The organism is Luteibacter sp. GL_149, assembly GCF_057834065.1.
The window spans coordinates 748,598-806,268 of sequence record NZ_CM174395.1 but is presented as its reverse complement, the minus strand read 5'-3'; the positions used below and the strand labels follow the sequence as shown (position 1 = coordinate 806,268).

Here is a 57,671-nt window from a genome sequence, read left to right as displayed (position 1 = left end):
CAATCGGGCCGGGCACCGGAATGCGCCGCACGATCGGTTGCGCGGCGACCGACTTGATGCCCTCAACCTGGCGTAATGCCGCCGCGTCGAAGGGATCGCAGTACAGGGCCAGCATTTCGCGCAACGCGGCCGCGCCCTGCCCGCTGCCGTCCTCGAACAACGACAGATAGTTGAGTTGAAGGTGACTGAGCAAACGCCAGGCGGTCTCACCAGTCGCCGTCGCGGCGCGCGGCCGGGTCGGACCGGCCACGCAGCGCACGCGCTCCACCGGCACCCCGGCCTCGAGCGTGAAATCGGTATGCGACTTACCCACCGGCATGTGCAACGGCAGATCGCGATTGGTGCACATCAGCTGCATGCCGAGCTGACGCAGACCGGTGGCACAGGGCGCATCCGCCGCATCCACTAGCGATACGTACAGTTCGCTACCAACGTAGCTGGACCGTGCACCCTGGCGTTGTTGCCGCGCCGAGAGCAGGCGCGGCTCGCGGCGCACGGTATAGAAGGCGGCGTGACGACTGTGCCAGCTACGCGTATCGCCGCCGTAGAAGGGCAGAAAGCGTTGCTCGGGTTCCTGCCGGTCGCCGAAACCATCGACCTCGCCGACGCTGTGAATCTCGAAATCCATCGGCCGCGTGCGGTCGGCGAGAATGTGATATTCGGTCTTGCCCGTCGCGAGATGAACGCGGTCGGCACGGCGCGGAAACAGATTGATCGCCGGTGTGCAGAACAGGCGGAAGTGATCCGCACTCACGGTGTTGTGCAGGCTGGCGACACTGCGATCGAACAACACGACGATCTCGAACGCATGTCCCTGTGCCCGCTGTAGCAAGCTGCGCAGACCGGTGAACTCGGCGAACAGAAAACGTTCGGGACAGGCAAAGTATTCCTGTAGCAATCGGTAACCGGAGAAAGAGCGCCCATCGTAGGGAATCAGCGCTTCCTCGTCGGCGAAACCGCGTTGGCGAATGTCTCGGCCATCGCGGTACTGGCTGATCGGCCCGCTCGCGCCGGTCGCACGCACCACATAACCCACGGCGTTTCCGTGAAGTTGTTCGTAGATCTGTTTCGGTAGTTCATCGGCACCGGCAATGAACACCGGAAGCGCGTCGAGTGCCAGCATCCCTGCCTGCACGCCAGCTTGCGTCTCAAACGTCAGGCGCAGGGCGGCGCGAACGATGCGGCCGGCCGGCACGTCGATGCCGGCGGCGGCGATGGCCGCGGGTGTTTCCAGGTACTTCGCTTCACTCAACGCCAGCGGCCACAGCGTCACTTCGTGCGCGGTGCGGTATTCGCACGCGGTGCGCTCGTCGCCGGCGATCAGGCTGCGCAACGACGTGTGACGCGGCACGCGGCAGCCGGTCGCCAGGGTGCTTTCCTTCAGATCGGGCTGCAGCTGCACCACCGCCATCGATGGCACCGGTGCCAGGTAGTGCGGGTAGATCATCTCCAGCAGATGCTGGGTGAATACGGGATACTGCGCGTCGAGCTTGAGTTGTACGCGCGCCGCAAGGAAGGCAAAGCCCTCCAGCAGGCGTTCCACGTACGGGTCGGCGCACTCGAACCCTTCCAAACCAAGGCGGCCGGCGATCTTCGGATAATCGCGCGCGAACTCGCCGCCCATCTCGCGGACGTGCTGCAGCTCGCGGTTGTAGTAACGCAGCAGGCGCGGATCCATACGATTCAGCCGTAGCCCTCCGTGACATCGAGCCGGCCCGTTTCCAGGTCCACTTCGGTCTTCAGATAGAGGTTGAGAGGCAGCGGCTGGGCCCACATTTCCGATTCGATGTCGAACACCAGCGATTTGCGATCCATGCGTGTTCCATCCGTACGCACCGTGACGCGCAACGTGCTGGCGACGAGCCGTGGCTCGAAGGTCACGATGGCTTCCTTGATCCGTTGCTGCAGGACGCTGGCATCGATTCCGACCAACGCAGCGCCGGCCAGATCGGGGATACCGAAATTGAGCACCGAACGCCCGGCCTCGGGATAGTCGTCCAGCGCTTGATGGGTGCCCAGATTGACGCAGTTGAGCAACCAGGACAGATCGCGCGTCACGCACTCACGCAAACGCGCGGCGGAGATAACGCGGCGCTCGCGACTTTCTTCGCTGCGCCCCGGCTCGTCGTCGGTCAGCCGGTCGAGTAACGAAGGCTGCAATCGTTCCTGGGTCGTCAGTTCGGCCACGATGCGCTCCGGCTGTTCACGCGCCGTCGAACACGTTCCGCGGCCCGGTGGCAGTAATGGAATCGAGGGGGCGGGACGAATGTCCCGCCTCGTTTATGTCGCAGCCGATCAGATCTTCGCGACGCCCTGAATGTCGTACGTGAATTCCTTCGCGCCGCCCTTCGCCGTGCCCTTGTCGTCCTGCGGCTGGAAGCTGTATTTGAACTTGCCGAAGTGCAGCGTGATGTTCTCGGTCAACCGGTCTTCTCCGCCGGAACCGCCGGTGGATACCGAGGTCACCAGCACACCTTCACTCAATTCAATGGTGAGGAAGTCGCTCTGCTCGCCCGTCGCATTGGTGACGTAGAGCCACGCGTCATCGACGCGGCCACCGGTGCAGCACGCATCGATCAATGCGTTGGAGCAGCCGTCCACGTACTTGGTGATCGATATGTCCTGCACGTGCGCCTTGCCGCCACTGGCGGAGCCGGCGCCACTATGCAGATCGCCGGAGTTGCTGGTGCCCCACGACCAGGCCAGGATCGGCACTTCGCCCTTGTGCTTCTTGTGATTGGACGCGCCTTCGATCTTGACCTTGCCGGTCCCGAACTTGATGTGCATGTCGAATGCCATGAAACCGCTCCTCTGGTGCAAACGTTAGTTGGCTATAACCGCCGACCGTGATGCCGGCCGGCGGTGTCTTCTGCGATATGTTTCGGTCAGGCCTTGGCTGCGGATGGCAGACGCGATACCAGCCGCAACGACACGGTCAATCCTTCGAGCTGGTAGTGCGGCTTGAGGAAGAACTTCGACGAGTAGTAACCCGGTGCGCCCTCCACTTCCTCGACCACGACTTCCGCCGCCGCCAGAGGCTTGCGTGCCTTGGTATCTTCGCTGGAGTTGGACGGGTCGCCGTCGACATAGTTAGTGACCCAGCGCGTCAGCCAGCTTTGCATCTGCTCGCGGTCGCTGAACGAACCGATCTTGTCGCGCACGATGCACTTGAGGTAATGCGCGAAGCGGCAGCAAGCGAACATGTAGGGCAGACGTGCGCCAAGCGCGGCGTTTGCGGTGGCGTCGGGGTCGTCGTACTCATCGGGCTTGTTCAGCGACTGTGCGCTGATAAAAGCCGCCATGTCCGAATTCTTCCGATGCACCAGAGGCATCAGGCCCATCCTGTCCAGCTCGGCCGAACGACGGTCGGTGATGGCGACTTCGGTGGGGCACTTCATGTCCACGCCGCCGTCGTCAGTCGGGAAGGTATGCGTGGGCAGACCTTCCACGGCACCGCCGGACTCGATGCCGCGAATACGCGAGCACCAGCCATAAGCCTTGAACGATCGATTGATGTTCACCGCCATGGCGTAGGCTGCGTTCTGCCAGGTGTATTTCGACGAATCGGCGCCGGTGGTGTTTTCTTCGAAATCGAACTCTTCCACCGGGTTGGTCGTGGCGCCGTAAGGCAACCGCGACAATGTGCGCGGCATCGCCAGACCGATGTATTTGGAGTCTTCCGACTCGCGCAGCGAGCGCCACGCGGCGTAATCGGGCGTCGAGAATATCTTGGCGAGGTCGCGCGGATTGGCCAGTTCGGTCCAGCTATCCATGCCCATCAGCCGGGGCGCAGCCGCCGCGATAAACGGCGCATGCGCTGCCGCGGCCACCTGGGCAATGCCGTTCAACAGCTCGACATCGGGCGGACTCTGGTCGAAGTAGTAGTCGCCGACCAGGCAACCGTACGGCTCGCCGCCAAGCTGGCCATACTCTTCCTCGTAAACCTTCTTGAAGATGGGGCTCTGATCCCAGGCGGTGCCCTTGTAACGCTTGAGCACCTTGCCGAGATCTTTCTTGGATATGTTGAGCACGCGGATCTTCAACTGCTGATCCGTCTCTGTATTGTTCACCAGATAGTGCAGACCACGCCAGGCGCTTTCCAGTTGCTGGAAGTCCGCCTGATGCATGATCTGGTTGAGCTGCTCGCTGAGTTTGCGATCGATCTCGGCGATATAAGCCTTGATCGTTTGCGAGACATCTTCGGTGACTACGTCGGCGCGGCTCAGCACCTGCTCGGCGAGCGTGCGTACGGCCGATTCCACTTCTTCTTTCGCGCGCTCGCTCTTGGGCTTGAACTCTTTGTTCAACAGCGTCGCGAAATCGCCCGCGTCGAGGGTCTGAGCCTCGGCGCCGGCTACCGCCAGTTTTTCGGTTGCCATGTCCGTCACTCCCCGTTCTTGCCGTCGTCAGGCTTCGGCGCCGATGTCAGCGACTGCAGCAGGGCCGGATCGCGGATTGCTTGCGCGATCAGGCTCTCGGCACCGGCCTTGCCATCCATATAGGTATCGAGATTGGCGAGCTGGGTGCGCGCCTCGAGCAATCTGGCCAGCGGCTCCACCTTGCGCGCCAGGGCCGCGGGCGAAAAGTCGTCCATACTCTCGAACGTAATGTCCACGTTGAGGCTACCTTCGCCCGTCAAGGTGTTCGGTACGGCGAAGGAGACGCGCGGCTTCATCGCCTGCAGGCGGTTGTCGAAATTGTCGACATCGACCTCCAGTGCCTTGCGCTCTTCCAGCGAAGGAAGCTCACCGGCATTGGCACCGGAAAGGTCGGACATCACGCCCATCACGAAAGGAATCTGTACCTTCTTCTGTGCGCCGTAGACCTCGACGTCATACTCGATCTGCACGCGCGGCGCCCGGTTGCGGGCGATGAACTTTTGACTACTCTGGGTTGCCATTTGAAGTCTCCCGTCGAACTTCCGCAGTTTTCGTGGCGAGCCTGACGGCACGCGCATGCTTACGCGACGGCCGTATAGCCGTCTTTACGATGACGTCAATCAAGCGAAAAGACCCTGCCTGGACCCCGCCGTTTTTTCGTTTTCAAGTCTAGGGTCGCTCGCGCACGACTTACCCGTCATTTCGTCTCAACCGAACAACCGATGTCGTGGGAGGCATTGGATCGACGGGAAACCTCGCGCCATCTCGCCCTCTCAACGAGAGGCTTGCACCGACGCGCAAGAACATGACACCTCTCCTGTCCACGACGTCCATCGTCCGTCCCGGCACGAACGCGAATCTGCCGGAACGGACGGCGCATTAGTTCTCTGCAAATTCGGCAAAAGTGCTTCTCCGACCGTTTTTACGGTCGCGGGCCGTCATTTGCCATGGCGGGATTCGCCGCCGTTGTGCGCATACATGGATAGGCAGGTGCTGTGGCCCAGGGGGCAACGCACGCCAACTCATCCATCAAGCCAGAGGAATCCTGCCGTTGAACGCGCCTGTCTCCCACTCATTCACATCACGCGGATCGAACCTTACTTTTCCGTCTGTGGGAGCAGGCGTGGCCCTATCATGTCCGATGACCGGCGACGATGCGATATCGTTATCCGTCTTCATGCCCGCCATCGATCCGCGCTATCGGCGCATCAAGAGCTACATCGAAAAGAACCTCGATGACAGCGAACTAGACGCGGCATCGATCCAGGCAGTGTTCGGCTTATCCCGCGCCACCCTCTACCGGCTGTTCGACGAAGTCGGCGGCATCACCCGCTACATTCGCGACTTGCGACTGACCGTCGCCTATAACCACCTGCGGCAACACCCTTCCTGCAATCTCACCTGGCTACTGTACGAACTGGGCTTTGCATCGGAACGGCAATTCCAGCGCTCCTTCCGGGCACGCTTCGGCATTTCGCCAGCGCAGTGGCGGGAACGTTGTCGACACCGCGAAGACGGATACGAGTGCGTTCTGGATTTCGCATAGGCGGTCCGGAGGGGTCTTAGGCAACTCGTCAAGCCGGTCCATCGCACGCATGCTGCGATGCGGAGGTTTTTTGCCTATCTTTCTAGCTAACCGGATTGCTCAGCACCATATACGCAATCCCACACGTCAAAATGGCGGACGCTGCGAGCAAGCAACGCACCCGAACAACGGTCGTTCTCTCCCCTGAGGCATCTGGCTCTATTTTGGCCCCGCCAAAATAGAGCTTCATTAGAAGCGTTCTGTCCGAATTGGAAAACACGCTGCCTTCCACCTTCTTACCCCCTATGGCCTTGCCGGCCTCAGCAAGCCGGGCCAGGAGGCGATAGCCTTCGACCAGGTACCAGACGTTAACAACACCGAGAAAAAATAATTAGAATTCCTATCACGTCAGACTCCCCTGGATTCAGAGCAGGAACTCATAATTGGGGGGCCTCGCTTAGGCACCATGTCTACTCGTCGGTTATTCAGCCGCCAGCATGCGCCGCCGCACGCGCGATCAATTCATCGTCGGGTCGCACGCCGGTGTATAGCACGAACTGCTCCACGGCCTGCAACGCGATCACCTCGGCGCCGGTAATCACGGCCTTGCCTTTCGATCGCGCCAGTTTGATCAGCGGCGTTTCGGCTGGCAGCGCGACGACGTCGAACACGAGCGTTGCTTGTTCCACCTGCTCGACACTGAAAGCCAGGCGCTCGGCGTCGGGACCGCCCTCCATGCCGATGGGCGTGACGTTGATCAACAGATGCGCCTGCACATTCTGCGTATCGGGTGCCCAGGCGTAACCGCACGTGTCGGCCAGCTTGCGACCGGCCACTTCGTTTCGCGCAATGATGGTGCCCTGCCTGAAGCCAGCGTCGCGCAACGCGCAGGCGACCGCGTTGGCCATGCCGCCGCTGCCGCGCAGCGCAAGGACCGTGTCCGGCAATACGCGGTGCCGCTCTATCAGTTTGGCGACCGCTATGTAATCGGTGTTGTATGCGCGCAAGACTCCGTCGTCGTTAACGATGGTATTGACCGACTCGATGGCCGCCGCCGACGCGGCGATCTCGTCCAGCAGCGGAATGCATGCTTCCTTGAATGGCATTGAGACCGCGCAGCCACGAATACCCAGCGCCCGTACGCCGCCGATCGCCGCTGGCAGATCCTTGGTGGTGAATGCCTTGTAGACGTAATCCAGGTCCAGCGCGTCGTACAGGAAATTATGGAAGCGCGTACCGAAATTGCCCGGACGCCCGGATAGCGACATGCATAGCTTGGTATCGCGGTTGATGCTTTTCGACATTTATTCTTTCCTGTGACAAGCCTCTGTGCAGGCCGGCAACCAAGCGTGACGCGCGATACCCGGCGCCTCGTGAAAGGCCGGAAAGCCTGTCAGGATGCCATCAAGGAAACCCGCTTTCAACGTCACCGCAAGGCAGCGCACCGACCATGCCCGGTGCGCTGCCTGCTTGCGCCTGACTTAAGTTCACCTCGTGTCAGGCCGCAAAGCATCGGTGGCAGCGGCCAACCTGCGCGATGCTTCGTCCACCGCCTGTGCCGTACGGGTTACCGCGGCACGTGCATCGTTCCACTTGCGCTGGTCGATCGCATCGCGAATCGCGGGTAACGTCGATACCTCATAACCTTCTTTAATACTGGGCGCCGCCAGAAGATGGCGATACCAGGGACGGCCGGACAGCCCTTCGCCGAGCAGCGCGGGCTCTACCTGGCGCAAGGCATCGTTGGTTCGACGCAAAGCTTTTGTTCCAGCCAACGCGCCGGCTTTTTCGTAGCTTGCATAAGCGCGATCGTATACCTGCGCGCTATCGGCGAAGCGACGTTGCGCATCGCGCAATGCGTCCAGGTCGATAGCGGGAACATCGTCTTCCAGACGCCCGGGCCCTGCCTGTCCGCGCCAGCTCACCGCCGCCAGCGCATACGCGTGACTATCCAGCAAGGCATTGTGCTTACGCGCCTGTTCGCCGAGTTTTCGGTTATATGCCTGCAACGCATCGATATCCTTGCCGAGCGCATTCGCCTGATCGGTATAACGCCAGGGCAGGAGATCGGCATTGGCGACGCGCAGCACGACCCGTGCATCCGTCTTCGCCAGTGCACCGATGTACTTCAGGCCCGGATCGCCGAAACGCTGATAATGGGCGTAGCTGTCGTACAGCGAGTGATAGATCGGTACGCTTTGCTCATCCCCGTCGCGGTCGTAACCGTAGCGTACGTGCAACGATGGAATGCCAAGGTGGTGCGTGAAGGCGACGAAGTCCGATCCTGTACCGAGCGGAGACAGCGGCAAGTCGTTCGCCGGATCGGGACCTTTCCCCTCGCCTGCCGCCACGGCGAGCTTCGCACGCAGACGCTCTTCGACACTCGCTCCCGTTTCCGGATCGCGCACGTCGGCGGCGACACCGCCGATCAATCGCGCCAGTGCCGGAGCACCTGCGGCACTGAGGAATCCGCGGCTCGTGGTGTCGTTATTGAGATAGAACACGGCTTTGCGACGTAGCTCGTCGGCATGTTTATCGGTCCACGCACGCGAACCGAGGATGCCGAGTTCTTCACCGTCCCAGCTGGCGAAGACCAGTGTTCGCCGCGGTTTCACGCCCTGCCGATACAGCTCGCCGATGGCTTTCGCTTCGGCAAGCATGGCGGTCGTACCGGCCAGGGGATCCCATGCACCGAATACCCACGCATCGTGATGCACCCCGCGCAGTACCCACTGATCCGGCTCGTCGCTGCCACGCAGGGTGGCGATGACGTTGTACAGCGTTTCCCAATGCCAGTCCGATGTCACCGCCAGGTGCGCCCGAGCCCCACTGCCACCGATGTGGTACGCGAAGGGCAAGCCGCCCTGCCAGCGCGCCGGCACCTCTGGACCGCCCAGCGCCCGGAGGAAGACTTCAGCGTCGCCATAGCCAATGGTTACTACAGGAATGGACTGGCCGGGCAATTTCTTCTGCGCCCGAATCCGCGCGCCGGCGCGGGCATCGAGCGTGTCGTCGATGCCAAGCGTGCCGCGCTGGATAGTACGTGGCGTACGCCACGCGCCTTGCGGATAGACATCGCCTTTGATGTAGCCGTCTTCACCCGGATCGGAAAAGATCACGATGCCGACAGCGCCGTGTTTCTCCGCCAGACGCGGTTTCACCCAGCGACCGGCACCGCTGGAACGCACCAGTACGATCTTGCCTTTGACGTCGAGACCCGTCCTCGCCAGTTCGTCGTAGTCGGCCGTCAATCCCTGGTTGACGTAAATCAGCGGCGCGCTTACGTCGCCATCGGCGCTATACGCTTCCATGCCCGGCAAGACATCCTTGCGTTGTGCCGTATCGGGGTCGCCTTCGACGGGGGGCTCGGTGAAGTCCGCCGCATAAGGATGCTCTCCCAGCAGTTCGAACGTTTGCCGATCCGGATAAGCGACAAGCACCCGGAACGTCTCGACACGCGCGTCCCAGCCGAACTGACGAAACTGAGAGGCTATGTAATCGGCATTCTCCTTGTTGTGCATCGAGCCGATGTGATTGGGCGCCGACGTAAGCCGCTTCAACCATCCGTCGAGGTCGGCGCTATCGATACCTGCATCCACGCGACGTTCCATTACTCGCTGCTGCTCGCCGTGCGCACCGATGAATCCGTAAGGCGGCGGAACGGGCGTGGACTCCTGAGCCCAGGCTGCTATCGCCGTCAGCAGGAGAACCGCTGTCGCGGCAATCGACCTCGATGAATGGAAAGAACGAATCATTGTTTCTTGACCTCGATAGCTCGATGCGGGTGCGCAGCGATCAGAACTTGTAAGTGACACGACCGTAGTAATAGGCACCGTTCCAGCTCATCGGCGAGAACAAGCTATACAGGAAGTTGCCGTTCGTGGAGTTGGCGTAGATCACCTGCTGAGGATGCGCATTGGTGACGTTGTCGCCGCCCACCGTGAAAGTCCATCGATCGAGGCGATAGTCCACCGAAAGATCGAGCGTCCAGCGCGACGCGAAGGTCTGGTCGAGTTGCGGCCCGCTATTGCTGTACACGGTATAGCTGCCGTAACCATTGACGTTCGCATGCGCTGCCCACCGCTGGTGCAGATAGTCCAGCCCCAGATCGAGCTTGGTACGCGGATTGGTATCGCCCAGCAAACCCAGTCGCTCGCGACGCTCCACACGCTGCACGGCCACGCCAAGCTGATCGAGGATCGCCGGATTGGGCTTTACCGAAAGCACCTTGTTCTGGTTATAGGACCAGCTCAGCGTGGTGTTCAACCGATCGCCGTTACTGAAATCGAAACCATACTGGCTGACCACATCGACACCGCGCGTGCGCGTATCCACCGCATTGGTGAAGTAACGAAGCGACTGATAGTTGGCATCAATACCGTTACCGGCGAGATAGCTTGCCACCTTTGGCGTATTCACCGGAATATTCGAGGACAGGTTGATGCGATTGGTGATCTTGATCCAATAAGCATCCACGCTGAGCTGCCACGCATCGATCGGATTGAGCACCACGCCCACGGTCGCGCTTCGCGACTTCTCGGGTTTGAGCTTTTCCGCGCCTAGCAGTTGCGCCACTGGCGCGTCGACCGGGAAGGTGCCCGACTGGACCAACACCTGACCATGGCCAAGGTCCTGAAGCTGGCTGGACACATCGGCGTAGTGCTGCTGCACCAGGGTCGGTGCGCGGAAGCCGGTGGAAACCGTACCGCGTACGGCCACCCGTGGCGTGAAATCGAAACGGCCGGACAGCGATCCGGAAGTCGTCTTGCCGAAGTCGCTGTAATCCTCGTGCCGACCCGCCAGCGATACGGCGAAGCGATCGGTAAGATTGGTTTCCAGATCGATGTATTCGGACACGTCGTGACGCTGCCAGCGACCGGAGCTATTGCCGGTGATACCGCCGTTCGAACCGTACTGCGAATACACATCGCCCGGTGTCACCTGATAGGTCTGCCGCAGATACTCGGCACCGAACGCGACCGACACCGGATTGGGCAGCCAGCCGGGGCGGAATTCCTTGCTCAGATCCAGATTGACGACGTCCTGCGAGCTCTTATATGTCGCACCGACGATAGAGAATGGCGTGTATCCATATGTGCGATACCAGTCCGCATTGATCTGATCGAAGCGCGATCGGTAACGATTCTTGCCATAGTTAAGCGAGAAGTCGTAATGCCATCCGTCGCCCACTTCACCGCGCACGCCACCCACCACCGACAGGTCGTCGACAATGGGCGTCGCCAGCGGCAGATAGCCATTGGGATAGATGGATCGTACGTTGGTCGAATCGTTGCGATGACGGTATAGCAACGCGCTTTCGGCACGGTCGCGCCGATACAGCGCGAAGCCGTAAACCTCCACGGCCTTGCTGAAGTCGTACTCCGCGTTCACACCGAGCTTGGTCGACTTCACGGCCGGGTCGCCCAGGCGATACACCTTCTGTCCATAGGTACTGCCCACCGCCGACGCACCAAGATCGCGACCGGCACGATTGGTGTCATCGTCGTTGGCGAATTCCCCCGAGACATGCACGAAACCCTTGTCTCCCAGCTTGAATCCGGCGTCGCCCGAAAGCTGCCGCTGCTTGCCATCGCCCTTGCTGTAACCGCCGTACTGAGCGCTGACGCTGCCACCCTCGCCACCCTTCTTCAGGATCACGTTGATGACGCCGCCGATGGCATCCGAGCCATAGCGCGCCGATGCGCCATCGCGCAGCACCTCGATGCGTTCGACCGCCGAGATCGGTATCGCGTTGATATCCACCGGATTGGAACCGCGACCTATCGCACCGCCCAGATTGAGGAACGAGCCGGCGTGCTGGCGCTTGCCGTCGATAAGGACCAGAACCTGATCGGGACTGAGCCCGCGCAACGTCACCGGACGCACCACCTCGGCACCGCTGATGGTGGTGGGCTGCGGAAAACTGATCGATGGAACAAGTCGGGCCAGCGCCGCACCCAGCTGATTGCTGCCCGAGCTCTGCAGCTGATCCGACGAGATCACATCCACCGGCTGCAGCGAGCTGCTGACCGTGCGGTCGGTGCTTCGCGTGCCGGTAACGATCACGGCGTCCAGTTTTGCGGGGTCTTTTGCGGGGACTTCCTGCGCCAGCAGAGGCTGGCTCAACCCAAGCGCGGAAGCGATGCCCAGCGCCAAAACACGCGGGACCGGGCGAATTGCATGGTGCATCCTGAACTCCTGAAGCCGATAGCTATCGGTAATGGATGCGCCAGCCATGTCCATAAAAAAACCCGCGTCGGACTGGCCGGCGCGGGTTTGGTAAGCGGGAAAGGCCTATAGGGCCAACGGTCAGCAGACCGTCTTCTCCACACTTATTCCGCGCGCAAACAGGCCACGACAACAGTCGGCGGCAAGGTTTGCGGTACGCGGAAAATGAATGTTCACGGGGCGACTATAGGGATATATGAAATTCGTGTAAAGAGCGGATGGACGTCCATACGACCGCTTGCCCGTGGCAGACCGCCGTAACTCGTCGGTTCCGTTACTTATGGCTCTTCACGTATTACCGGGGACGAACTGACGCGCCTGGCCGCTCTTTGGTTGAGGACAGTCGTTCGGCCGCTCGTGTTATCAGCGGCATGGCCGGCTCACGCTCGTGCCTCGGGGAAGCCGCGACCGGGTTGGCCCTTGGGGCCTTCGGCGCCGTCCCTGCGGGAGCGGGCCGTAGCGCCGCTTTCGCTCCGTCAGTGGGGTATCGCGGCCCTCGGCTAAGGCGGCCCCAAGGGCCAACCCGGCCACGGCACCGGCGACTGCGGTTTGTTGCGAGGAGAGCGCGCGCCGAGCAGGTGATGGGACCGGACCAGATACGGTCACCACCGGTCATGCGTCACGCGCTGCTTTCCTCCACGTCACCGCAACACCCGGAAGAGCCGTCGGCCACCGCCCTCGACGCGACTTGCGGAACCGAGCGCGGCGGGCGGAAAAGGCCCGAAGGGGGCGGACCAGGACGGTCCGCCGTTTTCGCTGAGGCAGGAGCCGAATCGAAAACCCCCGCCCGCCGCGCGGGCGCGACGGGGCGCAGCCATTAAAACACCAGCCGCGCAGCGGCTATCCCTTCCCGAGCGACGGTGAAGCCGGAGCGTCGAAGGCGGTGGCCGACGGCTCTCCCCGAAACGTCCCAGCGCGAACGCGATGGCGAAGCCGAGCCAAACTAACCCGCCGACTCAGTCGCAGCCCCGCGCGCAGCGATCGAACGCTTTATGAGAATAAGCACCCGCTTGCGCGCCGGTTCCGAGAAATAGCGCTCGACGATAGCGCCGAGCGCAAATGCAATCGCCAGCGTCGGGAAATACCAGAGCCACGCCAACGGCATGCCAAAACCCGTGCTCTTCGCCACGGCAACGACACCGAAGACCACGAACATATGGGTCAGGTAGATCTCGTAACTCCAGCGTCCGGGTGCCGCCAGCCACGCGAAGGCTCGCGGGACTTTCGAGCCTTCCGGCATGGCGTGGGCCGCGAGGATCAGGCAGCCTGCCGATAACGTCAGCACCAGCATGTAGCTATCGTGGATGGTTCGCCAGAGCCAGCCACCGGAGAACATGATCGTCAGGAATCCCAGCGCGCCGACAACGACGAGAACGCGGCGAGCCATCGTGCCGGGTTGCCAGCGCATGCTCAGCATGGCGGTGAGAATGCCGGTCGCAATAGCGGCCATACCGGGCAGGTATGCCTTCTCCTGCCAGATCTCGTTGTCTGCGTTCATCGCGTGCAGCCACGGTAGTGCCAGTGCAAGTACCGCGAGTGCAAGAACGAAAGCGCGCGTTCGTCCCAGTGTCAGGCATACCAGCGGGAACGCGAGGTAGAACACTTCCTCGACGGACAGCGACCACAGCACGTCCCAACCGCCTGGCAGGTAGCCCGTGCGTCCCTCATAGACATTGAGCGTAAACGTAAACGCCGAGGCGATCGCGCCGCCCAACGATTGCCCTTCGCGCTGGATGACGTAGTTGTCCACGCCCGCGAGATGGAAGATCGAAAGGACAGCCACCAGAACAAGCAGACAGGGAACGATGCGTGCGACGCGCCGGGCATAGAAGTCGCGCATGTCGATGGCGGCGAAACTGCCGCTTCTATCCAGCGTGTGCCGTGCGATCAGAAAACCCGAGATCACGAAGAACACGAACACCGCTTCGTAACCGTTGTAGATCAGTCCCTTGAGGAGCGGCGTGGGCAACCAGGCCGCCAGATCGGTCTTGTGCAACGGAAGTCGCAGGCCGAGATGATGCATCACGACGAACAGAATGCTCGCACCGCGCAGCGCGTCGATACCGGCATTTCGCGAGCGCGTCGCGCCCCTTCCCGACTCCAGCATGCGACTCCCCAGACCTGATGTGCGACGCGAGTCTAGCAGTCGATCGGAGATGTGCCTGAAAGACCCCTCTTTTCAAAAAGGCCCGATCCGGGCATCATGTGAATGAGATTGATTCGCATTTATAGTGGCGACATAACCGCGCCACGCCAGGGATACCCAATGCAGACGACCACCCCAAGAAACGCCTTGCCGGCGCTGATGGCCACGCTTTTGCTGCCTGCGTCAGCCATCGGCCAGACACTTCCCTCCGATAGCGGCGACGCGCAGAAAGCGGTCCAGCTCGCTCCCGTCGCAGTCCGCGGCCAGACCCTCGACGAAGGCTATACGCGTACCGATGCCGCCGCCGGCACCAAAACGGACACGCCGCTGATAGAAACCCCGCAGGCGGTGTCCGTCATCTCCGCGGCACAGCTCCTGGATCAGGGCGTACTCACGGTTCAGGACGCCCTGCGTTATTCCGCCGGCGTCCGTTCGGATGCCTACGGCGTCGATAGCCGCGGCGACGATGCCTTCGTGCGCGGTACGTCGTTCACCCAATACCTCGACGGCCTGCGCCAGTACTTCGGCGGCAGCTACGCACGGACCGAGCCGTATTTCCTCGACCACATCGAAGTCGTACGCGGTCCGTCGTCCGTGCTGTACGGCCAGGGCACCACGGGTGGCCTGATCGCGCTGAATTCGAAGTTGCCGCAGTCGACACCCATGCATGAAGTGGACGTGCAGTTCGGCAACTACGCCCGCAAGCAGATCGCGTTCGACTTCACCGGCCCGCTGGACGACAAGGGGCACTGGAACTATCGCCTGATCGGCGTGGCGCGCGATTCGAACTCGCAGATGGACCACGTGCCCGACGACCGCAAGGCGCTCGCACCGTCCGTATCGTGGACACCGGACGAAAACACGCGCTGGGTGTTGCTGGCCAATCTCCAGTTCGATCGCAATGGCACGACGCTGAACTTCCTGCCGCATTCGGGCACCTTGCTGCCCAATCCGAACGGACGCATTCGTACGAATCGCTTCGCCAGCGAACCCGGTTTCGACCGTTACAACACGGATCAGCGTTCGTTCTCGTCGTTGTTCGAACATCGCTTCGACGATACGTGGAAGTTCTCGCAGAACCTGCGTTATTCGCATGACAACGTGGACTACCGGTCGCTCTATCCCAACGTCTATTCCCAGCCGGGCAATCCATTCCTCGACGAGGCGCAGCGGGAAGTGACACGTTACAGCTACGTGTCGATCAACCGGCATCGCCGGTTCGTCACCGACACGCATGCGGAAGCGGACTTCGACTTTGCCTCGATGCATCATCGCGTGCTGATCGGCGTGGACGCGGGTAGCTCCCATACAGACAGCCGTCAGGGCTCGGGTTTCGATGCGACACCTTTCGACCTGTACGCACCTGTATACGGCAACGGTTTCACCCCGCCCGATATTTTCAGGGCACCTACCAGCCGCACGAAGCAAACCGGCGCTTACCTTCAGGACCAGCTCGAGTTCGGCTCACACTGGCTGGCGACACTGGGCGTCCGCCACGACGACGCATCGACGAAGACCGAAGGCAGCCATACCATGAAAAATCAGGCGACCACGTCGCGCTTCGGCGTGATGTATCGCTTCGACAATGGAATCGTCCCTTACGTCAGCTATACCGAATCGTTCCAGCCACTGGACAGCCTCGACTTCTACAACCGTCCTTACGCACCGTTGCGCGGCAAACAATACGAGGCCGGGGTGAAGATCCAGCCGACCGGTACCAATACGCTGTTCACCGCCACCTGGTACGACCTGCGCGAGGAAAACCGTCTGGCCCCGGATCCGGCCAATCCGCTCAATCAGATCCAGGCCGGCCGCATGCACACGCACGGCGTCGAGCTGGAAGGATCCACACGCATCGCGAACCACGTCGATCTTCTGGCGACCTATACATGGACGAATGCGAAGCCCGACGACGGCACCACCGTGGCCGGCCTGCCGAAAAACCAGGCGTCGACCTGGGCGGTCTATCACGTGAACGCCGCGGACAGCGACGGCCTGAGCTTCGGCGCGGGTGCGCGCTATATCGGCAAGAACTACGACCAGAGCGGCACGCTGCGCATAAACGCGAAGACGCTGTTCGACGCCATGATCGCGTACGACACCGGCCCATGGCGGCTTTCCGTCAACATCGCGAACCTGACCGATCAGATTTACGAGGCGACCTGCCTTGATCGCGGCGACTGCTTCTACGGCCCTCGGCGCAGCATCGTGGGCAACGTGCGCTACCGCTTCTGACCAGCAAGAACTATCAAACCCTGGCCGCTGACGGCGGCTATCCTGTGGAATATCCGATCCATCGTGGAGTTCCAACATGGCCGCCGCCGAGAAAGCGCTCTGGTTCATCGAAACGCACTTCGCCACGGATATATCGCTGGCCGATGTAGCGACCGCGACCGGGGTATCGCAGTACCACCTTTCAAGGCTGTTCCAGGCAACCACCGGCTGGTCCGTCATGAAGTACATGCGCGCACGACGTCTGAGCGAGGCAGCACAGGCACTCGCCAGCGGCGCCCGGGACATCCTCGATCTGGCACTTTCGTCCGGCTATGGCTCGCACGAAGCGTTCACCCGCGCGTTTCGCGACCAGTTCGGCATGCCCCCGGAAGCCGTGCGTCTGCGCGCATCGTGTGCCGACCTCCCGCTCGTGTCGGCCGTGAGAGGCGGCGCCCAGCCCGACTGGCCCGTCGAAACCCCGCGTATCGAAGTATCCGGAGCCCTGCTGATCGCTGGCAATGCGGGCCGATACAACAAATCGACTGGCGCCGGCATACCCGCGCAATGGCAGAAACTCAACCTGAGTGCCGATGGTCCGTTACTCGAAGGGCGCGTCACATACGGGGTGTGCTGCAACGACGACGACGAGGGCAACTTCGAATACGTCGCCGGTTTCGAGGTACCGAGTTTCACGGATGTCGGCAATCGCGCGCACATCCGCGTTCCGGCAAGACACTACGCGGTCGTGCGGCACGCCGGCCATATTTCTTCCATCCATCGCACATGGCAGGCCATGCTTTCGGTAGCTCTTCCCGACGCGGGACTGGAGCTTGCCGATGGCCCGAGCTTCGAACGTTACGCTCCCGATTTCGACGGACGGACCGGGGTCGGCGAAGTCGACATCTGGTTGCCCCTGGCCCCGTGACTCAAGGAAAACGCAATATGCGCTCGTATCTATGTGTCCTGCTATTTGCCGCTTCGATCGTTTCCACGTCGCAAGCCGCCATCGTCGGCGAAATACACCGGACGACCACCACGCCGACGGCGGCACTACGCAACGCCAGCCACGATGCCACATTGCGCGTCACCATCTGGTATCCGGCGGCAGCCGGAGCCATCGAGAAGCCACTGGAAATCGGACCTCCCGGCAATCCTCTGTTCGTATCCGGCAGCGCGGCTGCGGACGCGGCGTTTGCCGAAGGCGCCCATCCGGTGATCCTGCTATCGCATGGGTTTGGCGGAAGCGCACACATGATGGGATGGTTGGGTACGGAACTGTCCCGCCACGGATACGTCGTCGTCGCCGTCGACCATCCCGGCAACAATGCGCTGGGGCCCATGACGGCAGCCGGCGCACTGCTCTGGTGGGAGCGTGCCGAGGATCTGAAAGCCGCGCTTCGCTTAGCCGAAAGCGATCCGGTCGCCGGCCCGCACATCGACAGGAAAAGACTCGGCGTTGCCGGCTTCTCGGCGGGCGGATTTACATCGCTGGTTGCCGCTGGCGCGCGGGTCGATGTCGATCGCCTCGTACGCTTCTGCCACGCGCACCCCGCCGACGGGGTATGCATGCCGCAAAAGGAAGCACCCGAACTAACCGGCGAGGCGGTTAAGAGGGCGTCGCACGAACCCGCGATTGCCGCACAACTCCGGCACGCAGGCGCCGATCACTCCATTCCGGGGGTCCGTGCCGCGTACACGATAGCGCCGGCGATCGTGCAGGCACTGGATCCAGCGAGCCTGCGTGCTATCGATATCCCCGTACGCATCGTACTGGGCAATGCGGATATCACCGCACCTCCGTCGACCAATGGCGACGTTGCAGCAACGCTGCTGCCCCACGCCACACTGACTGCGCTACCTGACGTAAGTCACTACGACTTTCTGGGCACCTGCACGCAGGATGGTCGCAAGCTCGTTCCCCTGTGCGCACTGAAGCGACCGCAGGAAGACACACACAAGAAAGCACTCGATGCGGCAATCTCGTTCTTCGACGCCAGCATCTGACGAGGCGGCTCAGGCGGCGTGAAGGTGCAGGCCCAGCGCCCGGATAACCCGCATCACCGTGGCAAACCCGGGATGGCCCTTGGCCGACAGGGCGCGATACAGGCCTTCGCGCGAAATGCCGGTGTCGCGAGCAGTTTGCTCATACCGCGCGCGGGCGATGTCGCCCAGCACGGCACGGACGAGACTTCCGTCACCGGGGTCTTCCTCGAGGCAGGCATTGAGACCCGAAGAAGACATCCACGCTTCGGACCGTACGATCCGGCCGATCCGGACGACTGCCCCCCCCCTCGTCGGCACCCTGCCTGCATCGAAAACCACATGGGAGGCTGCGATGCGGGACGTATGGCGAAAGACCGGACGAGGGTTGGCATTGACCCTGTTCACGATGGGAAGCGTCGCGGTGGCGGCGTACGCGTTCACGTATTTCCGGATGCCGCACAACATCGGCAACCCCTTCGATGCCAATTTCGCAACATCGGGCTTTGACGTACCGGGTCACTTCTTCGGCGCGGGTCTCGCCTTGCTCCTCGCACCGCTCCAACTAAGCCGGACCATACGCCGGCGCTGGCCGCGCCTGCACCGGCTGGGTGGCTGGCTTTCGGCGGGAGGCATCCTGATCGGCGCGCTCTCGGGGTTGTCGCTTTCGACCCACTCGCAAGGGGGCGCCGCCAGCGGCATCGGGTTCGCGCTGCTCGCACCGACCTGGCTATTCGTCACGGGCAACGGCATCCGCTACGCGCTGGCGGGCGATACCGAACGCCATCGACGCTGGATGTCGCGCAGCGCGGCCCTGACGTTTTCCGCCGTGACCCTGCGCCTCATTCTCGCCGCCGGCGCCGTCCTCGGGATGCCATTCGGCGAAACCTATATCTTTGCGGCATGGGCGTGCTGGCCGATCAACCTGGCCGTCTGCGAGATCATACTGCGCTGGCCGGACCGACGCGCATCGGAAGCTATCGCATCAGTCGCCTGACAAGACCCCGCGGGATTCCCGCCGGCGATAAGCGCTCGGCGTATCGCCTGTCTGCTTCTTGAAAGCGGCGTTGAAGGTCGACTTCGACGTGAACCCCGAGGCATAGGCGATATCCAGGATGCTGCGCGAATCGTCCGGATCGGCGAGCCTCACGCGCACCGCTTCGATCCGCAGTCGATTGACGTACTCCCAGAAACAGCAGCCGAAACGGCGATTGATGACTGCCGACACGAGATACTCGGGATAGCCGCTGCGTTTCGCGACCTGCGCGATGGTCAGCGCCGGCTCGAGGTACAGAGCATCCGGCCCCTCCATCAACCGGGCCAGGCGTGCCTCGACGGCGGGAAAGCGCGCGTCGTCCCGGGCCGGACCATCTTCCGTCACGGGGCCGGCGGGGGCCGACTCTTCGGGTACCACGGGAGGCTGCCCCAGACAGTACCATCCCACCACGCAGATCCATGCCGCGACCGCGCCGTACAGCAATCCGTAGTCGACACCGGGAATCTTCACCAGCCATTGGGCCAGGGCGATCAGCCAGATAACGATCTGGAAACCCGCCATCGCGTCGATCCAGTACAACGACATACGATCCGCGTCCGAGCGTCGCTCCCTCAACGCGCGCCGGTAACGATGGACACGGGCCAGGGCGGCGACAACATAGGAAAGGCCATACGCGAACAGCGCCACATTCATCCATGGCGCGGTGATGCCTCCACCTGCCGCCAGATGATCGAACAGCACCTGCGCCGTCGCGCGATCGACGAAAATCAGATCCGCGTTGCTGGCAAGCAGTACGGCGAAACCCGTGAAATGCAGCAGGTCGCGAATACGAAAGCCCTGTACTCGCGTCAGGGCGCGTACGTACAAATAGAAGAAGCTGCCGTAGAACAGCGGAAACAGTCCGACGAAGCGATACGCACGCAACCACGCAGCGTCCGGCGCATGCCAGTAGATCGCCTTCACGGCGAGATCGAGACCGATCAGCGCCACCCACGCGGCGAGTACGCGATTGGCCCGCGCATTGGCCGGCCGCCTCCACAGCGCAAGAGCCAGCAGCACCGCCTGCAAGGCGGCGGCGCTATAGATGAATACCCAGGCGGTCATGAGGTGGACATGCACTCTTGATTCGGTGAAGACGCTTACGATCCTCGCCGAAAGCGGGCCGGCCGTCATCCATTACTTCCCGCATCCCGTCGCTCCGGGAGACCGGCGTGAATCGTCTGTCTACACCGGCGGCGTTAAACTGGGTATCGCCACCCCGCCGGAAGCAACCATGCCACCACACGCCCGAACGGGAGGTCGCCGACCGGAAACCACGCCGCCGCTCGGTATCCGGGAACGGCTGGGCGCACTGGCCAACGTGCCGCCGTTCATCAAGGCGGTCTGGCAGACCAGCCCGCTGCTGACCATCGAGAACCTGGTCCTGCGCCTGCTGCGCGCGCTGTTGCCGGTCGTCACGCTCTTCGTCGGCAAGCTGATTATCGACGAGGTGACCCATCTCATCGCCGGAGGCGCCCGACACGGCAGTGCGAGCGAATGGCTGTCCAGCGGCGAACTCGACCGGCTCTGGTGGTTGCTCGCGCTGGAGTTTTCGCTGGCGGTCGTCGCCGATCTGCTGGGGCGCTTGGTTTCGCTGGTGGATTCGCTGCTCTCCGAACTCTATGCCAACGCGACCAGCGTCCAGCTGATGGAGCATGCGGCAAGCCTCGACCTGGAAGATTTCGAGGACGCCGACCTGCAGGACCGCCTCGATCGCGCGCGTCGCCAGGTGGCCGGTCGCAGCGGCCTGCTGTCTCAGTTGTTCGGGCAAGCGCAGGACATGGTCACCATTGTCAGCTTTGCTGTGGGCCTGTTCGTCTACGCCCCCTGGCTGATCCTGCTGCTGCTCGTGGCGCTGGTGCCTGCCTTCCTCGGCGAAATGCACTTCAACGCGAAGAGCTACGCCGTCAGCTACGAATGGACGCCGGAGCGACGCGAACTCGATTACCTGCGCATGGTGGGTGCAAGCGCGCAGACCGCCAAGGAAGTGAAGAGCTTCGGCCTGAACAACTTTCTGATTGCCCGTTACCGCGAGCTGTCGAAAGCCATGTACGCGGCGAACCGGAAAATCGCCGTGCGCCGCGCGGCATGGGGCGGGCTTTTCACCACGATAGGCACGCTTGGCTACTACGCCGCCTATGCACTGATCGCGTGGCGTACGGCGCGCGGCGAATTCACCATCGGCGACCTGACCTTCCTGTCCGCGTCGTTCCGCCGTTTGCGCACGCTTCTGGAAAGCTTGCTCGCCGGTTTCTCGCAACTCGCGGGACAGGCGCTGTATCTGGACGACCTGTTTTCGTTCTTCCGCATCCAGCCGGAAATCCACTCGCCCGAACACCCGCGCCCCTTTCCCGAACCCATTATTGAAGGCTTCCGTTTCGAAGGCGTGGGTTTCCGCTATCCCGGCGCCGAGCGCTGGGCGGTACGCGATCTGTCTTTCACGCTTCGCGCGGGCGAAGTGCTTGCGCTGGTCGGCGAAAACGGTGCGGGCAAGACCACCATCGTGAAGTTACTGTCGCGGCTTTACGACCCCGACGAAGGACGCATTCTTCTCGACGGTCACCCGCTCGCCGAATACGACCTGGAAGCACTGCGCTCGCACATCGGCGTCATCTTCCAGGACTTCGTCCGCTATTACCTGCGAGCCTCGGAAAACATCGCCGTGGGCCGCATCGAAGCGCGCGACGACATGCAACGTATCGAGGACGCTGCCCAACGTAGTCTGGCCGACGACGTCATTGCACGGCTACCCAAGGGCTACGAGCAAATGCTCGGCAAGCTGTTCAAGGGTGGCGTCGACCTGTCCGGTGGCGAGTGGCAGAAGATCGCAATCGCACGTGCCTACATGCGGGCCGCTCCGCTGCTTGTACTGGACGAACCCACGGCAGCACTCGACGCCCGTTCGGAGTATGGCGTTTTCCAGCGATTCAAGGACCTTTCCGAAGGAAAGACCGCGGTCATCATTTCGCATCGCTTCTCAACGGTTCGCATGGCAGATCGCATCCTGGTCCTCAGCCAGGGTCGAGTTGTCGAAGTCGGCAGCCACGACGAGCTTGTCGCCGCAGGCGGCTATTACGCCGAGCTGTTCGAACTGCAGGCCGCGGGCTACCGCTGAGGCGTAATGAAGAGGACCCGGTATGCCGGGTTCTCTTCGCCCCGGATGTAACGAACGCTAAGGTTCGTCACCGGACTGTCACGAAATATACATTCCACGGTGAAAGTATCGCCCCCTTAACAGCCTGGCGCATTCGAGCGTCGGCGCTCGACTATCAGGGGACGATACGTGCTGAAGAAATCATTGCTTGCGCTTGCACTGGGCGTGGCGTTATCGAGTACCGCATGGGCTACGCCCGGCGACAACACCGACATCGACACGGCGGGCAAGGCGAAGCCGGCGGCTGTCGATCTCGATGCGGTATCGGTCATCGGTACGGGCGAGTCGCGGCAAGTGCAGCGCGTGCGCCCGAAAGACCTGGCCGTTCTTCCGCCCGGCACCAGCGTGCAGAAAGCGCTCAACATTCTCCCGGGCGTCAATGCCCAGTCGGTCGACGCGCTCGGACTCAACGAGCAGTCGCTGACCATGAGTCTGCGCGGCTTCAACTCCACGCGCCTCGGATACACGCTCGACGGCCTGCCGCTGGGCGATAGCGCGTACAACAATTACAACGGCCTCAGCATCAGCCGCGCGTTGATCTCCGAGAACCTGGGCGGCGCGGCCCTTGCCGGCGGCATCGGCGCGCTGGGCACCGCATCCACCAGCGACCTTGGCGGCACGGTGGAATACACGACGAACGATCCCGCGAAGACGATGGGCGCGCGCGTCAGCCAAACCTTCGGCAGCGACAACACGAAGCGCTCCTTCGCCCGTTTCGACACCGGCGAGCACAACGGATTCTCGATGTACCTGTCCGGCATGCGCGCCACGTCGGACCTCTGGGCCGACCAGGGCGCGTACAACGAATCGACCAACAAACAATTCAACGGCAAGGCCGTCTACGACTTCGCCGGTGGCCGCATCACCGGCTTCGTCGATACGTCGCGCATGTCGCAGGCCGACAATTTCTATCTCTCCAAGAGCGAACTCGCGCGCGGACTTGGCTGGGACTGGGGCGGTTATGCGCCGGACTGGAAGAAAGCCGTAGGCAAGGCGTACTGCAACACCGCGACGCTCAACGCCAGACTTTGCGACAGCAGCGGCGCCGACAAGGATGCCGATGGCGCGTTCACCGCGGGCCAGATCCTCCGGTCGGACGACCTGTATTACCTCGCCGGCGACTTCTTCCCGACCGACGCCGTCACGATCCACGCTCAGATCTATCATCACGAAGACGCGGGCGAAGGCCACAACTGGACCAGTGGCACATGGTCCAACAAGGGTCAGCCGAACCAGTTGCCGATCGCCTTCCGCAATACGCTCTATGGCATCAACCGCACGGGCGCCGTACTGTCCGCCAGCTGGGACATCGGCATGCATCATGTCGAAGGCGGCGTCTGGTACGAAAACAATAACAACACATCGTCCCGCTATACGAGCAACGTCACCGGCCCGCGCGATCTAAGCGGCCCGGCTACCGGCCAACCCGACAACGGCGTATTCGCGCAGCGAACGCTGGTGATCACGCGCCAGGCCTATCTGCAGGACACGATGAAGTTCTTCGACGATCGCCTCACCGTCGACGCGGGCGTGAAAAGTCCGCACTCGTCGGCTGCGGCACAGGCGTTGCCGGGCATCGCGAAAAGCCCCATCTCGCCCACGTCGAACAATCAGTTCTCGACGGGAAAACTGTCGGCCAGCAAGGCGTTCCTCCCCGAGGCAGGTGTGCGTTACCAGATCGCGAAGGGCCAGGAAGCGTTCGTCAGCTATGCCCAGAACATCGCCATGTTCCAGGGCGGCCCGAAGCTCGGCCCGCAAGCCGTCAGTCAGGCCACCTGGGATAGCCAGGGCAATCTGCAACCGGAGAAATCGCGTTCGCTCGAAGCCGGATACCGGCTCGACCGCGATATGTACCAGGCCTCTGTCGCTGCATACAAAGTGCGCTTCGACAATCGCCTGCTCCAGTACAACCCGTGCGACTCGCGCCAGGCCGTCGGTCCGACCTGCGGCAATCGCTTCTACAACGTCGGCGGCGTCGACAGCCATGGTGTGGAACTGACCTTCGTCTGGTCGCCGGTCAGCTACTTCCAGTGGTACAACTCCGCGTCGTTCAATCGATCGACCTATGCGAACGATTACGTGCAAGGCGGTGTCGTCCAGCACACGAAGGGCAAGATCCAGACCGATACGCCGAACAAGCTCTTCGCGAGCGAAGTCAGCGTCAACTACGGAGGCTGGTTTGCCTCGCTACGCGGAAAATACACAGGCAAGCGTTATTACACGTACACGAACGACCAGGGCTTCGGTGGCTTCACCGTGTTCGATCTCGGTGCGGGTTACGACTTCGGTGCCACGGAGTTCGCGAAAGACGTCCGGCTCTCGTTCAATGTCACGAACCTGACCGACAAACGCTACGCCAGTAACCTCGACTCAAGCGCGTTCCTGCCGAGCGATCCGGCCGGCACCACGTATGTGTTCCACGGGTCGGCACCTGCCCAGGTGTTCGGCACGCTCGACATCCGGTTCTGAGGATGCGCGCGATCGCTCCGATCATCGTTTCGCTTTCGCTCCTGCCAGCCCTTGCGGCCAGCGTGGAGTTCGACACACCGCACCTGAGCAGCGCGAAAGGGACGGTGTCGGTCGAACTGGGCAGACAACGCTTCGTGAACCATGGGCTCGTCGGAGCGGGCCGCCTCTCGGCAGGCACCGTCGACTTCATGGGGGACACGCTGGGCTCGTTCTCTTCGCTCGCCATCGACAAGGCAAGCTGGAAGCGCATCGGCGACCGGTACGAAGGTGTGATGTGGACACTCCCCGATCGGGGTCGAAACGATCCCGGCGCGGGCCTGTTCTACGACTATGCCGCGCGGCTGCATCGCTTCCGCGTACGCGTCGCGCCGTATACGGGCAAGCCGCTTCCCGCCGATCGCGCGTCGCAACGCCAGGTCGATATCGTCCCCGATGGCGGGATCGTGTTGCGCGACTTCAGGGGTACGCCGTTCACCGGCGCGGACCCCGGCACAGGCACCCTCGTCGAGAACGGCATCACGCTACCCTCTCCGGCTAGCGGCATCGGCGTGGGGAAAGTATCGATCGACGCCGAATCCCTGCAATTCACGCCGGACGGTGACTTCTATGTCGGCGACGAGTATTCGGCCAGCGTGTTCCATTTCGACCCGAAGGGCCGGTTGACCGGCGTGATCGTACCGCCCGCCGCCGTGACGCCACGTCGCGACGGGCATATCGATTTCAACTCGCTCACACCGCCGCAGACGGGGCGACGCAACAATCAGGGTGTCGAAGGCATGTCGCTTTCGCCCGATGGCACACGCCTCTTCGTCGCATTGCAAAGCGCACTATTGCAAGACTCCGCCACCGGCGATGCGAGTGGACGCGCCGACACGCGCGTCATTGTCTACGACGTCGCCAACGATCCCGTACCGGCACAACCCATCGCGCACTACGTCGTCCAGCTTCCGACCTACAACGACGCAGGCAAAGGCAAGCCGGCCAACCGGACCGCGGCACAAAGCGAAATCCGCGCGATCAACGGGCATCAGTTCCTGATGCTCGCGCGCGACGGGAATGGGTTGGGTACCGACAATGACAAGCCCATCGTCTACAAGAGTGTCCTTCTCGTCGATACGGACGGCGCCACCAATCTTGCCGGCACAGCGTATGAAACCGATACGACGTCCGTGCTGCGCACAGCCGATAGCATCGCATTGAAGGCCGATATCGTTCCCGCGCACTGGGTCGAACTCATCAATATGCTTGCGCCGGCGCAGCTCAGCCGTTTCGGGATGAACGTCGCGACCACACCGAAGAACCAGCCAACGACGCTTTCCGAAAAATGGGAAGCCATGGACCTCGTGTCCGTGAGAGATGCGTCACACCCGGACGACTATCTGTTGTTCGTCGGTAACGACAATGACTTTATCGCTCGCCACTGTGTCATGCAGGGGCAAGCCTGCGATTCGACCTTCGATAACGACAACATGATTCTGGTGTACCGCCTTACCTTGCCCACGATGCAACGTAGCGGTCGCTAGCACACGGAACCCAACCAGCGAGGCAACGCGCATGAAGAAGTCGTTCGTCAGTACGTTCGTCGTGGCCGCCGTTCTCGGCACCGCGTGTGCCCATGCAGCCAATGCACCGGTCGCGGTCGACAGCAAGGAATACAAGGTACTCCTCGATCCCTCGCGCTTCGCGAGCAATCCGTCGTCGGCTGCAAGCAACCTGCTCAGCGACCTTTCCGTACGCCTCTCCCAGCTGGCCTTCGACAAGACCGTGTCGGGCGGCTTTTCGGTGGACAAGCGGGATAACGTCGCCTACTACGACACGGCGGGTACCTGCGTCGTGCGCGGCAATAACTATGCGGTCCGGACGCGCAGCGGCGGCGACTCCGACATCCAGTTCAAGTTCTCGCATCCGGACGAAGAACTCTCGGCGGCAACGCTGGTTACCGGCACGGGCAAGAACAAGAGCACGAAGCTGGAGACCGACGTCGGCCCGGCCAGCCTCGTCTATTCGCATTCCACGAAACAGGACCCGGCCACGACCGGTGCCCCGGCCACCGTCGCCGACCTGATGACGCAATTCTCGGGTGCATCGACGCTGTCGTCATACAAGACGCAGGCGCTGGTACCCGTCAACGGCCTGGACATCGTCCAGCAGGAATACACCGGACCGGTGTCCGATCTGGGCCAGTCCGATGCGGAGTTCACGCTGACGCTGTGGTACGTCGGCGGCAGCAGCGCTCCCGCTCTTGCCGAGCTTTCCTACAAAGTGAAAGCCGACTCCAGCGCCTATTTCACGACGCCCGTACTCACACGCTCGCAGACCCTGCTCAAGGCCATCGGCACGCTCGACGGCTGGATGCTCAGCCCGTCGACAACAAAGACGGCATGGGTATACAACTATCGCTCGGCCGCGTATCCGAACGGATTCTGCAGCGGCACCTGATGCAACAGCCGCGGACATGTGGGAGCTTGCGCTCCTACATGTCCGTCATGGCGGCCCGCGCGTCGATCACTGCTTGCTGCGATACGCGAACCGCTCCGCGCGTCGGCTGATCGAGGTCGATAATCAGCATGCCGGCCAGCGTCAGCAGCACGAACAGCATCGTCGTCGACCAGCGCATCCGCCCCTTTTCCCAACCGACCAGCGTCGCCACCACTACCGCATAAAGCAGTAACAGTACGAGCACACGACGCGGCACATGGGCGGCACGAGCCGCCTTCCGCGACGCCGCCAGATCGAATGTCTCGTTGACGGTCGATATCACCGAAGCGGCAAGCGCCGTGCCGCGAACGGGCTCCAGTCCACCAGCCATGGTCGACCAGATGCGTGTCTGCAAGGCGCTGGTACGGGCATAACTGGCCGCTTCCGCCTCGTCGGTCGGCGCACTGCCATAGACGACACGCTCGTCCGCATAGGTTCGCAGCAGGGGATTGAGTGCCGCGCGGGTATCGGCATCCAGCAGCTGCGTTCGCAACCAGGTGGTTCCGATCGCATTGCCCTCGGCGACGACCAGCTCGCGGCGCGCGTCGTACCGATTCAGACTCATCGAGAACGTAAAGCTCACCAGCAGCGCAAGCAGACCGAGGACGGTCGTCAGCGTGAATCCGTCCGAAGCCGGCTCCGTGGCGTCCGCCCCGCGAAGGCGGCTGCGCGCCAGCAGGCCGAGTTCCCTGGCTGCAACAAGAGCCGCCAACACCACCAGGCCGAATAGCCAGAGTACCCAGTCGATATCCGCACCGTCGCTTCCTGGCATCAATAGTGGTCCTGTCGCTGGATAAGGATATCGACCGTGCGCGGCGCGCCATCGACGACGAGTTCGAGCCGGATGGTCGATTCCCGACCAAGCGCATCCACCGCTTTATTACCGGACGGAAATTCCCAATGCAAGTTCAGCACCTGGGGCTGCGTGATCGCCACACCCTCGTACTCATGATCATGGGGCGGGTAGCTCTGCCCCTGTAGGTTCCAGCTGGCCCGCGTCAGGCTGACGGCGTGCTTGCCGGGATTGACCGTGATCGACGGATGCAGGGTGATGTCCGACTTGCTCACGACCAGGACCGGCATGGAAACACGCCAGTCGTAACCACCCAATACGTAATTGCCATCGGCGCTCTCTATCCAGCCTTGCGGGGCGTAGACCTGCTGACGCAATGCACACGCGCTCACCATGGCAAGCGAAAGCACCAGTACGGCGCAGAAGAGCAAACGAAGAAGCCGCGGGTATCCGGTCATACGGTAAGCGTTGCCTCCCCCAGGACTGCCGGCCAGCGCAGTTGTTCGGGTCCGTCCCCGGTAGAAGTACCTAGGCTTCCCGTTGGCATCGATTTAGCACGATCCAGTCGCAACCTTCTGCGAGACAGATCAAAGCCTTCGGGAAGGAGGCCTGGGACGTATTATTTTGATCTTTTTCTTATGCCATTTGGCACCCCCGGACGGGCGCCCGACGCGGCAGCGCAAGAGGCACTTAGATCGACATAAATACGGCTTTTATCCGCACGAACTGTTGCTAAGCAACACATCGAAAAGACGTCTGGACGGCCGTACTTTCTTGTCGAGATACGGCTAGACACAAACAAACTTGTGCTGTAAACCATCCCACTAGCCTATTTGGATCGTGACAAATAGGTGTTTCACAGGTGACGGTTCCGGGTACGCGCTTTGGCAGCGAGGGAGAGGTCATGCCTTCGTTTCCGCGGCTCGGCTACCGCATCGTTTCGGGGGTTTTGACTTACATCGGGGAAGGCATGAACAAGAAGTTGCTGATACGCAGGCACGCTCTGGCACTGGCTGTCGCCACGTGCTTCGGTGCCGCGACGGGCGCTTACGCCCAGTCCACTACGGGTAATCTCTACGGCACCGTGCCGGCGGCCGCTGGGGAGACGGTCACTATCGAAAGCACCAATGGTCTGAAGCGCGACGTTCCGGTCGACGCGACCGGCCACTACGTGGCCAACCAGCTGCCACTAGGCACTTACACGGTCACCCTTCGTCGCGACGGCAATGTCGTCGACCAGCGCAAGGACATCGCGCTGCGCGTCGGTACCAGTACCGACGTGTCGTTCGCGACCGCCGCAGCCGGCGCCACCGACGCAACGGACCTCGGCGGAGTGACGGTCACCGGCACGTCGCTACCGCCGATCGATGTCACCAGCGTCGACTCCCGCACGGTCATCACCTCCGAGCAGCTCGCCCGCCTGCCGCTCGGCCGTTCGGCCGAAGCCATCGCCCGCCTCGCACCGGGCGTGGTCAACAACGGCGGCGGCTTCACCAGTGACACGAACCGTTCGGTGGCAAGCTTCGGTGGCTCCGCCGCCACCGAGAACGCCTACTACATCAACGGATTCAACACGACCGATCCCCTCAATGGACTCGGTGGCCTGCAGTTGCCTTACGGTGCCATCGACCAGCAGGAGGTCTACACCGGCGGTTACAGCGCGCAATATGGTCGCTCCGACGGCGGCGTCATCAGCCAGGTGGGCAAACGCGGCAGCAATGAATGGCACTTCGGTGCGCAGGTGCTGTGGGAGCCCGCATTTGCTCGCTCCAGCAACAAAGACCTCTATTACACCAGTCCGCCCAAGTCGCAGGTTGCCGGCACCCTGTACCAGCCCAAGAGTCAGAACGAGACCTGGACCACCACGGTCAGTGCATACGCCGGTGGCCCGCTGATCAAGGACAAACTGTTCTTCTTCGTGGCCGCCGAGTTCGAACGCAAGCAGCAGAAGAACGTCAACGCCGTCGACAACACCTCGACACCGGCGTCGGACAACCGGTTCGACGCTCCTCGCTGGTACTCCAAGCTCGACTGGAATATCACCGACAGCAACATCCTGGAATTCACGGGAGCGTCGGACAAGCGCGAAGGCAGCGGCACGCGTTACAAGTACAACTACACCGACCGCACGCGCGGTGCCGTCATCGGTCCCGTCGACGATACGAAAACCGGTGGCGATCTCTATCTTGCGAAGTACACCGGCTACATCACCGACGACCTGACGGTCAGCGCGATGTACGGTGAAATGAAAACCAAGAACTACGACGTTCCCGGCAACTACGATCCGAACCTGACCCGCGTCACCGGCATCACCAGCCAGAATCCAGCGCTCAACGGTGGCACGCCCATCGGGAATAGCCAGGTGACGTCGCTTGCCAATCCCGGGCGCAGCAACAAGCAGACGAACTTTCGCTTCGACGTCAGTTATCACATCGGCGACCACACGATTGCCGTCGGCGTCGACAACATGAAGTCCGAGGCAAACGATCAGGGCACGTTCGATCCGGGCCCGGGTTACACCTGGAATTACCGCGTCACCAATACGCCGAACCAGCCCATCTCGTCCGGCAGCGCATCGGGTGCCAATTTCGTCCCGGCTCCCGCGTTGTTCCCGAACGGTGCCGGCGGCTATTACGTGGGCCGGAACATTTCGAACAATTCGGTGAGCGTCCGTTCCGATCAGCGCGCGCAGTACATCGAGGACAAATGGCAACTCACGGACCGTTGGCTGCTATCGCTCGGCCTGCGTAACGACCAGTTCACCGACTACAACCCGAGCGGACAGGCATTCATCACGCAGACGAAGCCGCAATGGGCGCCACGCCTCGGCGCCAGCTGGGACGTCTATGGCGATGGCAGCTTCAAGGTCTTCGCCAACGCAGGCCGTTACTATCTCGGCCTGCCGCTCAACCCGGCTACGGGCGCCGCATCGGGCTACGTTTCCACGCAGCAGTACTACACGTACAGCGGCATTGCGGCGGACGGCACGCCCACCGGACTCACGCAGATGAGCGGCGTGGTGTCGGCTAACAACTCGTACGGCATCTCTCCCGATCCGCGTACCGTTACGGCGAAAAACCTGAAGGCGGAGAATCAGGACGAATTCATCATCGGCTTCGATAAGGTGATCGGCAAGAACTGGATCGCCGGAATGAAGGCTACGCAGCGCAAGCTCAACCATGCCATCGACGACTACTGTCAGATCGACCGCGTGCAGGCGAAGGCTACGGCACTCGGATACAACGTCGTCCCGAACAACAGCTGCTATCTGATCAATGCCGGCGCAAGCAATACGTTCACTCTCGTGAACCCAGCCGGCACCGTATACGAAGTGCCCCTTTCGCGCGACGAAATGGGCTTCCAGCAGTTGAAGCGCAAGTATTACAGCCTCGAAACGTTCGTCGAGCATACGTTCGATGGCACCTGGTACGGCAAATTCGACTACGTCTTCTCCCGCAGCTACGGCAACACCGAAGGACAGGTTCGTTCGGATCTTCGCCAGAGCGGTGCGTCGGCAAGCGAAGACTGGGACAACGCCCAGATCATGGAAAACGCCGGCGGCGTCCAGAACAACGACCATACCCATGTCTTCAAGGCATATGGTTATTGGCAGGTCGCTCCCGAGTGGCAGGTATCGGGAAATCTCGCCGCGGTGTCGGGCGCTCCCGAAATCTGTCTGGGTTACTACGGTCCCGACCATTCCGACCCGGTGTCCTACGGCAACGCCTACCACTTCTGCGACGGCAAGCCTTCGCCGCCGGGTAGCCATGGCCGTCTGCCGTGGACGTTCCAGCTCGACCTCGGCGTGACCTACCGTCCGACGTTCGCCGACCAGAAACTCGCATTCTCGGCCAATGTCTTCAACGTACTGAACCAGCAGCGCGCGACGTTCCGCAATCCCAACAAGGAAGGCGATTCGCCGAACACGCCGAACCCGCAGTACCGCATCCCGCTGTACACGCAGGATCCGCGCTATGCACGCCTGACGGTCAGCTACGACTTCTGATAACGCTTCGCTATGGGGATGCCCAAACATCCCCTTGCGCCCTTCGAGTCCCTCGGTGCCTCCCCCACCGAAGGATTCGCGGGGCGCTTTTTTTGGTTCTTCACACACTATCGGGGGGCGGCTTGGCGTGTCGCTGGACGAGGACAGCCGCCTCACGCTCGTGCGTCGGTGAGGCCGCGACCGGGTTGGCCCTTGGGGCCTTCGGCGCCGTCCCTGCGGGAGCGGGCCGTAGCGCCACTTTCGCTCCGACGAGTCATCGCGGCCCTCGGCTAAGGCGGCCCCAAGGACCAACCCGGCCACGGCACCGTCGACTGCGGTTTGCTGAAGATAGAGCGCGAGCCAAGCACGTGACGGAACCGGACCGGATGCGGGTCACCCTCGGTCATACATCACCCGCTGCTTTCCCCCACGTCACCGCAACACCCGGAAGAGCCGTCGGCCACCGCCCTCGACGCGACTTGCGGAACCGAGCGCGGCGGGCGGAAAAGGCCCGAAGGGGGCGGACCAGGACGGTCCGCCGTTTTCGCTGAGGCAGGAGCCGAATCGAAAACCCCCGCCCGTCGCGCGGGCGCGACGGGGCGCAGCCATAGAACACCAGCCGCGCAGCGGCTATCCCTTCCCGAGCGACGGTGGAGACGGAGCGTCGAGGGCGGTGGCCGACGGCTCTCCTCGAAGCGTCACAGCACTACGGCAATAGCGATGGCAAAGCCGAGCCCTCCCCCGACAATGCGTGAAAAACCTATTTCTACGTCAACGCTGCGCCGACACCGTTGGCACGCCATCCTTCACTTCGAAGCGGAACGCATAGTCGAGACTGAAGGGTGCCGTCGTGCGGGTTTCGCTGAAATTACCCGCTTTGTCTTCGTGTTCTTCGACAAGAGTCATAGGCGTGTAACGCCAACGCATGGCCGCACTGCGCGCCGCCGCCGCGAATGCCGCATGGTCCGGATCGCTGCTCGATGTGTCGAGGTCGCGTACCTCGGTTGACCTGCCCTTCTCCGTCGACGATGACTTTGGCGCGAACGATCTGCGCCGGCAAACGGCGAGCGACGAGGTTCGAGGGATAGACCGGCGGGTCGTTACGGATGAGCTCCGCGCCCACTGCCGACTGGCCGGGAGTCAGCCGGTACCGCGATTCGCCGCCATGCTGATCGAATTTGTAACTGACATCGGTATGGGTCGCCTGTCTCGCAGCCGGACGGACAGCCTCGTGCGTGCAGGCTACAAGCATCGCCGATACGGCAGCCGCGACAATCCAACGGAATGACGACATTCGCTTCTCCATAGCGTGGGGGTGGATGGGTGGGGACCCATCCGCATCCTCGCAGGAGATGCGCGCGCCGTTCAAGCCTCCGGCTGTTCGCCCGCCGCCGCGACGATGGTTTCCACGTAACCGAGTATTTCCGCGACGGGCAGATCGAAGACGCCGGCGTCGCCGTTGACGAAGGCCTGGGTCCAGACGTCGTAGCCGGCGCGCCACTCCGTGTCCGCGGCAGCGATGCCGTCGATTTCGAGAACGCTGGCGTCCAGCGCGGCGCGATCGACGGGAATGTGCGGCAACGCGCGCTGTAGACCGCCTTCGACGCGATGGTTCCGAAGTTTCAGATCGGTAATCGAGACATGGAAAACGTCGCCAAGACCGGGTAACGCTTCGATCGCGCGAATGACGACTCGCGACCCGTCTTCATTCGGCCGGGTGCGATACGACCATATCTGGCCTTCGGCGTAAACGTGCTGAGTCATCGTGCTTTCCTGCTGGATAAGCACGCCATCTTAGATCAGGCTGCCGTGGATCAGGCGTGCGCGATCGCATCGCCGCGGCGCTCGTACAGCGCCGACGCCACGACCACGCCCAGACCGCCGAGTGCCACGAAGGCTCCCATCAACGGCAGGTTAGTGAGCGGCAAACCGGCGGCGATCACGACACCACCCAGCCAGGCACCCGTGGCGTTGCCGACGTTGAAAGCGCCCTGGTTCAGCGTCGAGGCGAGGTTGGGCGCCGCGCGCGCCTGATCCAGAACGCGAACCTGCGCGGCGGGTACCACCGCGAAAGAGAAGATGCCCCAGACGAACAGGGTGACCAGCGTCGCGATCTGGAAATGACTGGTCCACGCGAAAATCGCGAGGACCACGGCGTTGCACACGAACAACGCGGCCAGCACCGGCATCAGCTTCCAGTCGGCCAGACGGCCGCCGAGAAGGCCGCCCACCGTGATGCCCGCACCGAACAGCAGCAGGACCCAGCTCTTGGCATGATCGGAGAAATGCGTCACGTCGCGCAGGATGTACGCGATATAGGTGAATACGGTGAACATGCTCACCGAGGCCAGCGTACTCACCAGCAAGGCCATCTGCACGCGCGGCGTCGCGATGGCACGGAACTCGCGGAGCATGCTCTGCTCTGCCTGCATCGGAATAGTCTTCGGCAGCCATAGCGCGAGCGCCGCCGCGGCCGCCACGCCGATAACGGTCACCGCCATGAAGGTCGAGCGCCAGCCCGCCACCTGCCCGAGCGCCGTACCAAACGGGACGCCCAGCACGTTCGCCAGCGTGAGGCCGGTGAACATCAGCGCCACGGCCTGCGCACGCCGTTCGGGAACGAGGTCTGCCGCTACCACGGCGCCGATACCGAAGAAGGCGGCATGGCAGAAGGCGGTAACCACGCGGGCCGCCATCAGCAGGCCGTAATTCGGCGCGATGGCGCACAGCACGTTGCCGAGGACGAACATGCCGATCAGCGTCAGCAGCGCTTTGCGCCGGGGCCAGCGGGCGGTCACCAGCGCCAGCACGGGCGCACCGATCGCCACGCCAATGGCATAGCCGGATACCAGCATGCCGGCCGCGGGCGCGGTCACGCCCAGGTCGGCGGCCACCTCGGGCAGCAGGCCCATGATGACGAATTCGGTGGTGCCGATGCCGAACGCGGCAATGGCAAGGGCGAGAAGAGGCAGGTACATGGGTGCGAGTTTACGCGCTTATGCTGCGACGCATCATTGGCGTGCCCGATCCGCCCAATTCGCTTATCCTATGCAGCTATCGCGCGGACACAGGGTCCGTCGCGGGCTCGCAAGGCAGCCGGCCATCCGCGCCGTTCCCCAGCCAGAGCCCTCTTATCTGGAAGGCATTCACATGGTGGCAATGGCGACCGAGCACGTCATCGACGTGCATCACTGGAACGACACCCTTTTCAGCTTCCGCACCACACGGGATCCGGGGTTCCGCTTCGAAAGCGGGCATTTCGTCATGATCGGCCTCGAAGTCGACGGGCGTCCCCTGATGCGCGCCTATTCGATCGCCAGCGCCAACTACGAGGAACACCTGGAGTTCTTCAGCATCAAGGTGCAGAACGGCCCGCTGACCTCTCGCCTGCAGCACCTGAAGCCAGGCGATCCGATCATCGTCAGCCGTAAGCCGACGGGCACGCTGGTGCTGAACGACCTGAAGCCCGGCAAGCGCCTTTATCTGCTGGGTACCGGCACCGGTCTCGCCCCCTTCCTCAGCATCATCCGCGATCCGGAAACCTACGAGCGCTTCGACACCGTCGTTCTGGCACATGGCGTCCGTCATGTGAACGACCTGGCCTACTCCGACTATCTGGAGAAAGAGCTGCCCGCCCACGAATACCTCGGGGACATGGTGCGCGATAAACTCGTCTACTACCCGACGGTCACGCGCGACGACTTCCGCAACCGCGGCCGCATCACCGATGCCATTGCGGATGGCGAAATGGCCCGCGCCACGGGACTGCCCCCGCTCGACCCGGCGCATGACCGGGTCATGCTCTGCGGCAGCCCGTCGATGCTGGACGACATCTGCGCACTGCTCGACGGCCGCGGTTTCCAGGCCTCGCCGCGTACGCGCGAACCGGGCGATTACGTGATCGAGCGGGCGTTCGTGGAGAAATAAAGTAACGGCTACCGCTCCAAAAAATCTTCCTCAGCGCCTGATCCGCCCCTGCCCCTCGTTATCCCAGTACCCGAACACTTTCCGCGCGATCAGCTTGTAAAGCCGCTTGCCCGTCGCCCGCCATAGCCGCGAATGCGGCGCGGGCTGCGCGAGAATGTTGCGCTGACGCAGGCTCAGACGCTCCGGCACATAGGTGCGCTTGTGCTTGAGCAGATGCCGCAGGTCCTCGCGCGCCAGCAGACGGAACAGCCTGCCGCGCTTGCCACGCGTCCATGCAATCTGAAAATCCACCAGCCCGGGCGAGCCATCTTCCCGCACCAGCCAGTTCGGCTCCTTCGCCAGGTCGTTGTGGACGATGCCGCGACGATGCAGCACAGCAAGCAGGCGCAACGCGTCGCGGTAATACGCCGGATCGCGCGGCTGCCCCGCCTGCATGGGCTTGCCCGCCATATAACTCCGCTCCAGATGCCGGCCATCCCAGGCCAGCAGACGCGGCACGCCATCGATACCGTCCAGACGCGAAAGCGCACGGGCCTCCCGGGCAGCGGCGCGCCGCGCGAACGAACGCGCCCACCAGCGTGCCGCGCCGATGTCGCGGCGAATGAAGGTGACGCCATCGCGCTCGACGCATTCGATGCGGCCGAGTTCGTCGGCCTTGAGCAGCGTGACGGTCTCCGTTGTCGTGGATTCCACGTTTTTCCTTCGATTCATTGACACCGCTCCCACCGACGACCGTTAAACTGTGCGCTCGCAGGGAGAAATGACGATGTTTGTGCGACACATCCTGTCGCTGGTTTTCGCGACCGCCGGGCTCGCCGCCTGCAAAGGCGGATCCGATAAAGCAGTGGACGATACGGCCGCGGTGCCCGCCGCGTCGGCCTCGGTCGATGCCAAGGATAACGAAAGCGGGCCCGATGGCCTGTATACGGTCGAGCTGAAGTTACCCCAGCTGGCTGCCGAGCAGGCGCCGCTGAAAACCGCCATCGCCAACTACGTAACGGCGCAGAAGAAAGCGTTCCTCACCAGTCTGGACGCGCCGGGCGCGCGCGATCGTGCGCGCGAACTGCCGTGGGACCTCAATCTGGACGTCGCCGTCGCCGCCCGCACCGATCGCTTCGTCAACGTACAGGTCGATGGTTCGGCATTCACTGGCGGGGCGCATCCGGCGCCGATCGTCGATAGTTTCACCTACGACTCACAAGCCCGGCGCGTCGTCACGCTGCCGGAGTTCTTCACGGACCCGCAGGCCGCCGAAACCGCCTTCGCCGCCGAATCGCGACGCCAGCTCCTCGGTGCGCTGGACGACCAGGACGATCCGCTCGCTTCCACCAGCGAGCAGGTCGACGAAGGCACGGCGCCGGGCAAGGACCACTATCGCGTCTTTACCATGCTGACCGGCGACGACGGCAAGGTGCACGGCCTGACCTTCATCTTCCCGCCTTATCAGGTGGCTTCCTACGCTGCCGGCGCGCAGGCCGTGGATATTCCGACCGAGATCTTCGCCTCGTACCTGAAACCCGAATACCGCGACGCCTTCCGCTGATGACGCTGGATATCGTTCTTTATGTCGTGGCCGCATTGCTGGTGGTCGCGGGCGTCGCGGGAGCGATCCTGCCCGCGCTGCCGGGTATTCCGCTGATCTTCGCGGGACTGTGGCTGGCCGCGGGCACCGACGGCTACCGGCACGTGGGCTTGTGGTGGCTGCTAGGTATCGCCGCTGCCGGACTGATCGGTGTCGGGGTCGATTTCATCGCCGGCACATTGGGCGCAAAGCGGGTCGGCGCGAGCTCGCTGGCGTTATGGGGGGCGGCGATCGGCACGCTGGTCGGGATGTTCTTCGGCCTTCCCGGTCTGTTGCTCGGGCCGTTTCTCGGCGCGGTCGCCGGCGAGCTGATGTCCGGCAACAGTGCCCTGCGCTCCGCGCACGTCGGGGTCAGTGCATGGTTCGGCATGCTGCTCGGCACGCTGGTAAAGCTGGTCGTCTCGCTGGTGATGATCGGCCTGTTCGGCTTCGCCTTCCTTTTCAACTGATCGGCCTTCCGGCACATAGTCTCCCTCCCCGGCGGCAGCTACCCTGCCCCGATACAGAGGGAGACATCCATGTTCCGACGCCTGGCACTCGCCACCGCCCTGTCCTTCGCTATCGGCGCCGCCAGCGCCCAGTCCGCAACCCCGCCCGCCTGGATCGCGCACAGCAATGCGGATGCGCAGATCCTGCTGGACGTCGTCGCAAAGTTCAGCCCTGAATCGGCGTCCAGCTTTGGCCTGGACGGCTACGACCGGAAAGTGGCGGATCTCGGCCCCGATATCGACCAGCGGCAGCGCGTGGCGCTGACCGAGGCCAGGACGAAGCTCGAAACCCGCCTGACCCGGGAAAAGGACACCAATGTCCGGCAGGATCTTCAGATCCTGATCCACCAGATCGACTCCCAGCTCAAAGGCATCGACCTCAACGCCCGCTACCTGCTTCCCTATCAGGACGTCGGCCAGCTCATCTTCGGCGGCGAATTCGCCCTGCTCAAGGATGACATCGCACCGGAGCGTCGCATCGCCGCCGTCGACCGCCTGAAGTGCTATGTCGGCATGACGCCCGGCTGCACGCCGATCGTCGACGAAGCCAAGGCCCGTACTACCGAGCGGCTGGGCGACAAGAACCTGCTCGGACCGTACAAGGGCGACGTCGAACAGAAACTCGGCAACACCGCCCGCTATACCGACGGCGTACGCAAGCTCTTCGCCAAGTACAAGATCGCGGGTGCCGACGAAGCCCTGGACAAGATGGATGCCCAGATGAAGGGCTACGACGCCTGGGTCAAGGCGACGATCCTGCCCCGCGCACGGACGGACTTCCGCCTGCCCGAGCCGCTTTACGCGTACAACCTCGAGCAGGTCGGCCTGGACATCGCGCCGCGCGAGCTGATCAAGCAGGCGGAACTCGAGTTCATGGAAACCCGCTACGCGCTGCAAACGCTTGCGCCCGTGGTAGCGAAAGCCGAGGGCCTGCCCGATGGCGATTACCGCGCAATCATCAAAGCGCTGAAGAAAAAGCAGCTCGACAAGAACGCCGTCGAACCGACCTATCAGGACGTGCTCGGCAAGATCGAAGCGACTATCGTCAAAGAACGCATCGTCGAACTGCCCAAGCGGAAGATGGCGTTGCGTCTGGCCTCGGAAGCCGAGAGCGCCGCCGTCCCCGCACCGCACATGGACCCGCCGCCCTTCGTCAACAACAAGGGCGAACGCGGCACTTTCGTGCTGACCATGGGCAACCCGCCGACGAGCGGTGCGACGTCGGATGCCTACGACGATTTCACCTTTCCCGCCGCCGCATGGACGCTGACCGCGCACGAAGGACGCCCTGGCCACGAACTGCAGTACGCGGCCATGGTGGAACGTGGCGTGTCGTTGACGCGCAGCCTGTTCGCGTTCAACAGCGTCAACGTCGAAGGCTGGGCACTTTATGCCGAAGCGGAGATGGTGCCGTACGAGCCACCGGCCGGTCAGTTCGTCGCGCTGCAGTTCCGCCTGCTGCGCGCCGCGCGCGCGTTCCTCGACCCGATGCTCAATCTCGGCCTGATTACCCGCGACCGGGCCCACGACATCCTCGTCGAGGATGTGGGAATGTCCGAGGCGATGACGCGCCAGGAACTGGATCGCTATACCTTCAATTCGCCCGGTCAGGCCACGGCGTATTTCTACGGATACACGCGCATCCTGCAGCTACGTGCCGAAACCGAAATCCGTCTGGGCAAGCGCTTCGACCGGAAAGCGTTCAACGACTTCCTGATCGCGCAGGGCTTGCTTCCGCCCGATCAGCTGGCCGAGGCGGTACGCACGGGATTCATGACGAAATAACCTTATGGTAGGAGCCCGCTTGCGGGCTCCTACACAAAGACCGTCGTCGTATATGTCTTAACGCGGCGCGTCGGGAATGACGTAGAGCAGTACGGCCAGGTAATGCAGAACGCTGCCGGCCAGCACGAAGAAATGCCATATCGCATGGTGATAGGGCAGCCGCCGCGCCATGTAGAACGGAACGCCGGCGGTATATGCCAGGCCGCCCGCGAACAGCAGCACGAGCCCACCCGTTTCGACATGCGTACGCAAGGGCTCGATGGCCACGACGGCAACCCAGCCCATGGCGACATAGAGGAACACCGCAGCCTTGCGATACCGCTTGAGCATGCCCAGTTCCAGCGCACTGCCGACGATCGCGATCGCCCAGATCGTCCCGAACAGGCTCCAGCCCCACGCGCCCGGCAGGGCCAGCAGGGTGAATGGCGTATACGTGCCGGCGATCAGCAGGAAGATCGCGATATGGTCCAGCGTCCGCAACACACGCTTGGCCATGACGCCGGGAATCGCGTGATACAGGGTCGACGCCGTGTACAGCAGGATCAGGGTCGAGCCGAAGACGGAACTGGCAACCACGGCGCGCGCGCCGCCGTACAACGCCGCGAAGGCAACCAGCACGGCAAGTCCCGCGATGCTCGCCACAAGTCCGATCCCATGGATCACGCTGCTGGCGACTTCCTCGCCATGCGGATACTGGGGCTGCGCTGTGCTTGCGTTGGCGGCCATGGTGTCTCCAATTGTTTTAAACGCTGCGGGGACGAACCACGCCGGGGTACGGTACCCCAGAGCCCGTCAAATGAGAACCGTTCCCGACATCCCTTCCTCTCATTTGGACGTCCAATGTTAAGAACGACCTCACCCGGCCTGAACGTCCAGCGAAGCTCTTCCGGCATAACGTGTGCTTCGCCGGAAACGATCTCCCCCGATTCACCGGCCCTCTGCCCACCCTCGCGGTGGGCATTTTTTTGCTGCACCCTTGACCCGACCGGCCTTGAGGTGTTCCATCGCCACATGACCATCGAACTCCTGTTGCACCTGGGTCGTCTTCCACCGCAAGGTGCAAGCCTGCGTGCCGCCCTCATACTGGCCAAACGCACCGGGGCGCGCCTCGACGGCCTGTATGTCGTCGATCTGCCAGCCGCGGCGTTCACCGTCCCCGAGGCGGTGCCGATGCAACTGGACGCCGTCCGGCAACGCGCCACCGACGCGCGGGCCATGGCCGGCGAATGGCAGACACTCCTCGAACCGCAGGGCCTCGCGGGCAACTGGCGCGTCGGCAACGGCGATACCGTGCAACTGCTGGTCCATGCCTCGGCCGGTTACGACCTGCTGATCATGGAGCGCGGCGGCACGATGCGCGGCGATGCGCCGGTCGGCTTCGGTGTTGTGTCGCGAACGGTCTTCGGCAGTAACCGCGGCGTACTGGTGATACCCGAGCAGGCTCCCGTCAACAGTCTCGGCGACAACGTACTCATCGCCTGGAACGGCAGCAAGGAATCGGCGCTGGCGGTACGCGCCGCCCTGCCCCTGCTACGCAAGGCCGGCAAGGTCACGGTCATCGACGGCAGTCGCGACCAGGACAACGATGTCTGTTCGCTGCCCGACACGAATATCTGTGGCTGGCTCGATACGCACGACATCAAGGCGGACGTCAGGCGCCTGGACGAAGCCGCCGTCGCGGCGCCCGGCCCGGCCCTGCTGGATATGGCCCATGCCGACAACGTCGACCTGATCGTCATGGGCGCCTGGGGTCGTTCGCGCCTGTCGGAGATGGTCCTGGGCGGCACGACCCGTTACCTGTTCATGCAGAGCGACGTTCCCATGCTGGTCGCCAACTAGCGGACGTCTATACGCCCGCTTGCAAAGACGTTGCAGACATGCTGTTCTGTAGCCGGACCTGAACGCATCCCCACCCGGCCATCCGCCGGAGGCGTTCCGAGACCGCGCTCTACCTTCCCTCATCGTCAGGAGGTGGCTCATGTCGTCCGCACGTCCGCAATTCCTCGCCGAAGTTCATCCCGACACGGCTCGCATCGTGGCCATGAGTGCCGCCATCGCGCTCAATGCCGCGGTCCTGCTCGCGGCCATGCGCCCTATGGCCGCTGATATATCGCTGATCGAAGTCGCCAGGCCTTTCGCCATCGCATGGCACGAACCGCCGCCGGTCGCGCCGATTCCACCGCCTATCGATCTGAGGCCACTACCGGCGACACCGCACGCGCCAACAGCAGCCGCGACGCCGCATCCCGCGCCCTCCCCCGTTGCCGTGAGTACGCCGACCGACGAAGGCACGATCGCACCTGTTCCCGTTACTCCCTCCATCGCACCGCCCACCGATGCCGCACCCGTCACGGCAGCGCCACTGGCGGGCGTCACGCTCGCCTATGTATCGGCGCCTGCGCCTGCTTACCCGACGATCGCGGTGCGTCGCCATCTCTCCGGCACCGTCGTGCTTCGCGTGCTGGTAGACGAATCGGGCAAGCCGATCGACGTGGTCGTGGAGTCGAGTAGCGGCCACGATGTGCTCGACAAGGCGGCGCGAGAGCAGGTACTTGCGAAATGGACGTTCCAGCCTGCGCAAACCAACGGCCAGCACGTAAAGGCGTGGGCACGCGTGCCCGTTACTTTCGATCTGCGTAGTCTGTAACACGCCTCCTCACCGTCGTCCCCGCGCAGGAACGACGGTGAGGGGGTATTTGATGGTTTCCAGCGGTAGCTGGGTCAGACATGCCGCGCAACGCAACCGTGCACGAGGGACGCCCGTCCCTCGTGCACGGAAAGGGCGTTCAATGCGTCGTCGGCGCCGCCTGCGTGACCACCACCTGCGGACGGCGAGCCGAACGTGCGATCAGCCAGACGATCACCGCCACGAGCAGTACCGGCGCAAGCAACGGCAGCATCGCGATGGCCACGATCGGGCCGGCGATCAGCAGGGCCAATCCGCCGAACAGCACGCCGAGCACACTACCGATAATGCTGAACACGCCGCCGATGATGCCGAAGGCGAGCTTGAACACCGCGCCGATCAGCGCGAAGACCAACCAGAACGAAACGACAAGCATAACGAGCGCGGTAAAGACGATCATCGGTATTCCTCCAACGAAAGACGCCAACCAACCCGTGCGTCCGGTACAGCTTCGATGCACGGGCCGCGAGAAGAGTTTAAAGGCGATTTCATCAAGGAATACTCCCGATTCGGCCTTGGGGTTACGCCCGTTTAACGGCCAGCATGGTCCACTCCCGCCCATCAAGGTTTGGGGCGGCCCTTATGGGAAATCGTTCATCCGTCATCAGAACCCTGCGTGATGTCGCATTCGACTGTAGCGGAGGGCAACATCCCGATCTCGCCCTTATGGGACGGGAGCTCGGGCGTGTGATCCACAGCCGTAGCGGCGAGCTGGATGCCGCGCTGGGTACGCTGCGCGAACGCCGTCGCGGCTTCGAGCGCTGGCTGGTGGCCGAACGCGCGAAGCCCGGCATCAGCGTGCTCGTCATGGCGTGGCCGGCCAACTACGCCACGCCCGTGCACGACCACGGCGGACTGTGGGGTCTGGAGGCCGCGATTTCGGGTGCGCTCGAAGTCGAATCCTTTCTGCACGATCCGGTCGACCGCTCGCTGCGCAGCCAGGGCCGCACCTGGCTTGGCCCCGGCGATGCCACGTGGTTCGACGCCACCGAAACGCATACGCACCGCTGTCGCAATTTGTCGCGGCAGGAAACCGCGCTGACGCTTCACGTGTATGGTGGCGATCTGGCACAGTACCTCGCGTACGAGCAACCGGGCCCATCCGGGCACTGGATCGCTCGTCCTCGGCATTCGGAAATAGCCGGACGCCTGACGGCCTGACCAGGAAAAGCGTCAACGACCGCCACGGGGCGAAGGATCAAACATGTTTCGAAAGGTCGCCATCATCGGCGGCGGCGCTGCGGCCGCAACGCTGGTGAGCGAATTGCTGGAACGGCGTACGACCCAGCCGTTACATCTTTACTGGTACACCGGCGCCGGTTCGGGCCGCGGCATCGCTTATGGCACGCGGTCCCCGCACCATCTGCTGAACGTGCGCGCCGCGTCGATGGGTATGTTCGCGAGCAAGCCGCAGGGCTTCCTCGAATACGCCCAGGCGGCGGACCCGACGGTTTCCGGTTCGGATTTCCTGCCGCGTCGCCTTTACGGCGAATACCTGGAATCGCGTGTCGCGCAGGCGATGACCAAGGCATCGGCTTCGGGGCATGAAGTCAGCCAGATTCCCTTTACGGTCGACTCGCTGGTACCCGAGCCCAATGGCGTCACGGTCGGCTATGGCGACGAGTCCACCCAGGCCGACGCCGCCGTGCTGGCCATCGGCTCGCTGCCGCCACGCTCGCTGCCCGGCGTCGACGCCGATGCCATCGCCAGCGGCCGCTATATCACCGATCCCTGGCCGTTCCTGGCGAACGCCGAACCCGACGAGCGCCCTCTTCGCGTGCTGGTCATCGGGCTTGGCCTGACCGCCGTCGACGTGCTGCTCGATCTCTCCGAGCGCTGGCCCAACGCGACATTCACCGCGTTGTCGCGCCACGGCCTGCTGCCCGAAGCGCATCTCGGTGCCGCGTCGGCACCGGCAGGCGATGGGGCGGAACTGGTCGAAGCACTGGAAGATGATCCGAATATCCGCGTGTGGATCGCCCGTCTGCGCGAAGCGACGGAGCACGCCGACGACTGGCGCGTCGTCACGGACAGCCTGCGGCCGGTGACGTCGAAACTCTGGACGCTGTTGCCCGACGAGCAGCGCTCGCGCTTCCTGCGTCACGCACGCTGGGCATGGGAACGTGCCCGCCACCGTATGCCGCCCCAGGTTGCCGAAAGCATCGCCGCCATGGAAAAAACCGGTCGCTTCCTCCGCGGTCGCGGCCGGATGCAGACGGTGAAGCTCGCCGACGATGGCTCGCTGTCCGTCACGCGCGTCAAGCCGGGCGGCGTGACGGAAACCGCCCGCTTCGATGTCGTCGTGCAAACGGTCGGCCTCAACACCGACACGCTGCGTACCGAGCACCCGCTCGTGCGCCAGCTGGTAACCAACGGGCATGCCAGGCCCGAAGCACTGGGCCTGGGCTTTGCGGCACAGGCCAACGGCGCCCTGCTGGACAGTGACGGCAAGCCACGCCCGAACCTGTTCGCCATCGGCACGCTGCTGCGCGGGGCGCTGTGGGAGTCCACGGCGATGCCCGAAATCCGCGTGCAGGCGCGCAATCTGGCCGATACGCTGCTGCGCGATCAGGGATGATCGTGACGTACAAGCGAGCCGGGCTCCGGTGGAGCACCATGCAAGACCACCGGAACATCACATAGCCGCGGCGATAGTGGCACCCCGGCTCAGAAACGAGAGGATCGCAGCATGCGTGCCGATATCGAAGAAGGCTTCATGGTGTTCATCGCCGACGGACAGGATGGCATCGGATCGGTGCGCCAGCTCAAGCGCGACACCGACGAATTGGTCGTCTACATCGAGAACGCCGGCGACTTCGTCGTACCGGCTTCGGCTGTCGCGGAAGTGCATTCGGGCAAGGTGATCCTCAACCTGCATCACCTCGGCGCCGATCTGCGCGAAGCCATCCGCCACGCACGGGATTCCGAATACCCGCACTGACGGGTTTCTACCGCGCGGGTAGGAACGGTGTCACCTTACGTTCGAGCAGCCGCACGAGTTCGGGCTGCATGAATTCGTAATCGTCGGGAATATCCAGACAGACGACGCGTGTCCCGCCGAGGCTGGCGCGGAATTTTTCCGCCAGCTTACGGCGATGACTTTTCTCCATCACGAAAATCAGGTCGGCCCATTGCACGAGTTCGTTCGACACCGGCATGTCGGCATCGTGTTTCAGACCCGCCGAGGCGACCTCGATACCGGGCCAGTCCGCGAAGACCTGTTCCGCTGTCGGACTGCGCAGGCGGTTCTGTCCGCAGACGAAAAGAATGGTTTGCATAACGAACTCTCAGAACCCTTCCAGCACCACCTTGCCGATTGCGCCCGCGCTTTCCAGATGCGCATGCGCCCTGCGCAGATTCGCCGCGTCGATCTTTCCGTAGTTCTCCCGCATGGTGCTGCGCAGGACACCCGCGTCGACGAGATCGGCGACTTCGTTAAGGATCTTGTGCTGCCGGATCATGTCCTCGGTTCGGAACAGCGAACGGGTGAACATCGATTCCCAATGCAGCGAGATGCTCTTGCGCTTCAGTGCCGTGATGTCGAGCGGTTCGGCGGGATCGTCGATGAGACCGAGCTTGCCCTGCGGCTTCAGCAGTTCGACAAGCGCGGCGTAGTGCTTCTCGGTATGCGTGAGGCTCATGACGTAGTCGACGCCTTCCGGCGCCACCGCGCGTACCTCGTCGCCGAGCGGCTTGCTGTGGTCGACGACATGATGCGCGCCGAGTTGCGTGACCCAGTCGCGCGTTTCCGCGCGCGATGCCGTGCCGATGACGGTGAGACCGGTGAGCCGGCGAGCGAACTGCACGGCCATGGAGCCGACGCCACCGGCTGCCCCGACGACCAGCAACGTGCCGGCCTTGCCCTGGGTGCCGGGCGCGACGCCCAGGCGATCGAACAACAGCTCCCATGCCGTCAGCGATGTAAGCGGCATCGCGGCGGCTTCGGCGAAACCGAGTGTCGACGGCTTGCGGCCCACGATGCGCTCGTCGACGAGATGAAGTTCGCTGTTCGCGCCCGGCCGGTCGATCGCGCCGGCATAGAACACGGCATCGCCTTTCCTGAACAGCGTGACTTCGGGACCGGTCGCTACGACGGTACCGGCGACGTCCCATCCGAGCACCTTGTCGGCGCCTTCGGGATCCATGCGCTGACGGACTTTCGTGTCGACCGGATTGACCGAGATGGCTTCGACGCGGACCAGCAGGTCGCGCCCCTGCGCCACGGGCCCGGACAGTTCGACGTCGATCAGGCTGTCCTCGCGATCGATGGACAGCGACTTGCGATAGGCAACGGCTTTCATGCGTCAGCTCCGGGAAGGCTGGGGGGATAAGGTCTCGGCGGATAATGCATCATGCGCATTCGGTTGCGACGGTAGCGCGAGTGTGGCGCCGATCGATGGCCGCGCTACCCAGCGTTACGAGAAGCCCGGCCACCGCGACGGCGGCGCCGGCAAGACTCACGGCAGGCAGGCCATAACCGCCCGCGATGACCATACCGCCGATCCACGCGCCGGCGGCATTGCCGAGATTGAAGGCGGCGATGTTCATCGTCGAGGCCAGATTGGGCGCATCGCCCGACACGTGAACGACGCGCAGTTGCAGCGGAGCGACGGTCGCGAAGGAAACGATGCCCCAGACGAAGACGGTGACGATGGCGGCCAGCGTGTTGTGCATGGTCCAGGCAAAGATCACCATCACCACGGCAAGCACCGCGAGGATGGCGGCCAGCGAGGGCATCAGGCGCCAGTCGGCGAGACGGCCGCCCAGCATGTTGCCGATGGTGGTGCCCAGACCGAACAGGACCAGCACCGCACCGGTGGCATGCGCGCTGATGCCCGCCTGCTCCTGCAGAATCGGCGCGATATAGGTGAATACGGTGAACACGCCGCCGAAGCCGAGGACGGTCATCAGCAGTGCCATCAACACCTGCGGCTCGCGCATGACGCGCATCTCGCGTCCCATGTGCGGTGCTTTCAGGTTCGGCAGCGACGGAACGAAACGGACGACAGCCACCGCGGCGATCACGCCCAGCGCGGTCACGGCCCAGAACGTCGAGCGCCAGCCGGCCCACTGGCCGAGGAGGGTGCCGAAGGGCACGCCGAGCACGTTCGCCAGGGTCAGTCCCGCGAACATCAGCGAAATAGCCCGGGCGCGCTGATTGGCCGGGACCAGATGGGCGGCGACGACCGCGCCGATACCGAAGAACGAACCGTGACAGAACGCCGCGACGACGCGAGCGACCATCAGCATGTTGTATGTGGGCGCCACGGCGCACAGCGCATTGCCCAGGATGAAGACGCCGAGCAGCAGCAACAGCGCGCGCTTGCGCTCCATCTTCGCGGTGGCGGCGGCGAGCAACGGGGCGCCGATGGCCACGCCAAGCGCATAGCCGGAGACGAGAAGTCCCGCGGCGGGAATATCGACGCCGAGATCGCGCGCCACCTCGGGCAGCAGGCCCATGATGACGAACTCGGTGGTACCGATGGCAAAGGCGGCTATCGCCAGTGCCAGCAGGGGAAGGCGGGACGCGTGGGCGTTCATACGATAGGCTCGGGTTGGCGAGCGGGCATTTTCCGCCCCATCGGCTCTTGCACATAGCACGATAACGAACAAACACTCTTGCCGGATTGTTGAAAATGGCACGACCCAGCCCCTCAGACCGACACAGGAACGTGCCCGCATGTGGCTGACGATCATTGCCTTTGCCGCGCTTGGCCTGCACGCAGCGGGCGTTATTGCCGCAATGCATGCGGTCATGCACGTTCGCACGGCCCAGGGCGCCTTCGCCTGGGCACTGGGCCTGGTGTTGCTGCCCTACGTCACGCTGGTGCCTTACCTGTTCCTGGGCGAGAGTCATTTCTCCGGCTACGTGGACCTTCACCGGCAACGCCAGGAACGGCGTTTCGTGCTGTGCAACGGCACGGAATGGCCTGATCGCGGCGCCTATCTGAAGCGGCATGCCGTAGCGAACGACGAACGATATTCCGCCATCGGCAACATGCTCAAGACGGGCATGCACGGCGGTCACGCCCTCACGCTGCTGATCGATGGCGAGGCCGCCTTCGCCTCGATGTTCGACGCGATTGCCCGTGCGGAACACTACGTGCTGCTGCAATTCTTCATCATCCACGACGACGAACTGGGCCGGCGGCTGCAGACGGCGCTGCTCGAACGTGCCGCTGCCGGCATTCCGGTATGCGTGCTCTACGACAGCATCGGCAGCCACGACCTGCCCCGTCACTACGTCGCGCGGCTGCGCGAGGGTGGCGTACAGATCCATCCTTTCGCGACGCGACGCTGGCGCAACCGCTTCCAGCTCAATTTCCGGAATCACCGGAAAGTGCTGGTCGTGGACGGTTACTGCGGTTTTGTCGGCGGCCTGAACGCCGGCGACGAATACCTCGGTCTCAAGCCGCCCCTCGCGCCGTGGCGCGACACCCATATCCGCATCGAAGGTCCCGCCGTCGCGGACCTGTACCGTTCGTTCGCCGAAGACTGGGACTGGGTGACCGGCGAACAGCCACCCTTCCGGCCACCGCACGAACACTGCGGCAATGCGCAGACAATGATCGTCGCCACCGGTCCGGCCGACCGGCAGGAAAGCTGCTCGCTGTTCTTCACCCAGGCCATTCATGCGGCGCGCGAACGCGTATGGATCACCACGCCCTACTTCGTGCCCGACCAGTCGGTGTTCAGCGCGCTACGCCTGGCGGCATTTCGTGGCGTCGACGTGCGCGTCCTCATCCCCTGCCGTCCCGACCACCGCACTGTGTTCATGGCGTCGACGTTGTACGCGCACGAGGCGACGCTCTCCGGCGTGAGGGTATTCCGCTATCGCCCGGGCTTCATTCACCAGAAGGTGATGCTGATCGACTCCGACACCGCGGTCGTGGGCAGCATGAATCTGGACAACCGCTCGTTCCGGCTGAACTTCGAAATCGCTTCGCTGAATGTCGACGAGGCATTCGCCGGCGAGGTCGAGAAGATGCTGACGGAGGATTTTGCGAACGCCGACGAAGTGAATCCGGACGAATACCGGCGGCTGCCGTATCTGCGGCGGGTCGCGTTGCATGTGGCGCGCATGTTCGATCCGGTGCTTTGAGGACACCCGAATCGCGCGCCTGCGCGCGAAACCTACAGGGCGGCGAAGCGGCAACCCCACTTGCCTGAAACGCGTTACTCGTCTCAGATAGACCCCAACAGGTCGAAGAGAACCCCCATGATCCGCACCCTACTGCTGGCCACCGCCATGGCACTGACCACCGCAGCCCACGCCGCTCCCGCCCATTTCGTCTCCCGCCAGTTCGACGTCGACGGCAAGCCGTTCCGCTACCAGGTGTTCGTCCCCGCGGACAATGCGAAAGAAAAGAAGCACCCCGTCGTGCTTTTCCTTCATGGCAGCGGCGAGCGCGGTTCGGACAACCAGAAGCAGATGAGCCAGGGCCTGCCACCGTGGCTGAAACAGCACATGGACTTTCCGGCCGTCGTCGTCATACCGCAGGCACCCGACGACAGCGAGTGGAACGATCCACAGATCGCCGACGCCGCGATGAAAGCGCTGGACCGCAGCGTCAAGGAATTCCATGGCGACCGGCATCGTCTCTATCTGACCGGCCTGTCGATGGGCGGCTTCGGATCGTGGCAGCTAGCCGCCGATCACCCCGGCACGTTCGCCGCCGCCGCGATTATCTGCGGCGGCGTCACGCCGCTCACCGAAGCGCGTGCGCTGTATGTGCGCGGCATTGCGAAAGACGGCGATCCCTTCGCGATCGTGGCGGAGAAAGTGCACGGGCTGCCGGTATGGATATTCCACGGTGCCGACGACAACGTCGTGCCGCCCGAGCAGTCGCGTCAAATGAATGCGGCGCTGAAGGCGCGTAACAGCGAAGTGCGTTACACCGAGTTTCCGGGAGTCAATCACGGTTCGTGGGAGAAGGCATACGCCACGACCGAACTATGGCCGTGGATGTTCTCGCACGCGACACTGTAGGGGGCTTTGGATAAGTCTTTGTAGATTGGTGGGGATGGGGGATGGGGGATGGGAAGTGGGGGCGTGTTCCCGGCGAACGCCTGAGGGGGCGGGTATCGTCCGGCGGAAGCAACCTCCACGTGGCGCTTGTCGTTCCCTCAGGCGTTCGCCGGACCGACGCCCCCACTTCCCATCCCCCATCCCCGCTCTTCATTCATAGCATCCCTAAGACTTACGCAGGCCCGCAAGCGCGTCGCGCAATCCACCGGAGAACATCGCCCAGCCGATGGCGACACCGACCAACGCGCCGGTGAAATCGAAGAAGGTACGCAGGCCGATGGCGTCCGGATCGTGTACGGCGGCCAGCTTCAGGCGGAGCAGTGCCAGCGACTGGAGCGGCGCCACGTTGAAATAAAAGAGGTTCCATATGTCCTGCCCGCCGGCGAGGACGAACGCGAGGACCACCGAGATGGCCAGCTCCTGGCCATGGTGCCAGCCGTTTCGCTTGCCGTAGGCGTGTATCAGCACATACATCGCGATGCCGACGGCAAGCGCGATGGCGCCGGCCTGCAACGCGCCGACCATTCCATACCCCATCCACGACCTGTCGTACGGCATTCATGAACTCTTAGCGGCTGAGGCAAGCGTCCATTATGCCTGCCGCGCCACACCGGCGGAGCGCCCGAAACGCAGGTACAGGGACGCGGCGAGCAATGCGGCAGCGACGGAGCAGCCGCTGGCGAGCAGGAAAATCGCGGGATAGTCGTAATGTCCCGCGACCCAGCCGCCGATCGGCCCGGTCAGGCCAAGCGCCACGTCCAGGAAAACCGAATAAGCGCCTAGCGCCGCACCGCGGTTATGCGTGCTGACGCGCCCCACCGCTTCGACGCCGAGCGCGGGGAACACCAGTGCGAAGCCCGAACCGGTCATGGCCGCGCCGATCAGTGCCGCCATCGGCGTGGTGGCCTGCCAGAGCAGCACCAGACCCACGCATTCGACGAGCAGGGAAATCACGGCGACGCGATAGCCGCCGAAGCGGTTGATGGCGTTGCCGAAGATCAGGCGCATGCCGATGAAGCAGCCGCCGAAGACGGATAGCGACAGCGCCGCATCGGGCCACTGGCGACTGCTGTAGTACAGCGCGACGAAGGTCGACAGCACGCCGAAGCCGATCGAACCCAGTGCCAGACCGGCGCCATAGGGCAGCACGCGCGCCAGCACGCTGCGGAACGGCAGACGCTCGCCCGCCGACGGCGCGACCTTGCGCTTCCACATCGCGAACGGCAATGCCAGTGCGCCGAGAGCGAAGGTCAGGATGCCCAGCGATATCACGCCGTAATCGCGCGCCAGCGTGACGCCCAGCGGCGCACCTACCGCGATACCGCCGTAGGTAGCGATGCCGTTCCAGGAAATGACGCGCGCCGTATGTTCGCCGCCGATGCCGCCGATGCCCCAGGTGATGGACCCTGTGCTGACCCAGCTTTCCGCGAAACCGAGCGCCAGCCGGCTGCACAGCAGCAAGGCCAGCGATGCGGCGGGTAACGACTGTGCCAATGCGCAACCGACGAGGAATACGCCGCTCAATGCCAGCGCCCCCAGACCGAAACAGACCGTTTTCTTCGGCCCGACCACATCGGCCCAGCGACCGGCGTGCGGTCGGCTGAGCAGGGTCGCAAGATATTGCACGCTCACCGCCAGCCCAGCCCAGACCGTGGCGTAGCCGAGATCCAGATGCACGAAACCCGGAATCACCGCGAGCGGGATGCCGATGTTTAGGTAGCAGACGAAGGAGAAAACGACGGCGGACAGGATGCGCGCGGTAACGGCGAAACGCCGGCCGCGATGGGGGACCAGATCGGGGAGCGCGGAGGGGGACATGGGAGGGGCTTTTGGCGCGGGGACTCCGTAATTGTAGGCCAGTCGTGGCGATCCTGCTGCGTCGCAACATCGCACGACAACCGCTACCGCTTTCCTGTAGGAGCCCGCTTGCGGGCGAAAGCCAACAGGGCGAGGAAGACGGATACTCACATCCGCAAGCCCGATGCATCGGCTGCGGACGCAGTCCACAGCGTTACCGCTACGTTGGCCTTCGCCCGCAAGCGGGCTCCTACACAGATCGCGAGCAGGCTGTTACAAATCCACCGGCTGCCCGCTACGCAACGACTCCCGCAACGCCACGGCAATCCGCGTCGCCTCCACCGCGTCGTCGATAGTCAGCTCGAACGGTGTCTCGTCCAGCACGGCATCGACGAAATGCCTGGCCTGCGTCACGAATGCCGGGGCGAAACGTTCGTAGAACGACGGCACAACGGTATTGCGCACGCCCGCCGCATCGGAAATCTCCACGCGATCCGCACGCGGATTGCGTCCGATACTCACCTTTCCGGCGGTACCCACCACATCGGTATGCGTGTCGTGACCGTGCGCCTGCGTGCGCGAGGCGTAGAACATCGCCATCCGGCCGTCCGCGAATTCGCAGATCGCCACGCCGTTGTCGACATCGCCCATGGCTTCCAGCGGCGGATACATCGCCACCGTCCCCGTCGAATAAACGCGTTTCGCGGCCGGGCGACCCAGCAACCAGCGCGCGAGATCGATATCGTGCACGCTGCAATCGAGGAAGATGCCACCGCTGGTCGGCGCGAATTCCAGAAACGCACCGCTCGGATCGGCCAGGTCGGTGGTCTGCGAATAAATCATGAAGGGTCGACCGATACCGCCCGCCTCGATGTGGCGCGCGGCGTTCCGGTAACTCTCGTCGAAGCGGCGCACGAAACCGACCATCGCACGCGGCGCGCTCTTCGCCGCATGTTTCGCGACACGGCGGCAGTCGTCTAGATCAAGCGAAAGTGGCTTCTCGCAGAACACATGCTTGCCGGCATCCAGTGCCTGCTCGATCTGCGTGGCGTGCAACGACGTCGGGGTGACGAGAAAAACCGCGTCGATGGCATCGTCGGCGAGCATTGCTTCGAAGCTGTCGTACACCTTCGCGTCGCCCAATGCCTCGCTGGCCCAGGCACGTTCGGCTTCCAGCGGGCTGGATACCGCCACCAGCGAGGCGCGCGGCACCGCACGCGCGAGGTTTTCCGCATAGCGGCGTCCAAGCCTGCCCAGGCCCGCCAGACCGATGCGCAGCGTTTGCTTGCTCATGACTGTCTCCGCCTCAGACCGAACATTCGAGGGCACGACCTTCGCGCCAGGAACGCGCCGCCAGTTCGGCAAGTTCCAGCGCCTTGATGCCGTCGGCAATAGTCGTGCGCACGGGCGATCCATCGGTCAGCGCATCGAAGAAATGCGCGATCTCCAGCGCATACGCCTCGCGATAGCGCTGCAGGAAGAAATGCTCGGGCAAGTCCGTGCTGATGGCTTTGCCGGTAAAGGCGATCACTTCGGTCGGCTTCGCATGCCCGGCCTGCAACATGCCGCCACTGCCCAGCACCTCGAAGCGCTGGTCGTATCCGTAAGCGGCGCGGCGCGATGTGTTGATCTGGCAGATACGGCCGCTGCGCGTGCGGATCGTGACCGCTGTGGTGTCGATGTCGCCGGCTTCCGCGATGGCCGGATCGCTCAGACAGCTACCGGTCGCGTGGATGCTCACGGCTTCGTCGTCGAGGATCCAGCGGAAGATGTCGAAATCGTGGATCAGCATGTCCTTGAAGATGCCGCCGGACGATTTGATGTAACTGACCGGTGGAGCGCCGGGATCGCGGCTGGTGACGATCAGTACTTCGGGCGTGCCGACTTCGCCCGCTACCAACCGGCTCTTCAGTGCCGAGAACGTGGGATCGAAACGTCGCTGGAAACCGATCATGCAGACGACGCCCGCCTTCTCGACCGCCGCGGCGCACGCACGCGCGCGATCGAGATCCAGATCGACCGGCTTTTCGCAGAATATGGCCTTGCCCGCGGCGGCGGCGCGCTGCATCAGGTCGGCGTGCGTATCGGTGCTGGAGCCGATGACGACGGCGCCGATCGACTTATCGTTCATGACCTGGTCGACACTGGCCACGTCGGCGCCGTGCAGATCCGCCAGTTCGCGTGCCGCTGTCTCGTTGACGTCCACCACGTAGCGCAGATGCGCCTGCGGGTGTCGGGCGACGTTGCCGGCGTGAATTTTACCGATGCGTCCGGCACCGAAAACGGCTACTTCAATCATCGTATTCTCCTCGGGATAGGGTTTCTTCGACGGTCAATTCGAGTTTGTAGGCCAGCGCGACGAACAGCGCCTGGCAGAGACAGATGGTGCTGGTGAGTCCGCGGAAGGCGAATGCGCTGCCCTCCTTCACCTTGAGCACGACGCTGGCGTGGCGGCCGAGCGGGCCAAGATCGCTCTCGGTAATCGCCAGCACATTGGCCTTGTGCTGCTGCGCGACGCGCATCGCGTAAAGCGTTTCCTTGCCGTACGGCGGAAAGCTGATCGCGATCATCGCGTCGCCCTTGCCAATGCTGCGCAACTGTTCGCGATACATACCGCCCAGACCGCTGACCAGATGCACATGCTTCGTCGTGTGCTGCAGTGCGTAAGCGATATATGTTGCGATGGCGAAGGAGCGGCGCACGCCGACCACGTAAATATTTTCGGCCGCCGAAAGCATATCGACCGCGGCCTGGAAGCGCGTCTCGTCCAGCTCGGCGGACAGTTCGTCCAGGCCCGCCTTGCTGGCTTCGATGAAGCGCGAAGCGATCTCGACGGCGGGGAGCTTGTCCGGACGTCCCTTGATCACGCTACGGATGCGCTGCTGGTAGCTGCGTGCGGGCGCGGCCTGTTCGGTATAGGCGTCGCGGAACACCGCCTGCATCTCGGTAAAGCCCGAATAGCCGAAACGCTGGGCGAAGCGGACCACGGCCGAGGCGTGAACGCCGCAGCCTTCCGCAATCTCATTGACCCGCTGGACCATGATGCTGGTCCGATGCTCCTCGAGATACCGCGCCACGCCCTGCAACTGGCGCGGCAATGCCTCGAACTCAGCCCCGATGCGCTCCATCAGGACATCCACGTCGCTGCGCTTGGCCATTCTTCGTTCTCCATCCCACCAGCGACGCATTGAAACACGCGGTGGAATGTTTTTTCCATTTCTTTTTATTGTGCAATGCAAGTTGCAAGAGCCCGAAAGGCGTGCCTATGCTGATATCCGAACTCAACACAGCGGTCGGCAACACGGACCGCGTCGCAACGACACTCACCCGACGGCCTTCATTGGCCGGTGAACCGTGGAGGCACTATGCGATTCAACACGTTCTACGCCCTGTCGGCGGCAGCCCTTATTTTCGGCGTCGCATCCTCCGCGGTCAGCGCGGCACCCGGCGACCGCTACGTCCTGGTCACCCACGCCGCCGATTCGGATTCGTGGTGGAACACCATCAAGAACTCGATCAGGCAGGCCAGCGAAGACTTCGGTGTCGAAGTCGACTACCGCAATCCGCCGAATGGCGATCTTTCCGATATGGCCCGCCTGCTCGAACAGGCCGCGGCGCGCAATTACAGCGGCGTCGCCTTCGATATCGCCGATTTCAACGTGCTGCAGAAATCCGCCGCGCGCGTCACCGCCAAGGGCATTCCGGTCGTGACGATCAACTCGGGCACCGCCGAGGAAAGCAAGAAGCTCGGCGCCATCATGCATATCGGCCAGCCCGAATACGACGCCGGCAAGGCCGCCGGCGAACGTGCCAAGGCCGCGGGCATCACGTCCTTCGTCTGCGTGAACCACTACGCGACGAACCAGGCGTCGTTCCAGCGCTGCCAGGGTTTCGCGGACGCCATCGGTGCCAACATGCGCAAGTCGATGATCGACAGCGGCATGGACCCCACCGTCGTCGCCAGCAAGGTCAACGCCTATCTACGCAATAACCCGAAGACACAGGCTGTACTCGCCCTAGGCCCCAACGCCGCCGAGCCGACCATCCAGGTACTGGAAAAGATGGGCCTGAACGGCAAAACCTACTTCGCCACGTTCGATCTTTCGCCCGCGATCATCCAGGGCATCAAGCGCGGCACCGTCACCTTCGCGATCGACCAGCAGCCGTATCTTCAGGGTTATATGGGTATCGCGGCGCTCGTCATCGCGCACGACCAGAAGACGAACGATCCGGCGAAGATCATCGCGGCGCTGAAAGCCAATCCGAAGTTCCAGGCGCGTCTGAAGGAATACGACCTCAAGCCGGTGTATAGCGCGACCGGCGTCAGCTCGGGCCCCGCCTTCGTCACCAAGGACAACGTCGCCACTGTCGAGAAGTACGCCGGTCAGTACCGCTGATCGGTCGGAGAACATATCCATGAGTGTCATCAACGAGAACGTTACCGCCATGATCGACAGGAGCCGCGCAGCCGCGCCGGAAAAAGCCGCCCCCGACGACGAACGCGTCCGCCGCCTTTCCCTGTGGAAGATCCTGCTCGACCGTCCGGACCTGGGCTCCATCGCGGGCACCGTGCTGGTGTTCGCACTGTTCGGCATCTTTGCCGGCGACTCGGGCATGTTCGCGCTGGATGGCATCGTCAATTGGTCCCAGGTCGCTGCGTACCTCGGCATCATCGCGGTAGGCGCCTGCCTGCTGATGATCGCCGGCGAATTCGATCTTTCGATGGGTTCGATGATCGGATTCGCCGGCGTCATGGTTGCGGTACCGCCGATGTATCTCGGCTGGCCGGTCTGGGCTTCGGTGCTGTTCGCTTTTGCCGGTTCCATGGCGCTCGGTGCCCTTAACGGCTACCTCGTCGTCCGCACGAAACTACCGTCGTTCATCGTCACGCTCGCCTTCATGTTCATCCTGCGCGGATTGACGCTGGTGCTGTCGACGCATTTCGCCAACAGCACGATCGTCAGCGGCGTGGGCGACAAGATCGGCAGCG

The 57,671-nt window shown here is 63.1% G+C and carries 51 protein-coding genes (2 of these 51 running past the window's edge); 24 read left to right on the top strand and 27 right to left on the bottom strand.

The annotated features are described in order from the left end of the window. The 5 genes from tssF to tssB all read right to left on the bottom strand — a co-directional run. Positions 1–1,678, bottom strand: partial view of a type VI secretion system baseplate subunit TssF gene (gene tssF / locus AC3IR3_RS03580; protein ID WP_489195655.1) — the 5' portion only. The gene continues 206 nt to the left of window position 1, outside the view; only the first 1,678 of its 1,884 coding nucleotides appear in the window; its start codon is at positions 1,676–1,678; its stop codon lies off the left edge, out of view. Positions 1,679–1,683: 5 nt separating this feature from the next. Beyond that, entirely contained in the window at positions 1,684–2,187 is a 504-nt protein-coding gene (gene tssE, locus AC3IR3_RS03575) for a type VI secretion system baseplate subunit TssE (protein WP_489195654.1), read from the bottom strand. Between the two features lie 108 nt (positions 2,188–2,295). Further along, on the bottom strand, positions 2,296–2,799 hold the full coding sequence (locus AC3IR3_RS03570) for an Hcp family type VI secretion system effector (protein ID WP_132142087.1): 504 nt from the start codon (positions 2,797–2,799) through the stop codon (positions 2,296–2,298). Between the two features lie 86 nt (positions 2,800–2,885). Next, entirely contained in the window at positions 2,886–4,379 is a 1,494-nt protein-coding gene (gene tssC / locus AC3IR3_RS03565; RefSeq protein ID WP_489195653.1) for a type VI secretion system contractile sheath large subunit, read from the bottom strand. Positions 4,380–4,384: 5 nt separating this feature from the next. Then, positions 4,385–4,900 carry a type VI secretion system contractile sheath small subunit gene (tssB, locus tag AC3IR3_RS03560; protein WP_489195652.1) on the bottom strand — a complete coding sequence of 172 codons (516 nt, stop codon included), beginning with the start codon at positions 4,898–4,900 and terminating at the stop codon, positions 4,385–4,387. Positions 4,901–5,502: 602 nt separating this feature from the next. Here tssB and AC3IR3_RS03555 point away from each other — a divergent pair. Then, the gene (locus tag AC3IR3_RS03555) at positions 5,503–5,925 is read left to right on the top strand and encodes a helix-turn-helix domain-containing protein (RefSeq protein WP_489195651.1); all 423 of its coding nucleotides are present in this window, start codon (positions 5,503–5,505) and stop codon (positions 5,923–5,925) included. A gap of 464 nt (positions 5,926–6,389) precedes the next feature. On the opposite strand, the gene AC3IR3_RS03550 is transcribed toward AC3IR3_RS03555, so the two are convergent. The 4 genes from AC3IR3_RS03550 to AC3IR3_RS03535 form a co-directional block, all read right to left on the bottom strand. Then, the gene (locus AC3IR3_RS03550; RefSeq protein ID WP_489195650.1) at positions 6,390–7,208 is read right to left on the bottom strand and encodes a shikimate 5-dehydrogenase; all 819 of its coding nucleotides are present in this window, start codon (positions 7,206–7,208) and stop codon (positions 6,390–6,392) included. A 183-nt stretch (positions 7,209–7,391) separates the two neighbouring features. Continuing rightward, positions 7,392–9,659: a transferrin receptor-like dimerization domain-containing protein gene (locus tag AC3IR3_RS03545; RefSeq protein ID WP_489195649.1), complete on the bottom strand. Its 2,268-nt coding sequence runs from the start codon at positions 9,657–9,659 to the stop codon at positions 7,392–7,394. Positions 9,660–9,699: 40 nt separating this feature from the next. After that, complete coding sequence (locus AC3IR3_RS03540) at positions 9,700–12,093, bottom strand: TonB-dependent receptor plug domain-containing protein (RefSeq protein WP_489195648.1); 2,394 nt, start codon at positions 12,091–12,093, stop codon at positions 9,700–9,702. Between the two features lie 982 nt (positions 12,094–13,075). Beyond that, the gene (locus AC3IR3_RS03535) at positions 13,076–14,239 is read right to left on the bottom strand and encodes an acyltransferase family protein (protein WP_489195647.1); all 1,164 of its coding nucleotides are present in this window, start codon (positions 14,237–14,239) and stop codon (positions 13,076–13,078) included. Positions 14,240–14,398: 159 nt separating this feature from the next. On the opposite strand from AC3IR3_RS03535, the gene AC3IR3_RS03530 reads away from it, so the two are divergent. From AC3IR3_RS03530 to AC3IR3_RS03520, 3 genes are all read left to right on the top strand, one after another. Next, entirely contained in the window at positions 14,399–16,513 is a 2,115-nt protein-coding gene (locus tag AC3IR3_RS03530) for a TonB-dependent siderophore receptor (RefSeq protein WP_489195646.1), read from the top strand. 76 nt (positions 16,514–16,589) lie between these two features. Then, entirely contained in the window at positions 16,590–17,417 is an 828-nt protein-coding gene (locus AC3IR3_RS03525; RefSeq protein ID WP_489195645.1) for an AraC family transcriptional regulator, read from the top strand. A gap of 17 nt (positions 17,418–17,434) precedes the next feature. Continuing rightward, positions 17,435–18,496: an alpha/beta hydrolase family protein gene (locus AC3IR3_RS03520; protein WP_489195644.1), complete on the top strand. Its 1,062-nt coding sequence runs from the start codon at positions 17,435–17,437 to the stop codon at positions 18,494–18,496. Between the two features lie 9 nt (positions 18,497–18,505). Here AC3IR3_RS03520 and AC3IR3_RS03515 read toward each other — a convergent pair whose 3' ends face one another. Then, positions 18,506–18,733 carry an addiction module antidote protein gene (locus AC3IR3_RS03515; RefSeq protein ID WP_489195643.1) on the bottom strand — a complete coding sequence of 76 codons (228 nt, stop codon included), beginning with the start codon at positions 18,731–18,733 and terminating at the stop codon, positions 18,506–18,508. 133 nt (positions 18,734–18,866) lie between these two features. Here AC3IR3_RS03515 and AC3IR3_RS03510 point away from each other — a divergent pair, with 133 nt between their 5' ends. Then, positions 18,867–19,469: a DUF2306 domain-containing protein gene (locus tag AC3IR3_RS03510; RefSeq protein WP_489195642.1), complete on the top strand. Its 603-nt coding sequence runs from the start codon at positions 18,867–18,869 to the stop codon at positions 19,467–19,469. Here the strand turns inward: AC3IR3_RS03510 and AC3IR3_RS03505 are convergent. Then, positions 19,458–20,573 carry a helix-turn-helix domain-containing protein gene (locus AC3IR3_RS03505; protein ID WP_489195641.1) on the bottom strand — a complete coding sequence of 372 codons (1,116 nt, stop codon included), beginning with the start codon at positions 20,571–20,573 and terminating at the stop codon, positions 19,458–19,460. The genes AC3IR3_RS03510 and AC3IR3_RS03505 overlap by 12 nt on opposite strands. Before the next feature lie 169 nt (positions 20,574–20,742). Between AC3IR3_RS03505 and AC3IR3_RS03500 the strand changes: the two genes are divergently transcribed. The 4 genes from AC3IR3_RS03500 to AC3IR3_RS03485 all read left to right on the top strand — a co-directional run bounded on the left by AC3IR3_RS03500 (position 20,743) and on the right by AC3IR3_RS03485 (position 27,570). Next, a complete protein-coding gene (locus AC3IR3_RS03500) occupies positions 20,743–22,623 on the top strand; it encodes an ABC transporter ATP-binding protein (RefSeq protein ID WP_489195640.1) in 1,881 nt (626 codons plus the stop codon). Positions 22,624–22,794: 171 nt separating this feature from the next. Then, the gene (locus AC3IR3_RS03495; protein ID WP_489196868.1) at positions 22,795–25,131 is read left to right on the top strand and encodes a TonB-dependent receptor; all 2,337 of its coding nucleotides are present in this window, start codon (positions 22,795–22,797) and stop codon (positions 25,129–25,131) included. A 2-nt stretch (positions 25,132–25,133) separates the two neighbouring features. Continuing rightward, positions 25,134–26,654, top strand: a complete 1,521-nt coding sequence (locus AC3IR3_RS03490) for an esterase-like activity of phytase family protein (protein ID WP_489195639.1) — start codon at positions 25,134–25,136, stop codon at positions 26,652–26,654. A 31-nt stretch (positions 26,655–26,685) separates the two neighbouring features. Next, the gene (locus tag AC3IR3_RS03485; protein ID WP_489195638.1) at positions 26,686–27,570 is read left to right on the top strand and encodes a hypothetical protein; all 885 of its coding nucleotides are present in this window, start codon (positions 26,686–26,688) and stop codon (positions 27,568–27,570) included. Positions 27,571–27,604: 34 nt separating this feature from the next. Here the strand turns inward: AC3IR3_RS03485 and AC3IR3_RS03480 are convergent, their stop codons facing one another. After that, a complete protein-coding gene (locus tag AC3IR3_RS03480; protein WP_489195637.1) occupies positions 27,605–28,381 on the bottom strand; it encodes a bestrophin-like domain in 777 nt (258 codons plus the stop codon). Further along, positions 28,381–28,860 (bottom strand): hypothetical protein, encoded by a 480-nt coding sequence (locus AC3IR3_RS03475; protein WP_489195636.1) that lies wholly within the window; start codon positions 28,858–28,860, stop codon positions 28,381–28,383. Before AC3IR3_RS03475 ends, AC3IR3_RS03480 begins: the two co-directional genes overlap by 1 nt. A 446-nt stretch (positions 28,861–29,306) precedes the next feature. Here AC3IR3_RS03475 and AC3IR3_RS03470 point away from each other — a divergent pair, with 446 nt between their 5' ends. Next, positions 29,307–32,408, top strand: coding sequence for a TonB-dependent receptor (locus AC3IR3_RS03470; protein WP_489195635.1), 3,102 nt, complete (start codon positions 29,307–29,309; stop codon positions 32,406–32,408). Positions 32,409–33,158: 750 nt separating this feature from the next. Here AC3IR3_RS03470 and AC3IR3_RS03465 read toward each other — a convergent pair. Further along, positions 33,159–33,314, bottom strand: a complete 156-nt coding sequence (locus AC3IR3_RS03465; protein WP_489195634.1) for a hypothetical protein — start codon at positions 33,312–33,314, stop codon at positions 33,159–33,161. Between AC3IR3_RS03465 and AC3IR3_RS03460 the strand changes: the two genes are divergently transcribed. Beyond that, entirely contained in the window at positions 33,313–33,675 is a 363-nt protein-coding gene (locus tag AC3IR3_RS03460) for a hypothetical protein (RefSeq protein WP_489195633.1), read from the top strand. The two genes, AC3IR3_RS03465 and AC3IR3_RS03460, sit on opposite strands and share 2 nt — an antisense overlap. Before the next feature lie 77 nt (positions 33,676–33,752). Here the strand turns inward: AC3IR3_RS03460 and AC3IR3_RS03455 are convergent, their stop codons facing one another. Further along, complete coding sequence (locus AC3IR3_RS03455; RefSeq protein WP_489195632.1) at positions 33,753–34,151, bottom strand: hypothetical protein; 399 nt, start codon at positions 34,149–34,151, stop codon at positions 33,753–33,755. Between the two features lie 50 nt (positions 34,152–34,201). Then, positions 34,202–35,365 carry an MFS transporter gene (locus AC3IR3_RS03450; protein WP_489195631.1) on the bottom strand — a complete coding sequence of 388 codons (1,164 nt, stop codon included), beginning with the start codon at positions 35,363–35,365 and terminating at the stop codon, positions 34,202–34,204. Between the two features lie 172 nt (positions 35,366–35,537). Here AC3IR3_RS03450 and AC3IR3_RS03445 point away from each other — a divergent pair, with 172 nt between their 5' ends. Then, positions 35,538–36,314, top strand: coding sequence for a ferredoxin--NADP reductase (locus AC3IR3_RS03445; protein WP_489195630.1), 777 nt, complete (start codon positions 35,538–35,540; stop codon positions 36,312–36,314). Between the two features lie 30 nt (positions 36,315–36,344). Here AC3IR3_RS03445 and AC3IR3_RS03440 read toward each other — a convergent pair whose 3' ends face one another. After that, entirely contained in the window at positions 36,345–37,007 is a 663-nt protein-coding gene (locus AC3IR3_RS03440) for a protein kinase family protein (protein WP_489195629.1), read from the bottom strand. Positions 37,008–37,080: 73 nt separating this feature from the next. Here AC3IR3_RS03440 and AC3IR3_RS03435 point away from each other — a divergent pair, with 73 nt between their 5' ends. The 3 genes from AC3IR3_RS03435 to AC3IR3_RS03425 all read left to right on the top strand — a co-directional run bounded on the left by AC3IR3_RS03435 (position 37,081) and on the right by AC3IR3_RS03425 (position 40,169). After that, complete coding sequence (locus AC3IR3_RS03435) at positions 37,081–37,857, top strand: DUF3298 and DUF4163 domain-containing protein (RefSeq protein ID WP_489195628.1); 777 nt, start codon at positions 37,081–37,083, stop codon at positions 37,855–37,857. 5 nt (positions 37,858–37,862) lie between these two features. Next, a complete protein-coding gene (locus AC3IR3_RS03430; RefSeq protein WP_132142808.1) occupies positions 37,863–38,345 on the top strand; it encodes a DUF456 domain-containing protein in 483 nt (160 codons plus the stop codon). 69 nt (positions 38,346–38,414) lie between these two features. Continuing rightward, positions 38,415–40,169, top strand: a complete 1,755-nt coding sequence (locus tag AC3IR3_RS03425) for a DUF885 domain-containing protein (RefSeq protein ID WP_489195627.1) — start codon at positions 38,415–38,417, stop codon at positions 40,167–40,169. 57 nt (positions 40,170–40,226) lie between these two features. On the opposite strand, the gene trhA is transcribed toward AC3IR3_RS03425, so the two are convergent. Next, positions 40,227–40,895 (bottom strand): PAQR family membrane homeostasis protein TrhA, encoded by a 669-nt coding sequence (trhA, locus tag AC3IR3_RS03420; RefSeq protein WP_489195626.1) that lies wholly within the window; start codon positions 40,893–40,895, stop codon positions 40,227–40,229. A 285-nt stretch (positions 40,896–41,180) separates the two neighbouring features. Between trhA and AC3IR3_RS03415 the strand changes: the two genes are divergently transcribed. Together AC3IR3_RS03415 and AC3IR3_RS03410 are read left to right on the top strand one after the other, a co-directional pair. Next, positions 41,181–42,008: a universal stress protein gene (locus AC3IR3_RS03415; protein ID WP_489195625.1), complete on the top strand. Its 828-nt coding sequence runs from the start codon at positions 41,181–41,183 to the stop codon at positions 42,006–42,008. A 139-nt stretch (positions 42,009–42,147) separates the two neighbouring features. Then, positions 42,148–42,816 (top strand): energy transducer TonB, encoded by a 669-nt coding sequence (locus AC3IR3_RS03410; RefSeq protein WP_489195624.1) that lies wholly within the window; start codon positions 42,148–42,150, stop codon positions 42,814–42,816. Between the two features lie 139 nt (positions 42,817–42,955). Here AC3IR3_RS03410 and AC3IR3_RS03405 read toward each other — a convergent pair whose 3' ends face one another. Next, entirely contained in the window at positions 42,956–43,255 is a 300-nt protein-coding gene (locus tag AC3IR3_RS03405; RefSeq protein WP_489195623.1) for a hypothetical protein, read from the bottom strand. A 287-nt stretch (positions 43,256–43,542) separates the two neighbouring features. Between AC3IR3_RS03405 and AC3IR3_RS03400 the strand changes: the two genes are divergently transcribed. The 3 genes from AC3IR3_RS03400 (at position 43,543) to AC3IR3_RS03390 (ending at position 45,796) form a co-directional block, all read left to right on the top strand. Further along, positions 43,543–44,016 (top strand): cysteine dioxygenase, encoded by a 474-nt coding sequence (locus tag AC3IR3_RS03400; RefSeq protein ID WP_489195622.1) that lies wholly within the window; start codon positions 43,543–43,545, stop codon positions 44,014–44,016. A 43-nt stretch (positions 44,017–44,059) separates the two neighbouring features. After that, positions 44,060–45,433 (top strand): FAD/NAD(P)-binding protein, encoded by a 1,374-nt coding sequence (locus tag AC3IR3_RS03395; protein ID WP_489195621.1) that lies wholly within the window; start codon positions 44,060–44,062, stop codon positions 45,431–45,433. Positions 45,434–45,544: 111 nt separating this feature from the next. Beyond that, complete coding sequence (locus AC3IR3_RS03390; RefSeq protein ID WP_132142122.1) at positions 45,545–45,796, top strand: hypothetical protein; 252 nt, start codon at positions 45,545–45,547, stop codon at positions 45,794–45,796. A gap of 7 nt (positions 45,797–45,803) precedes the next feature. On the opposite strand, the gene AC3IR3_RS03385 is transcribed toward AC3IR3_RS03390, so the two are convergent. Genes AC3IR3_RS03385 through AC3IR3_RS03375 form a run of 3 tightly spaced genes read right to left on the bottom strand, consistent with a single transcriptional unit; the run spans position 45,804 to position 48,396 of the window. Then, positions 45,804–46,133, bottom strand: coding sequence for a low molecular weight protein tyrosine phosphatase family protein (locus AC3IR3_RS03385; protein WP_489195620.1), 330 nt, complete (start codon positions 46,131–46,133; stop codon positions 45,804–45,806). Positions 46,134–46,142: 9 nt separating this feature from the next. Beyond that, the gene (locus tag AC3IR3_RS03380) at positions 46,143–47,156 is read right to left on the bottom strand and encodes a zinc-binding alcohol dehydrogenase family protein (RefSeq protein WP_489195619.1); all 1,014 of its coding nucleotides are present in this window, start codon (positions 47,154–47,156) and stop codon (positions 46,143–46,145) included. A gap of 49 nt (positions 47,157–47,205) precedes the next feature. Next, positions 47,206–48,396 (bottom strand): MFS transporter, encoded by a 1,191-nt coding sequence (locus tag AC3IR3_RS03375; protein ID WP_489195618.1) that lies wholly within the window; start codon positions 48,394–48,396, stop codon positions 47,206–47,208. Positions 48,397–48,535: 139 nt separating this feature from the next. Here AC3IR3_RS03375 and cls point away from each other — a divergent pair, with 139 nt between their 5' ends. Together cls and AC3IR3_RS03365 are read left to right on the top strand one after the other, a co-directional pair. After that, complete coding sequence (gene cls, locus AC3IR3_RS03370) at positions 48,536–49,957, top strand: cardiolipin synthase (protein WP_489195617.1); 1,422 nt, start codon at positions 48,536–48,538, stop codon at positions 49,955–49,957. A gap of 117 nt (positions 49,958–50,074) precedes the next feature. Further along, positions 50,075–50,845, top strand: coding sequence for a carboxylesterase family protein (locus AC3IR3_RS03365; protein ID WP_489195616.1), 771 nt, complete (start codon positions 50,075–50,077; stop codon positions 50,843–50,845). A 204-nt stretch (positions 50,846–51,049) separates the two neighbouring features. Here AC3IR3_RS03365 and AC3IR3_RS03360 read toward each other — a convergent pair whose 3' ends face one another. The 5 genes from AC3IR3_RS03360 to AC3IR3_RS03340 form a co-directional block, all read right to left on the bottom strand. Continuing rightward, positions 51,050–51,442: a hypothetical protein gene (locus AC3IR3_RS03360; protein ID WP_489195615.1), complete on the bottom strand. Its 393-nt coding sequence runs from the start codon at positions 51,440–51,442 to the stop codon at positions 51,050–51,052. A 33-nt stretch (positions 51,443–51,475) separates the two neighbouring features. Next, positions 51,476–52,702 (bottom strand): MFS transporter, encoded by a 1,227-nt coding sequence (locus AC3IR3_RS03355; protein ID WP_489195614.1) that lies wholly within the window; start codon positions 52,700–52,702, stop codon positions 51,476–51,478. A 252-nt stretch (positions 52,703–52,954) separates the two neighbouring features. Further along, entirely contained in the window at positions 52,955–53,974 is a 1,020-nt protein-coding gene (locus AC3IR3_RS03350) for a Gfo/Idh/MocA family oxidoreductase (protein ID WP_489195613.1), read from the bottom strand. 13 nt (positions 53,975–53,987) lie between these two features. Continuing rightward, positions 53,988–54,980 carry an inositol 2-dehydrogenase gene (gene iolG / locus AC3IR3_RS03345; RefSeq protein WP_489195612.1) on the bottom strand — a complete coding sequence of 331 codons (993 nt, stop codon included), beginning with the start codon at positions 54,978–54,980 and terminating at the stop codon, positions 53,988–53,990. Further along, positions 54,973–55,839, bottom strand: a complete 867-nt coding sequence (locus AC3IR3_RS03340; RefSeq protein ID WP_132142131.1) for a MurR/RpiR family transcriptional regulator — start codon at positions 55,837–55,839, stop codon at positions 54,973–54,975. Before AC3IR3_RS03340 ends, iolG begins: the two co-directional genes overlap by 8 nt. Before the next feature lie 207 nt (positions 55,840–56,046). Here AC3IR3_RS03340 and AC3IR3_RS03335 point away from each other — a divergent pair, with 207 nt between their 5' ends. Further along, positions 56,047–57,078: a sugar ABC transporter substrate-binding protein gene (locus AC3IR3_RS03335; RefSeq protein WP_489195611.1), complete on the top strand. Its 1,032-nt coding sequence runs from the start codon at positions 56,047–56,049 to the stop codon at positions 57,076–57,078. A 19-nt stretch (positions 57,079–57,097) separates the two neighbouring features. Next, a protein-coding gene (locus AC3IR3_RS03330; RefSeq protein WP_489195610.1) for an ABC transporter permease crosses the window boundary here: on the top strand, positions 57,098–57,671 show its beginning. 587 nt of this gene lie beyond the right edge of the window; the window shows 574 of its 1,161 coding nt (coding positions 1–574); it begins with the start codon at positions 57,098–57,100; the stop codon falls past the right edge of the window.

Bases quoted from the DNA above. Each gene is read 5' to 3' on its own strand.
- AC3IR3_RS03390 (WP_132142122.1), top strand. From the start codon at position 45,545: ATGCGTGCCGATATCGAAGAAGGCTTCATGGTGTTCATCGCCGACGGA.
- AC3IR3_RS03505 (WP_489195641.1), bottom strand. From the start codon at position 20,573: ATGACCGCCTGGGTATTCATCTATAGCGCCGCCGCCTTGCAGGCGGTG.
- AC3IR3_RS03350 (WP_489195613.1), bottom strand. From the start codon at position 53,974: ATGAGCAAGCAAACGCTGCGCATCGGTCTGGCGGGCCTGGGCAGGCTT.
- AC3IR3_RS03395 (WP_489195621.1), top strand. From the start codon at position 44,060: ATGTTTCGAAAGGTCGCCATCATCGGCGGCGGCGCTGCGGCCGCAACG.
- AC3IR3_RS03415 (WP_489195625.1), top strand. From the start codon at position 41,181: ATGACCATCGAACTCCTGTTGCACCTGGGTCGTCTTCCACCGCAAGGT.
- AC3IR3_RS03475 (WP_489195636.1), bottom strand. From the start codon at position 28,860: ATGACCGGATACCCGCGGCTTCTTCGTTTGCTCTTCTGCGCCGTACTG.
- AC3IR3_RS03445 (WP_489195630.1), top strand. From the start codon at position 35,538: ATGGTGGCAATGGCGACCGAGCACGTCATCGACGTGCATCACTGGAAC.
- AC3IR3_RS03530 (WP_489195646.1), top strand. From the start codon at position 14,399: ATGCAGACGACCACCCCAAGAAACGCCTTGCCGGCGCTGATGGCCACG.
- tssC (WP_489195653.1), bottom strand. From the start codon at position 4,379: ATGGCAACCGAAAAACTGGCGGTAGCCGGCGCCGAGGCTCAGACCCTC.
- AC3IR3_RS03375 (WP_489195618.1), bottom strand. From the start codon at position 48,396: ATGAACGCCCACGCGTCCCGCCTTCCCCTGCTGGCACTGGCGATAGCC.
- AC3IR3_RS03540 (WP_489195648.1), bottom strand. From the start codon at position 12,093: ATGCACCATGCAATTCGCCCGGTCCCGCGTGTTTTGGCGCTGGGCATC.
- AC3IR3_RS03365 (WP_489195616.1), top strand. From the start codon at position 50,075: ATGATCCGCACCCTACTGCTGGCCACCGCCATGGCACTGACCACCGCA.
- tssB (WP_489195652.1), bottom strand. From the start codon at position 4,900: ATGGCAACCCAGAGTAGTCAAAAGTTCATCGCCCGCAACCGGGCGCCG.
- AC3IR3_RS03535 (WP_489195647.1), bottom strand. From the start codon at position 14,239: ATGCTGGAGTCGGGAAGGGGCGCGACGCGCTCGCGAAATGCCGGTATC.
- AC3IR3_RS03545 (WP_489195649.1), bottom strand. From the start codon at position 9,659: ATGATTCGTTCTTTCCATTCATCGAGGTCGATTGCCGCGACAGCGGTT.
- AC3IR3_RS03435 (WP_489195628.1), top strand. From the start codon at position 37,081: ATGTTTGTGCGACACATCCTGTCGCTGGTTTTCGCGACCGCCGGGCTC.
- AC3IR3_RS03490 (WP_489195639.1), top strand. From the start codon at position 25,134: ATGCGCGCGATCGCTCCGATCATCGTTTCGCTTTCGCTCCTGCCAGCC.
- AC3IR3_RS03500 (WP_489195640.1), top strand. From the start codon at position 20,743: ATGCCACCACACGCCCGAACGGGAGGTCGCCGACCGGAAACCACGCCG.
- AC3IR3_RS03485 (WP_489195638.1), top strand. From the start codon at position 26,686: ATGAAGAAGTCGTTCGTCAGTACGTTCGTCGTGGCCGCCGTTCTCGGC.
- AC3IR3_RS03480 (WP_489195637.1), bottom strand. From the start codon at position 28,381: ATGCCAGGAAGCGACGGTGCGGATATCGACTGGGTACTCTGGCTATTC.
- AC3IR3_RS03380 (WP_489195619.1), bottom strand. From the start codon at position 47,156: ATGAAAGCCGTTGCCTATCGCAAGTCGCTGTCCATCGATCGCGAGGAC.
- AC3IR3_RS03465 (WP_489195634.1), bottom strand. From the start codon at position 33,314: ATGCGTTGGCGTTACACGCCTATGACTCTTGTCGAAGAACACGAAGAC.
- AC3IR3_RS03515 (WP_489195643.1), bottom strand. From the start codon at position 18,733: ATGTCTTCTTCGGGTCTCAATGCCTGCCTCGAGGAAGACCCCGGTGAC.
- AC3IR3_RS03340 (WP_132142131.1), bottom strand. From the start codon at position 55,839: ATGGCCAAGCGCAGCGACGTGGATGTCCTGATGGAGCGCATCGGGGCT.
- AC3IR3_RS03410 (WP_489195624.1), top strand. From the start codon at position 42,148: ATGTCGTCCGCACGTCCGCAATTCCTCGCCGAAGTTCATCCCGACACG.
- AC3IR3_RS03360 (WP_489195615.1), bottom strand. From the start codon at position 51,442: ATGCCGTACGACAGGTCGTGGATGGGGTATGGAATGGTCGGCGCGTTG.
- AC3IR3_RS03385 (WP_489195620.1), bottom strand. From the start codon at position 46,133: ATGCAAACCATTCTTTTCGTCTGCGGACAGAACCGCCTGCGCAGTCCG.
- AC3IR3_RS03455 (WP_489195632.1), bottom strand. From the start codon at position 34,151: ATGACTCAGCACGTTTACGCCGAAGGCCAGATATGGTCGTATCGCACC.
- AC3IR3_RS03405 (WP_489195623.1), bottom strand. From the start codon at position 43,255: ATGATCGTCTTTACCGCGCTCGTTATGCTTGTCGTTTCGTTCTGGTTG.
- trhA (WP_489195626.1), bottom strand. From the start codon at position 40,895: ATGGCCGCCAACGCAAGCACAGCGCAGCCCCAGTATCCGCATGGCGAG.
- AC3IR3_RS03570 (WP_132142087.1), bottom strand. From the start codon at position 2,799: ATGGCATTCGACATGCACATCAAGTTCGGGACCGGCAAGGTCAAGATC.
- AC3IR3_RS03335 (WP_489195611.1), top strand. From the start codon at position 56,047: ATGCGATTCAACACGTTCTACGCCCTGTCGGCGGCAGCCCTTATTTTC.
- cls (WP_489195617.1), top strand. From the start codon at position 48,536: ATGTGGCTGACGATCATTGCCTTTGCCGCGCTTGGCCTGCACGCAGCG.
- AC3IR3_RS03460 (WP_489195633.1), top strand. From the start codon at position 33,313: ATGGCCGCACTGCGCGCCGCCGCCGCGAATGCCGCATGGTCCGGATCG.
- AC3IR3_RS03520 (WP_489195644.1), top strand. From the start codon at position 17,435: ATGCGCTCGTATCTATGTGTCCTGCTATTTGCCGCTTCGATCGTTTCC.
- AC3IR3_RS03450 (WP_489195631.1), bottom strand. From the start codon at position 35,365: ATGTACCTGCCTCTTCTCGCCCTTGCCATTGCCGCGTTCGGCATCGGC.
- AC3IR3_RS03525 (WP_489195645.1), top strand. From the start codon at position 16,590: ATGGCCGCCGCCGAGAAAGCGCTCTGGTTCATCGAAACGCACTTCGCC.
- iolG (WP_489195612.1), bottom strand. From the start codon at position 54,980: ATGATTGAAGTAGCCGTTTTCGGTGCCGGACGCATCGGTAAAATTCAC.
- AC3IR3_RS03425 (WP_489195627.1), top strand. From the start codon at position 38,415: ATGTTCCGACGCCTGGCACTCGCCACCGCCCTGTCCTTCGCTATCGGC.
- AC3IR3_RS03470 (WP_489195635.1), top strand. From the start codon at position 29,307: ATGCCTTCGTTTCCGCGGCTCGGCTACCGCATCGTTTCGGGGGTTTTG.
- AC3IR3_RS03355 (WP_489195614.1), bottom strand. From the start codon at position 52,702: ATGTCCCCCTCCGCGCTCCCCGATCTGGTCCCCCATCGCGGCCGGCGT.
- AC3IR3_RS03550 (WP_489195650.1), bottom strand. From the start codon at position 7,208: ATGTCGAAAAGCATCAACCGCGATACCAAGCTATGCATGTCGCTATCC.